Here is a 57,671-nt window from a genome sequence, read left to right on the forward strand (position 1 = left end):
CTCGTGCTCGGGCCGCAGCCGCCGGTTCCGGAGCTCGGGCCGAGCGAGTCGCAGAACCGCTTCAACCTCGTGTTCCAGGACTTCCTGCGCGCCGTCGCCACGGCCGAGCGCCCGGTGGTGCTCTTCCTCGACGATCTCCAGTGGGCCGACCCGGCGTCGCTGAAGCTGCTGCAGCCCGTCGTGACCGATCCGGCGGGGGCCTACCTGCTCATCGTCGGCGCGTACCGGGACCAGGAGGCGATCGCAGGGCAGCCGCTCACGATCTGGCTCGGGGAGCTGCGGGCGGCGGGCGTCGCGCGGCGCGAGCTGCTGCTCCCGCTGCTCGCCCTCGCGGACGTGCGCCATCTGCTCGCGGACGCGCTGGGCGCGCGCGCGGAGCAGGCGGAGGCGCTCGCCGAGGTGCTCTACGCCATGAGCAAGGGCAACCCCTTCTTCTTGAGCCAGCTGCTCAAGGAGCTGTACGCGGCGGGGCTCGTGTCGTTCGACCCGGGGGCCGGGCGGTGGGCGTGGGACCTCGAGTCCATCCGCCAGCGCTGGGGCGCGGTGAACGTGCACGATCTGCTCGTGGACAAGATGCAGCGGCTCTCGCCCGAGACGCAGCGCGTGCTCCAGCTCGCGGCGTGCATCGGCCACCAGTTCGACCTGAAGACGCTGTCGACCGTCCGCGAGCGGCCGCCCGCGGAGGTCGCCGCGGATCTCTGGGAGGCGCTGCGCGAGGGGCTCGTGCTGCCGCTGGACTCCGACTACCGGCTGCTCCACGCGTCCGACGGCGCGCACGCGGAGCAGCCCCTGTCGGTGAGGTACCGGTTCCTGCACGATCGCGGGCAGCAGGCGGCCTACAGCCTGATCGAGGACGCGCAAAAGCAGGAGGTCCACCTGCGGATCGGCCGGCTCATGCGGGCGCAGCTCAGCGGCGAGCCGCGCGACGAGGACCTGTTCAAGGTCGTGAGCCACGCGAACGTCGGCGCGGCGCTGATCGAGGAGCGGGCGGAGCAGCTGGATCTCGCGCGGCTCAACCTGACCGTCGGGCGGCGGGCCAAGGCTTCGATGGCGCACGCGGCGGCGGCCGAGCACTTCAAGACGGCGCTGTCGCTGCTCGGGCCGCGGGCGTGGGAGGAGGAGTACGAGCTCTGCTTCGCGCTGCACCGGGAGCGGGCGGAGTGCGACTGGCTGAGCGGCAACGAGGCGCAGGCCGACGCCCTGATCCGCGAGCTCCTCGAGCACGCGCGATCGCGCCGGGAGCGCGCGGAGGTCCATAACCTCCGGATCCTCGTGCACACGATGCGCGGGGAGTTCGCGGAGGTGCTCCGGGTCGGCCGGGAGGGCGTGGCGCTCTTCGGGATCGAGCTGCCGGAGCCGCCGGAGGCCATCTACGCGGCGTTCGGGGCCGCGCTCGCGGAGATGCCCGGCCACCTCGCGGGGCGCCGCATCGAGGCGCTCGTGCACGCGCCGTGGGTCGGCGGCGAGGAGCAGCTGGCCGTGCTGCGGCTCCTGGCGGCGATGATCCCGGGGGCGTACACGCTGGACCCGGCGCTGCTCGCGCTCATCGCCGCGACGCAGGTGAACCTCTCGCTCCGCTACGGCAACTCGCCCGCGGCGGCGTGCGCCTATGGCCTCTACTGCTTGCTGCTCGCGGGGGGGATGGGGCGGTACGAGGAGGCGCGGCAGTTCCAGCGCGTCTCGCTGGCACTCTGCGAGAGGTCCGACGGGGTGGAGCTGCAGTGCAAGGCGTACCTGGTGTGCGGCGCCCCGTCCCACCTCTTCGAGCCGGTCCGCGCCTCGGTCACGTGCCTCACGAAGGCCTACCAGGCCGGGCTGAGCTCGGGCGACTTCAGCTTCGGGGCGTACGCCTGCCTGAACACCGTGACGATCCTGCTGTCCTCGGGCCACGAGCTCGGCGCGCTCCGGGAGGAGCTGGCCGTGTTCATGCGGTTCCTGCAGCGGACGAAGGATCCGCTCGCCACGCCGGTGCTCGTCGTCGCGCGGCAGATGATCGCGTGCCTGGAGGGCAAGACGAGCGGGCGGAGCAGCCTGACCGACGCGTCGTTCGACGAGGGCGCGTTCCTCTCGGGGCTCGTGCCCGCGCAGGAGCTGCCGCGGTGCTGGTACTTCGTGAACATGCTCGTGCTCGCGGTGCTCTACGGCGATCACGCGGGCGCGCTGCTGATGGCGGCGCGGGCGGAGAAGCACAGCGCGAGCGCGATGGGCCTGTTCCTGGCGAACGACATCCCGTTCTACGTGAGCCTCTCGCTGCTCGCGCTGTGCGCGACGGCGACGGAGGAGGAGCGGGAGCGGCACCTCGCCTCGGCGGCGGAGCACCGGGCGAAGATCGCGGGCTGGGCGCAGCACGCCCCGGAGAACTACGCGCACAAGGAGAAGCTCATCGGGGCGGAGGTGGCGCGCGTCCTCGGGAAGGACGCGGAGGCGGCGAAGCTCTACGATCAGGCCATCGAGGGGGCGCGGCAGGCCGGGTTCACGCACCAGGAGGCGCTCGCGAACGAGCTGTGCGCGCGGTTCTACCTGCAGCGGGGGCGCGAGAGGATCGCGCGGTGGTACATGGCCGACGCGTACAGGGCGTACCTGCGGTGGGGCGCGGCGGGCAAGGCGGAGCACCTCGCGAAGCAGCACGAGCCGCTGCTCGACGCGGCGTCCTCCGGCGACGCGCAGCGGCCCAGGGTCGTCGGTACGACGGTGACGCGCAGGGGGAGCACCGAGTCGTTCGACGTCGCGACCGTGGTCAAGGCCATGCAGGCGGTCGCGAGCGAGACGGTGCTCGACCGGCTCCTCGACCGGCTGATGCGGAGCCTGGTCGCCAACGCGGGGGCGCAGCGCGGCGCGCTGATCCTGGAGCGCGACGGGAAGCTCACGATCGTGGCGACCATGCGCGTCGACCCCGACGCGGTGCAGACGGGGCTGTCGATCCCGGCGCTCGAGAGCGAGGAGCTCGCGACGAGCGTCGTCCAGCTGGTCGCGAGGACGCGGGAGCCCGTTGTGCTGAACGACGCCCGGCAGGACGGCCGCTTCGCGGCCGATCCGTACGTCGTGGAGCGGAGGCCGCGCTCGATCCTGTGCCTGGCGATGGCGCACCAGGGGCGCTCGGCGGGGCTCCTGTACCTGGAGAACAACGTGGCCCCGAGGGCGTTCACGCCGGGGCGGGTCGAGGTCTGCGGGCTCCTCGCCTCGCAGGCGGCGATCGCGCTGGAGAACGCGCTGCTCATCGCGAGCATCCGCGCGGGCACCGAGGCGCTGCAGCGCTCGAACGAGCAGCTGCAGCGCGAGCTCGAGCTGCGCGAGGCGTCCGAGGCGGAGCGGGAGCTCCTGCAGCAGGAGATGCTGCGCCGGCAGACGCCGCTCATCCCGATCACGGACGACGTGCTGGTGATGCCGATCGTCGGCGCGATGGACGGCGAGCGCGCCCAGCGGGTGCTGGAGACGGCGCTCGAAGGGTTCCAGTCGAGGCAAGCCAAGGTGGTGATCCTGGACATCACCGGCGTGGCGCGCGTCGACGCCGCGGTGGCGGAGGCGCTGATCAAGACGGCCAAGGCGCTCCAGCTGCTCGGGGCCAAGACGGTGCTCTCCGGGGTCCGGCCGGAGGTGGCCCGCGCGCTGGTGGAGCAGGACGTCTTCCTCGGATCGGTCGTGACGATGGGGACCCTTCAGAGCAGCATCGCGTATGCGCTGGGGCCGCGCGGCCTGCCGGGGTCGGTCGCCCGGCGGGCAGGGGCGACGCGGCTCGCCTGACGCGCGGGCGCTGCTGCGCGCGGCCGCGAGGCGCGCGCGCAGCGGCGGAGGGCCGCGTCAGGGGCGTGTTGACGGCGAAGAGCAGCTTCCCGTCCGGTGAGATGGCCAGCGGGCGGACCTGCCCGCTCTCGAAGGCGGTGAACGACGGCGCGCCCATGGCCGGCGCGCTCGAGAGTGATACTGCAGTCAGGGATGCGACGAGAACGCCTGACGTCGCCCACCGTGAGACGGGCAATCGATTCATGGTGCCTCCATGCTGTCGAGTGGCCCCAAGCCACGCGACGACAATCCAGGACTGTAAGGCAGGGCGAAATAATCGTTCAAGTGTGCATTGAGGCGCGATGCGATTTTGCCAAGTACGCGCCAAGTACGCGATTCCTCATCTGCCATAAGGACCCCTGATGTGGGCGTGGTTGACACGCACGCACGCACGCACGCGCCTTTGCCTTTGACGCGCACGGCGCGTCATCGCGGCTGGTCGCGTGTGTGGCGCGGGAGGCGCACTGGCGCCCTCTCTCTCGAGCTCGTCAGTCGCGCGCTTCACGTACAGCGCGTGAGCCGCAGGTGTCCCGACGCCTCCCGCGCAGGGGGGCCGGGGCGCGGAGGATCGGGACCGACGGTGCCGAGGAATACGCATGCCAGGCGCCGTCGTTGGCTCGGGCGACCGATGAAGCACCGACCATCAACCCTCCTCCTGGCCGCGCTCCTCGCCGCGGCTTGCTCGCGCCCTTCCAGAGAGGCGCCGGCCGTCGAGCGCAGCGCCGAGGTCGCCGGGACGGCGGCGCCGGCGCCGCCGGCCTCCCCGCCGCCGCCGCAGAAGCTCAAGGCCGTCACGCGGGTCGGCAGCGCGCTCGCGCGCGCGCCGCAGGACGACGCGCTCTATCTGGCCGACGAGGACCACGCCGTCCTCCGGCGCATCCCGCTTCCCGTCGACGTGAGCACGCCGCCTGTCGAGATCGCCATGCCGGGGCGGCCGGCGCAGGTGCTCGCGCTCGCGGACCGCGTGCTCGTCACGATCCGCGATCCCGGGCTCCTCCTTGTCCTGCGGCCCGATCCGGCGGCGGGGCTCGTGGAAGCGGCCCGCGTGCCCCTGCCGGCCGACGCCTGGGGGCTCGCGATCACGCCGGATGAGCGCACGGCGCTCGTCACCAGCGCATGGGCGGGCAAGGTCTCCGCGGTGGATCTCGCGACCGCGACGGCGACATGGGCCATCGATGTCCCGCGCGAGCCCCGCGGCGTCGTGATCCGCGACGACGGCGCGGCCGCGTACGTCACGCACCTCACGTCCGCCTCGCTCACCCGGATCGCGCTGGGTGGCGCTCCCGAGGCCCGGCCGGTCGCCCTCCCTCCGTCGCCTTACCGCGCTCCTCATGGCAAGTCGCTCTCCGCGTCGCTCGGCTACGCGGCCGCGCTCTCGCCGGATGGCCGCCGCCTCTTCGTCGCGCGCCACGCGCTCGGCGCGCTCGGTGAACAGGCGTGGTTCGGCGCCTCCACGGTGGACGTCCTCATGACGAGCGACGAGGCGCCCCTCGCGCCCCGGCGCCGCCAGGGCGCGCCGCTCTGGCGGGCGAGCGCGCTCGACGATGCCGCGTTCGACGACGCGGAGCTGGAGCTCCCCAACACATCGCTCGCCCCGTTCGTCCAGCCGCGCGCGCTCGTGTACCGGAAGAGCACCCGCACGCTGCTCGTCGCCAGCGAGGGCACCGACACGTTGGTGGAGCTCGACGCGCTCGCGGTCGATCCGGCGCTCCGGCCGCTCCGCACCTACGATCTCGGCCGCCATGCGGGCCCCGACATCTACGTGGCGACCCTGTGCGGCGCGCCCAGCGGCGTCGCGCTGTCCGCGGACGAGTCCATGGCGTGGGTGTTTTGCCGTTCCACGGACGCCCTCGCGATCGTCCGCCTCGACGAGCACCGCGACGACGCTCCGTTCGAGCTGAGCCCCGTGCCGTACATCGCGCTGGCCGACGCGCAGGTCCCGCAGCAGGCCTCCCTCGGCCGGAAGCTCTTCTACAACGCGGTCGACTGGGGCACGAGCGGCGGCCTCGGGTGCGCTGGCTGCCACCCGGACGGGCGCGACGACGGCCATGTGTGGCACGAGGCCCACGTGATGGACATCGGCGGCGAGAGCGTCAATTTCCTCGGATCCGCCGAGAACCAGCCGGCCGACGTGGAGCCGCGCGGCGGCGTGCCCCGGCAGACTCCCATGCTCGCGGGCCGCGTGTCGGCCGAGGGGCCTTATGGCTGGAACGCCCAGAGCGAGAACCTGGCGGAGCGCCTCCGCGAGGGGTTCGGCCTTCACCGGTGGGGGCCCGGTGGTCTAGGCAACGGCGAGCTCGCGCTGAGGGCGCGCCACCTGGCCGCGTTCCTGCGCGCGGGCCTCGTGCCGCCGCCCAGGGAGGCGCGGAAGCTCACGCCGCAGGAGGAGCATGGCCGCGCCCTCTTCATGAGCGACACGGCGCAGTGCGCTCGCTGCCACGTGCCCGAGACGGAGCACACCGACCGCATGGGCTACCCGATGCCGGGGTTCGCTGCGCGGCCCGGGTTCGCCGAGGAGAAGGCGGGCCAGGTGTTCAAGACGCCCTCGCTGCGCTTCGTCGGCGGGACGGCGCCCTATTACCACGATGGATCCGCGAAGACGCTCGAAGAGCTCATCGACGAAAACCGGGACCGGATGGGTCGCACCAGCCACATGTCGAGGAATGACAAGGCGGCGCTCGCCGCCTTCCTGAGGACGTTATGAAGAAGAGAGCGGTGATCGGGATGGTCCTGCTCGGCGCGCTCGCGCCGGCGCAGGCGGCGGAGTCGGTGCTCGCCCCGGCGGGAGGCGCGGCGGCCGGGCCGCAGGCGGGAGCCGCGGGAGGCCCGGCGGACGCGGGAGGAGGCGCGGAGGCGCCGCAGAAGCGCGCGCTCGAGGCGACGCCGCCGCCGCCCGAGCGGACGGCGCGGCCGGCAGCGGCCGAGTGGGATGCCGCGGAGCAGGTGTCGCTCGCGCGCGTCGCGAGGGGCGGCGCGTGCAAGGCGCGCCGGCAGCGCGAGTGGCTGCGGATCGATTGCAGCGTTCCGTCGGTGGTCGCCGTGAGGTCGCTCGGCGCCGGGGCCGGAGGCGAGTCTGTCTCGGTCGGCGAGCACAGGGCCGACGAGGACGGCCCCTTTCCGTCGAGCGTCTCGGTGATCTTCCCCGTCCGGATCGGCGACAGGAGGGTCATCGAGATCCTCTCGATCGAGGAAGGATACCGCTTCCAGACCGGGCTCACGACGAGCGTCATGATCTCCGAGCAATGGCTCGAAGGCGACGCCGGGCCGCTCGTCAGCGCGCTCTGAAACCGCGCCGGCGCGACCGTCGACGCGCTGCACGGCGCCCGCCCTGCGAGGCGCCACGCGCCCGGACGACATCCACATGAATTCCGAGGCATCCCGCGCTCCGAGCCGGGAAGCCGCGATCGAGCGGGCGCGCTCTGCATCGAGAGCCTGTTCGCGAAATGTTGCGGCGCTCACCGCGCGACGCCGCATCGTGTGCGCCTTCCACCTGCTACCCGCACTCACGCGTGGCGCGTGGCGCGTGGCGCGTGGCGCGTTCAACCCGCGCGGCTTGCGGGAAGGGATTGGATCCGGCGCGACTACGTCGTAGTGTGGAGAGCTCGCACCGGCCGTCGGCTGCAGCATCCAGAGGAACGATCCGGCGGTCATCGCGCGCTCGGTCGAGAGATGGAGAAGAGATGAGCTGCTTGAGCGTGGATCCTGTCGTCACCGACAGCTTCGGGATCGAGCCAGCCTTGAGGGACGACACCCTCAGCGTCAAGCTCACCGGCACGGGGGACATGGCGGCATCTCCGCCGCTCAGCAGGTACGTCAAGGCGCTGGAGGGCGAGGTGATGCGCCTCTCGGTGAGCACCGTCGAGTTCGACGTGCGCGACCTGCGCTTCATGAGCTCGAGCTGCCTCAAGGCGTTCGTCGGCTTCATCTGCGGCCTGATGGGCCATGGCCTCAAATGCAAGATACGGTTCGTCACGGACGCGAAGCGGACATGGCAGCGCCGGAGCCTGAAGCCCCTGGATCGCATATGCCCGGAGCTGGTCTCGATCGCGGATGCATGATCGAGAGCCAGAGGCCATGACGAGGAAGCGTCGGACGCTCGCGTTTCTGATCGACAATGTCGTTGGCGACTACCAGTCCGAGCTGCGCGCCGGGATCGAGCGCGGCGCCGCGGCGCACGACGTCAACCTGCTGACGGCGTTCAGCGACCCGGCCATGGCTCGCCGGCCGGAGGTGGCCGACCGGGGCACGTTCTATCACCTCATCGGCCCTGAGACCGCCGACGGCGTTATCGTCGCCTCGTCGACGTTCTCCCCTTATGGCGGCATGGAGGTCATGCGATCGTTCTGCCGGTCCTTCGCGGCGCTGCCGGTGTGCAGCATCGGGACCGCGATCGAGGGTGTGCCGAGCCTGATGGTCGACAACGCCCTCGGGAGCGAGATATCCGTCGGGCACATGGCGGACGAGCACGGGTGCCGGCGCATCGCGTACATCGGCGGCCCGAGCAGCAGCGAGGAGGCCGCGCTGCGCGTCGGCGGGTACCGGAGGGCGCTCGCGGCGCGGGCGCTCCCTTGGGACGAGCGCCTCCTCGTGTTCGGTGGGTTCACGATCCCGACGGGGCGCGCGGCGATGCGCGAGCTCCTGGCTCGCGGGGTGGCGTTCGACGCCGTGGTGGCGGCCAACGACAGGATGGCGCTCGCGGCGATCGAGGTCCTCAAGGCCGAGGGACGCCGCATCCCGGAAGACGTCCTCGTGTGCGGGTTCGATGACGTCGGCATCGCTCGCTTCACGAAGCCGTCGTTGACGACGGTGCGCCAGCCGATCGAGCGGCTCGGGGGGATGGCCGTGAGCACGGTCCTCCGCATGATCGACGGCGAGGCCGTCGAACCGCTGCAGCTCGCGCAGGTCGAGCTCACGCAACGCGAGTCCTGCGGCTGCGGGTACCGCGCGGGCGACACGTTCCTACAGCCGGTCCCCTCGGTGCGCGGCTTTCCGCGCGTCATCGCGGATCAGCGGGCGTCGCTGGAGCGCGCGCTCGCGAGCACCGTGGCGATCCCGAGCGGCGCCCTCGACGGCTGGGCGGGCGATCTGCTCGCCGCGATCGAGGCGGAGCTCGCGGGCGACGAGGGGCGCTTCCTGCGCGCGCTCCAGTCGCTCCTCGACGGGGCGAGGCGCGAGGGCGTGCTCCTCGAGGAGTTCCAGGCGGTGATATCGCTCTTGCGCTCGCGGGTACAGGGGTCGCCCGTGAGCGGCGACGCGGCGCTGGAGCATCTCTGGCACGCAGCGCGCATCCTGATCGGGAGCGAGTGCGTGCACGTCGAGGGGGAGCAGCGGCTGAACGTCGAGCTCGCCGCGATCGACGTCACCTACGGCGCGCGGGGCTTCTCTGCGTGCTTGAGCCTGCCCGTGCTCAAGGGGTTGCTGGCGTCGGAGCTGCCGAGGATGCGGTTCTCGGACGTCGCCGTGTCGCTGTACGACGACGCTCAACACGCCACCATGAAGCCGCTGTTCGTGATGGAGGACGGCCACGAGGTGGAGGTGCCGGCCGTGAGCTTCCCGGCGCACCTCCTCGCGCCCCCGGGCTTCCTGGACGCCGACGAGCGCATCAGCAGGATCGTGCTCCCGGTTGCGTTCGGCGACGAGGAGAGATTCGGCGTCGCGGTGCTCGACCACCGCGCCAGCGGGATGATCTACGAGGTGCTGCGCCTCCAGCTCGGCTCCGCGGTCAAGGCCGCGGCGCTGCACCGGCAGGTCGTCCGGGAGGTGGAGCTGCGCGAGCGGCTGGAGCAGGAGCGGGTCCGTCAGGAGAGCCAGGTCGCGGCGCGCATCCAGACCACGCTGGTGCCGAAGCAGCTCTCGATCGAGGGGCTCGACCTCTGCGCGGTCATGAAGCCTGCGGCCGAGGTCGGCGGTGATTACTACGATGTGATCCCGGCGAACGGGGGCGGGTGGCTGGGGATCGGCGACGTCGCGGGGCACGGGCTCGCGGCGGGTCTCATCATGCTGATGATCCAGAGCATGGTATCGGCGCTCACGTGCAATGACCCGGCCGCGAGCCCGGCGAAGGTCATCACGGCGCTCAACAAGGCAATCTACAAGAACGTCCGCGATCGTCTGGAGCGCGACGAGCACGCGACGCTCCTCTTGCTCCGGTACGAGCGCAACGGGCGGGTGACGTTCGCGGGCGCGCACGACGACCTGATCGTGTGCTCGGCGCGGACGCGGCGCTGCGGGTGCATTCCGAGTTCAGGCGTCTGGATCGGCGCGCTGCCGGAGATCGGCGCGCTGACGCGGGATGCCGAGCTCTACCTCGGGGATGGGGACGTGCTCGTGCTCTATAGCGATGGCGTGACCGAGGCGAGGAACGCCCATCACGAGCAGTTCGGTCTGGAGCGGCTCTGCGCCGTCATCGAGGCTGTCCAGACGGAGCCTGTCGGCGTGATTCGCGACCGGATCCTCGAGGAGGTCGAGGGGTGGTGCCCGAGCCCGGACGACGACATCACGATCGTCGTGGCGAGGTATCGCGCACCCGAGTAGCTGCGGCGGGGCGGAGCTCGCGCGCAGTTACCGCGAGCGCGCTGGTTTCTGGGGCCTTGTCGCGTTCTGTGCCCGCGGTCCACGGTGGTCCGGCGCGCGCGAGCGCGTCTTGGCAGGGGATCGGCGGGTCGTGCTGGCCGGCTTCGACGCGAACACCTCGCTCAGGGACGCCGCCGTCGCTGCGCGGGCGATCCATCGGTCGAGCTCCGCAGGAGCCGTGCAGGCATCGATGTGAGCCCGCTCATCCGCCGTCGGTGACAGGCCGCGCGCTTCGAGCACCGCGAGCAGGGCCTCCTGCTTTCCCTCGATCTTGCCTTCGATCTTTCCCTCGGCCCGACCACGCTTCTCGAAGAAGAGCCGGAAACGTCGAGACGCCGGGGTTTCAGGGACTTTGCTCGGATCCATGGCCATCTCCCTGAGCGCGGCCAGCATGGCGTCGCTCAGCACGGCGAGGATCGCACGCGCCTGCGCGTCCCGCAACGGCTCGTCAGCGAGGTGCTTTTCGGTCAGCTCCAGGGCGCGCATCACGATCCTGCGAGCACCTCGTGCGGAGTCCCCGGCATCCGCCTGTCTCTACTCGAAGGGAGCGAGGTTGGCGAGCCGCGATGTCGCGAATCCAATCGTCCGTCGGACAGGGCCGTCGCTCGGACCGACGACGTGGAAGCGACCAATTCTTGCTCGTGATGAAATAGCCAGAGCGCGTGTAATGAGGCGCGGCGGGCGCCAGGGGCCACACGCACAGGGACTGGGGACAACTGCCTTGGCCTGTCGCCGTGGCAACTCTGGCTCGCCGGGCTCCTGCCGGTGATCTTCTCGATTCCGGCGACTCCCTCTGGCGGCCGCCACCCCATCCGCCGCGTTCGCCACCCCTCCCGCCGCGAAATCCCCTGAGTTCGCCGCCTTCTCCGCCTGGCACGCCTTTCGCGAAAGGGCTCCGGCATGCAGGCCACGGCGCTCACGTTCTCTCTGCTCGGGCTCGACGCGCACCCCATCCGGGTGGAGGTCGACTCGGGCCGCGGTCCGTCGTTCTTCCAGATGGTGGGCCTGGCCGAGGCGAGCGTCCGCGAGAGCCGCGTGCGCGTCCGCGCTGCGCTTCAGCAACTGGGCATCGAGCTTGACGAATATGTTATCACCGTGAACCTCGCCCCGGCAGATCTCAAGAAGAGCGGTGGCGCGTACGACCTCGCCATCGCGATCGCCGCGCTCGCGGCGCTCGGCAAGGTGCCTGCCGAGGGGCTCGACCGGATTGGCCTGCTCGGCGAGCTGTCGTTGAGCGGCGCGGTGCGCCCCGTGCGCGGCGTCCTGCCCGCGCTGCGCGGCGCGGCGGCGCAGGGGGTCACGCGCGCGATCGTGCCCCAGGGCAACGCGCGCGAAGCGGCGAGCGTGGCTGGTATCGACGTCCTCATCGCGGAGCACCTGGGCCAGGTCGTCGCGCACCTCCGCGGCAACAAGCCCCTCCCGGGCGCGGGGACCCTGGCCTCGATCGACGCGGAGCCGAGCGCTGCAGCGGCAGATCTCGCGGAGGTCCGCGGCCAGCACGGGGCACGCCGCGCCCTCGAGATCGCCGCTTCCGGGGGACACAACCTGATCATGGTCGGCCCGCCAGGCAGCGGAAAGACCATGCTTGCTCGGCGCCTGCCAACGGTCTTGCCGCCGATGTCCTACGACGAGGCGCTCGATATCACCGCGATCCACTCCGTCGCCGGGCTGCTCTCCCCGGACAGGGGCCTCGTCGCGATTCGCCCGTTCCGCGCCCCGCATCACACCGTGAGCGCCGCGGGCCTCGTCGGCGGCGGGGATCCCATCCGCCCCGGCGAGGTCTCCCTGGCCCACCATGGGTGCCTGTTCCTCGACGAGCTGCTCGAGTTCCGCCGCGGCGTCCTCGAGTCGCTCCGCGAGCCGCTCGAAGAGGGCACGATCGCCCTTTGCCGCGCCCGCGCCCGCGTCGTGTTTCCGGCGCGTCCGATCCTGGTGGCCGCCATCAACCCCTGTCCGTGCGGCTTCCATGGCGACCGCGGCAATCGCTGCGCCTGCTCCCTCGATCGCGTCCGTGCCTACCGCGCGCGGCTGAGCGGGCCGCTGCTCGATCGCATCGATCTCCACATCTCCTTGCCGCCCGTCGATGTCGCTCACCTGTGCGCGCCGCTCGCCGACGGCCGCTCGTCGCTCGACGCGCCGGAGAGCTCCGCGGCGGTGCGGGCGCGCGTTGTCGAGGCCCGGGCCGCGCAGCGCGCGCGCTTCGAGGCGGGGGAGGTCGCGGCGACGCACAACGCCGAGCTCGGCACGCGCGATCTCGCGCGCGTCGCCATGCCGGACGCGACCGGCGCCCGCGTGCTCGCGTCGGCCGTGGAGCGGCTCGGCCTTTCGGCGCGGGCGTATACCAAGGTGCTGCGGGTCGCCCGCACGCTCGCCGACATGGACAGGAGCTCTGCCGTGCGGGCAGCGCACGTGGCCGAGGCGATCGGCGCGCGGCTGTTCGATCGCGAGGCCGCCTGCGGGCCGGCGCCCGCCACCACCGCCGCGGGCGCCTGAGCTCGCCGCAGGGCCAAAGACCACCGCGCCCGCAGCGATGCGGGCGCGATCGCGGCCACCCCGACGGCCGCGCTGGATCGTCTGTCTGCGCGCTCGGGGGCGCGCACGTTCAACACGCAACAGTTGAACCGCAACAAGCAACGAACGCACGTCGAAAAGGAGAGACCGAGATGATGACCGAGATCGCTGAGAAGCTCCGCACCGTGAAGACCGTCGTTGGAACCATCGAGAAGCAGTTCGGGAAGGGGGCGATCATGTCATTGAGCGACCAGAACGAGACCCGGGACATCGGCCTGATCCGGACCGGATCCCTGTCGCTCGACGCGGCGCTGGGGATCGGAGGATACCCGCGCGGGCGCATCGTGGAGATCTATGGCCCGGAGTCGTCGGGGAAGACCACACTCACGTTGCACGCGATGCGGGAGGCGCAGCGCGCGGGCGGCGTCGCCGCGTTCATCGACGCCGAGCACGCGTTCGACGTCACGTACGCGCGCTCGGTCGGCGTCGACATCGACAGGCTGCTCGTATCGCAGCCGGACAACGGCGAGCAGGCGCTCGAGATCGTCGAGATGCTCGCGCGCTCGAGCGCCGTCGACGTGATCGTCGTCGACTCGGTGGCTGCGCTCACGCCCAAGGCCGAGATCGAGGGGGACATGGGCGATTCGCACATGGGCCTCCAGGCGCGGCTGATGAGCCAGGCGCTGCGGAAGCTCACGGGCATGTGCCACCGCACCGACACCACGCTCATCTTCATCAACCAGCTCCGGCAGAAGATCGGCGTCGTCTTCGGCAATCCCGAGGTGACGACCGGCGGCAATGCGCTCAAGTTCTACGCGAGCGTGCGGCTCGACGTGCGCCGGGTGGGGCCGGTGAAGGTGAGCGACGAGGCCATTGGAAGCAGGACGCGCGTCAAGGTGGTCAAGAACAAGATGGCTCCTCCGTTCAGAGAAGCCGAGTTCGACATCCGGTGGGGAGCGGGCATCGACGGCGCGGCGGATCTCATCGACTTCGCCTGCCAGCTCGGGGTCGTGGAGAAGAGCGGCGCGCACCTGTCGTTCGCGGGTGAGCACATCGGGCAGGGGAGGGAGCGCGCCCGGGAGGCGCTGCTCGGCAAGCCGACGCTCGCCTCGTCGCTCCGCGCCGCCGTCGACGCGGCGGCGCCGTCGCGCGCCAACGGTAGCAACGGCAGCGCGGCGATGGATTGCTGATCTCGGGGCGGCCGGCGCGCCCGGCGGCTCGCCGCCGCCGGCGCGGCCGCTCTCGCTGCGCGACGACGCCGCGCCTCGCGAGAGGCGCAGGGCGGTGGGCGCCGGCGGATGGTGAGCGACCGCAGAGACGACACGGGCAAGAGAACGACAGCAGACGACAACACAGAAGCGGACTGGAGCATGTCATGAACGAAGGACTGAACAAGGTGATCCTCATGGGCAATCTCGGCTCGGATCCGGAGCTGCGCTACACGGGCAACGGCACCCCGGTGCTTCACCTGCGCATGGCGACGAACGAGTCGTTCGTGGACAGGAACAAGGAGCCCAAGGAGCGCACCGAGTGGCACAGCATCGTGTTCTGGGGGCCGCGCGCCGAGGCGCTGGCGAAGGTGCTGACGAAGGGGGACGGCGTGCTCATCGAGGGCGGGCTGCGCACGTCGAGCTACGAGAAGGACGGGATCAAGCGCTACCGCACCGAGGTGATCGCGCGGGATCTCCGCTTCGCGGGGCGGCGGGCCCCGTTGGCGGAGCCCGTGCCGGGTCCGGATGACGACGGCGAGCCGACGCAGCCCGGGGCGGGCGTGCCGACCACGGCGCGGCTCGGGAAGAACGGCGCGCGGGGGCGGCCCCCGGAGGTGCCTGCGCTGGATGAGATGCCGTACTGAGGGGCTCCGTCCGGACGGGCGCGCGGGGCGAGGCGGCTTGTATCGAGCCGCCTCGCGGCGTCCCCAGCATGCGCCGTCTCACCCGGTCCGCGACATTCCCCTCTTGCGGTCGCCGTCGCGGCCCCATCGAGCCACCCGGCGCTCAGCGCTTGGCGTGTTGCTGGATTCCACTCAGGCCAGTTTCCAGGGCGATGTGTTACGAGGTAGCCCTTCGCGGACGCTGGCGCGCAGCGTCAGCCGCGAGATGACTGATTCGATGACTTCAGGTCGCCATCACGCGGTGGACAGTATCCGGCAGTGCCGTCTGAAGAACTCTCGTGTCCTACATGAACACAGAAAAGTGATTGAATCGATGGATAACGTGCTCGAAGTGTGTTGACGAATGCCGTGCTTTGGAAGTAAACATTGGATGCTAGGCTCGACGCGACCAGGTGCGATTCTCTTGCTGTACACGATCGACCTCCTCAACCGAATCTGCTCGGCCTGCGGAACGGCAACGTGGTAACCGTCAACCGAGGTACTTCATGCTCAGCAATGCGGTTCGCTTTCTGATGGTGTCTGCTGCTGCTTCTTTCGTCGCGCTCGGCGCTGCCCCGGCCGACGCGTGCTCCCTGCTATCCAGCGGAGCGCTCGACTTCATCACTGCCGGTACGCCGGCGGGGACCGGGGCTGTCTTCGTCACGAGCGTTCAGAAAGAGGAGTTCTGGTCCGACCCGGACCCGATCGTGGACGCGGTGAACGACGCGGCCAATATGTCCTACTACTGGGGTTCGACGAGCCCGAGCTCGGAGAAGTACTATACCGAGTTCACCAAGCCCGGGGCCATCGTCTCGCTGATTTCGAACATCACCAGCGTCGCTGCGGGTGATGTGCTCGTCATCAACAAGACGGTGGCAGGCGGCGTACAGACCGCATACGGCGGGCACACCGTGATCGTCACGGGCCCGGCGCAGCAGCTCACGACGGCCCTCAACCCGATCTACGCGGGCACGATCCAGTGGGCGCTGCCGATCGCCGACTCCACCAGCTCGGTCCACGGATGCAGCACCACCTGGCGTGACAGCCGGTGGACGAACACGTGCAGCGACTTCGTCGCAGGTCCGGGGACGGGCTACATGCGCATCTATACCAATACCTCGGGAGTCCCCGTGGGCCACACCTGGAGCGTCACCTCGGTTTCAGCCGGCAATTATTTCCCGATCACGAGCGCGACCGTCCCGGCGCGGCCCTTCGTCATCGGCAGGCTGAACTCCTGCCCGCTGCCCACGCCGACCCCCTGAGCCGGCGCGCCTCCGGCGCAGCGGCGCGATCGCCGGGCGATCCTGAGGGCACGCGCCCTCAGGATCGCCGTCTCCCCCCCTTCGGCGTTTACGGCGTTCCGCCCTTCTCGGCCGCCGCGGGCACGCGGCAGAGCTGGGCGATGCCCTTTCCGCTCAGCTTGTCGCGCGTCAGCTCGAACTGCGGCACGTACATGCAGAAGCGGCCGCCCTTCTCGGTCGCGATGCTCGTTCGACGCGAGATCATCTCCTCGAGCTCCGAGCGGCTGATGGCCTTGTCCGTCTTCAGCGTGTCCGAGACCTTGAGATCGACCGCGTTCGGGCAGCTGACGCTGGCGGCGACGGTGAGGTTGGGCTTCACCTTCTCCTGACCTTCGCGATAGTCAGCGCCTGGCCCCGCCTGGCCGCCCCCTTCAGCCCTGCCGGCCTGTGCGCCTGCGTGGGGCTGGCTGCCGCCTTGAGCGCCGCCGGCATGGGCCTGGGCCTGGCTGCCGTCGGTCTGGCCCTGCACCCCCGCGCCGCCGCCCTGCACACCCCCGCTGCCCCGTCCCAGGTTGCCGCTGCCGGTCTGGCCGCCCGACGGCTGCTGCGACTTGCCCGCCGCGACGGGATCGATCCGACCGTTCACGGAGGCCGTGTAGGTGCACCCTTCCTCGACCGGGAACGAGATCTGCTCCTGGAGATTCATCGCCTGTTTCTTCTGACTCTGCCCCTGCTGCTGCTGAGTGCGCTGCGCGCCGCTCGGGCTGGGCTTGTCGCCCTGATGCAGCGCGCCGCCCTGCGCCGCTCCCGGCGTGCCCGATTCGCGTTGCTGCGGCGAGCCCGTGCCGCCCGTCTGTGCTGCCGCGAGCGCCGGCACGACCGCGAGCGCTCCCATGGCGAGCGCGAGTTGGATGGACCGATTCGATTTCATATTACCCCCAACCGTAGAATCTGCTTCCGATCGTACTCACCACCGCTGCGGGCCGACCGCCCACTAGGCGGCTTGTTCCCAGACCTTCCTTGACAGCGCGTCCTTGATCCACGCGAGGTGCCGCTGCTCATCAGTGTAGTTGCGCTCGACGATCGCGCGCGCCTCGGCCGTGAGCGACTCGTCCAGCGCCGCCTGGTATTGCCGGTTCGTGAGCTCCTCGTTGCCGCGCATGGCGAGGAGCGCGCTCTGGTCTCCCTGGCTCGTGATCGCCGTGAACCCTTCGATGAGCTTGCCCTTGAGGTCGCGGGTCTGTGCCGCGATGCCGCCGAGCGACGTCACATGTGCGGTCAGATCCACCACGTGGCGCGCGTGATCGTCCCTGAAGCTCGCGAGCCTCTCCCTGGTATGAGCGTGCTCGCACGCCTCGATGGCGCGGTCGTAAGCGGCGATCGCGTCGCGATCGAGCTGGATGAGGTCGTTGAGCACCTCGATGACGTCTCTCGCCATGATCGACACTCCTTCCGGGATCCCGCTCCGCTCGGACCCCACCGCCCACCACCTGGGGCATTTGCGTGGGGGCGCAAGCCATGCGCACGTCGTCACCGGAAGTTGTGGTCGCCGTTGCCGCGCCCGGCTCGGCCGCCGCTCGAGGCTGCCGATGCCGGCCGTGGCGGGCGGTCCGGCATCCCGAACGGCCCGGCAACCTCGACCTGGCACGGACCGTGATACACGTCGGGAGACGGGAAATGGGAGACGGGAGACCCTGACAGCTTCCGTGGACCGGCGCCGCCAGCGCCGGCGCCGCGGGGAGATGGGATGTGCCTATGAAGCGCTCTCTTGGCCGCTCGATGCGCGCCGCGCTCGCGCTGCTCCTCGCTGCCTCCGCGGCTTGCGCCGAGGGGCTCGCGAACGCGCCCAGCATCAACCGCGAATGGACCCAGGACGACCGTGGTCAGGACGCCATCGCGAATGGCCCGGGCTCCTGCCCCAGGGAAGGCCCCGATCCGCTCTCGCCCCCCGGCGAGCTGCGCGAGATCTGTCCCAAGGCCGCTCCGCCGAGGCTGCCCAACGCCGCCGCGTCGCCCTGAGCGCAGCCGGCTCGCGCCAGAAAACCTCGCTGCGTCCCCTGACCTCACGTTCGCGCGCGCAGGAGCGCGCGGCGAGCTCGGCACGAAAGAGGTCCTTCTGCGGTCGACCGCTTCCACGATTCGACCGCCCGTACGTGGTTGTGCCTGCCAGCGCGAAGGCAGAATGTCCCGGCTGAGGCGAACTGCCTCATGCAGAAGGAACGATCGCCAGGGCTCCGGTCTGCCTCTACGGCTCGGACGCGCCGGCTCCCGCCGCGGCGCCCGCTGCGGGGGGGCGACTCCGCCGCTCGCCCGCGGGGCACTCGCGGTGCCCGGCGCCTGCCGCGTCGACCGTGAGTTGGCCGGTCCGGCGTGGCTGCCGCGCGCTCGGGATGGTGATGGGCTCCTCGATGAGCTCCGGCGCCAGGGCGCCGCGGGCGGGGACGAAGCGCGGCTCGCCGGGCTTGCGGTCGTCGGCCACCTTCCACGCGCGCGGCACCTTCCTCAGCCCGACCGGATAGAGGGTGAGGCCGTCGCGGTGGACGTGAATCCGCAAGAAGTTCTTGTAGTCCTGGATCCGGAGCGCCGAGAACGCTTCATTGCCGTGCCGCCGCGCGACGTTGAGCGAGATCAGGAGATACACGCCCATGATCGTCGACCCGACCACGGCGCCGGTGGCGCCGACGAAGAGCGTCACGCCGAGGAGGCTCCACATGGACGGGAGGTCCCGGACGTCGACGCCGAGCAGCGCGCCGCCGAGGTGCGCGAGCCCCAGCGCCGCCCCGAGGTGCGCGAGCGCGTGGAGCGAGCCCGCGAACCGGCGATACCAGGTCTTGTAGGTGTCCGTGAAGACGATGAACACGAGCACGACGACGAGGACCCAGCCCACGGCCCCCGGCCCGGGACGGGGCAGCGTCAGGGAGGAGAGCATGTAGACGAAGGCGGCGGCAGGCCAGAAGCCGAGGTTGTGCCGAGCGAACCAGAGGTTGCGCCAGGCGAGCCGGCGCGACTCCGACTCTGACGGAAACGAGGCGCGCAACATATAAGGGCGCTGGTCGGCGCCCGCGCCGGAGCGGACCACGGTGACCGGCTCGCCGTGGGTCGGGTGGAGGAACGCGCCGCCGCCGCCGGCGATGACGTTTTGCCGGCCGTCCGCGGACTCGTGGCGGCGATAGTGGTGCAGATCTCCGGCGATGCGCGCGACGATCTCGACCCCGGGCCGCGCGTCGGCGAGCTGCTTCTCGAAGAAGGCGAGGTTGCTCTGGAGCTCTGGGTTGTAGATGGCGCCCTTCACCCAGTCGGGCTCGGCGGTGCAGAGGATCACGCGATCGCCGTCGCGCATGTCGTGCGTCGCCAGCTTGCAGAAATACTCGATCTGCGGCTGGTCGATGTCGGACTCGAGCTGGATGTCGACGCCGAGCAGCCAGAAGCCGTGGGGCAGCTTCAGCGCGAAGTAGCTCCGCGACTGGAACGTCTTCCAGGCGCCGAGCGTGCGTTTCTGGCCGAAGAGGCGCATGAAGCTCATCAGCCCGTCGTACCAGTCGTGGTTGCCAGGGATGGCGAACAGGTGCGGCGCCTCCGTCACATCGGCCTTCGGGAGCGCGGCCGCGTAGGGCTCGACGAGCCGCGTCCAGTACGCCTGACGCGTGGCCGAGGGGTAGACCTGGTCGCCGCCCATGATGAGGACCTCTCCGCGCCTCGTCTCCCGGCCGCCCAGCGAGAGGACCGGCCGCGCGAGGAGGGTGGCGATCGCGTAGGTGGGGTTGAAGCCATCGCCCGTGTCCGCCACGTAATCGATCCAGAGCTCGTCGCGCATGACGCCGCTGCGGACGGCGTAGTCGAAGGGCGGCTGCGGCCCCGCGATCGCCTCGAGGAGGCGGAAATCGCCGCGTGCGCCCATCAGGCGGGAGACGGTCATGTCGAGCGCTGAGCGGGCCAGCTGGAAGGGGCTGTACCAGCAGGTCATGACGCTCCGCTGGAGCGCCGCGAGCCGCTCGCGATCCGGGCGATCGATCATCCGTCCCTCCGCTCAAGGGAGGTTATCACCGCCGGAGCGCCGCGCCGCCTCGCCCGCGCGCCTCCGCGGGGCGCGACGACGTCGTGGGCGCTCCCGCTAGGCGAGATCACCGCCCTCCTTGAGGCAGCCGGCGAGCTCGCTGAGGAGCTTGTCGGCCGCCTCCAGACCGCTCGTGAAGACCTCGCCCTCCTTGGCTCGGCGGGTGAGCCGCATGTCGGGCGAGAGTCGGTAAGGTGAGCTCTTCGGCTGGACCAGCTTGAGCACCTTGGCATGGTCGAGCGGGGTGTCCTCGCGCAAGTGCAGCGTCACGCCCTTGGCGCTCGCCTCGCATGCCAGCGCCTTCAGCCGGCGCAGCTCGGTCTTGAGCCGCATGAGGTGCACGAACCGGCGCGCCTCGAGCGGAGGCGGGCCGAAGCGATCTTCCATCTCGACCGCGAGGTCCTGCACGTCCTCGGTCGAGGCGGCACCGGCGAGCCGCTTGTAGAGGGAGAGGCGTACGCCTACATCGGAAATGTACTCTTCTGGCAGAAGCGCATCGGCGTCGAAGGAGAGCTCGGTGTCGACGTCGTGGACCACGGGTTCGCCGCGCAGCTCGTGGACGGCCTCGTCGAGCATCTGGCAGAAGAGCTCGAAGCCAACCTGGGCGACGGTGCCGCTCTGCTCGGCGCCGAGGAGGTCGCCGGAGCCGCGCAGCTCCAGGTCGAGCGAGGCGATCTGGAAGCCGGAGCCGAGCTCGGTGTGGCGCTCGAGGGCCTCGATGCGGGCGCGGGCCTCGTCGGTCATGGCGTTCGGGGGCGGGACGATGAGGTAGCAGTAAGCGCGCTCCTTGGCGCGGCCGACGCGGCCGCGCAGCTGGTAGAGCTGCGAGAGGCCGAACATGTCGGCGCGGTCGATGAGGATCGTGTTGGCGCGGGGGATGTCGAGGCCGCTCTCGATGATGGCGGTGGCGCAGAGGACGTCGTAGCGCCCCTCGACGAAGTCGAGCATCGCCTGCTCGAGGTTCTGCTCGCTCATCTGGCCGTGGGCGACGCAGATGCGGGCGCTCGGGACGAGCTCGGCGAGGCGGGCGGCGCGCTCGTAGAGGCCCTCGACGCGGTTGTAGACGTAGAACACCTGGCCGCCGCGGCCGAGCTCGCGAAGGACGGCCTCCCGGAGGACGGCCTCGTCGTGGCGGGTCACCACGGTGCGGATGGCGCGGCGATCGATCGGGGGGGTCGTGATGATCGACATGTCGCGGAGGCCGGAGACCGCCATCTGGAGGGTGCGAGGGATGGGGGTGGCCGAGAGCGTGAGGACGTCGACGTTGGTCTTGAGCGCCTTGATGCGCTCCTTGTGGGTGACGCCGAAGCGCTGCTCCTCGTCGACGACGAGGAGGCCGAGCCGCTTGAAGTGGACGTCCTTGGAGAGGAGGCGGTGGGTGCCGATCACGACGTCGACGCTGCCGTCGCGGAGGCCGCGAGAGACCTCGTCCTGCTCCTGCTTGGTCTGGAAGCGGGACATGACGCGGACCTCGATGGGGTAGGAAGCCATCCGGGATCGGAAGCTGAGGTAGTGCTGCTGCGCGAGCACCGTGGTTGGGCAGAGGACGGCGACCTGCCTGCCGGCGTTTGCGGCGCGGAAGGCGGCGCGGATGGCAACCTCGGTCTTTCCGAACCCGACATCGCCGCAGACGAGGCGGTCCATCGGACGGCCGGACTCGAGGTCGGCCGCAACCTCGGTGATCGCCCGGGCCTGGTCGGGTGTCTCGTCGAAGGGGAAGGTCGCTTCGAAGGCGCTGTAATCGTCGTCCGCCGGTGGAACGGGCTCCGCCGTGGCGGCGCGGCGCTCGGCGTAGAGGCGGAGGAGCTCGTCGGCCATCTTGCGGACGCTCTTCTCGACCCGCGCCTTTGTCTTGGCGAACGTCTGCCCGCCGAGCCGGTCGAGCTTGGGGGCGCCTTCGCCGCCGCTGAATTTCTGGATCTGGTTCAGGCGGTAGACCGGGAGGTAGAGCTTGTCGCCGCCGGCGTACTCGACGGCGATGAGATCGACCGTGGTTGAGCCGACCTGCTTGTGGACGAGGCCAAGGTACCGCCCGATGCCGTGCTCTACGTGGACGACGTAGTCGCCGACGCCGAGGTTGCGGAGGTCCTCGAGGAAGGCCTGCGACGGCTTCGTGGAGGAGGCGGCGGCGCGCGCGGCGCGGCGGTGAGCGCGGGCACCGAAGATTTCCTCCTCCGTGACCAGCGCGAGCCCCTCGGCAGGAGCGATGACGCCGCGCGCAAGAGAGCCCGTCACGACGAGCGCCGTGTCGCGCGGCGACGCGGAGCTGCTGCCATCGAAGAACGCGGGGTCGAACGGACCGAGGTTGGCCTTCACCCGCACGTCGCGATGGCGGAGCAGGGCGACGAGGCGCTCAACCTGGGTCTGCGCGCGTGCAGCGATAAGCACTCGTAGGCCTGCTTCTTGCCAGGCGACCACGCGACGAACGAGCGGGTCGAGAGCGCCGTGCTTGCCGCGTGACGCACGGGCGGTCTTGATGGCGCGCTCGAGGTCCGACTGGTCGCGCGTCGCGAGCGACGGGACGTCCTCAGGGACGACCTCGAAGCGCTCCAGCGAGTTCCGGTTTTCCGCAGCACCCTCAACCCCGGTGCGATGCAGGGCAAGCACGACACGCGCGCCGAGCCACGAGGCTACGTGTGCCTCGTCCTCGTAGAAGGAGGCCAGCGGGAAGTGCGGCTCGCGGTCTTTGTGGCTCCGATCGGCCGCAGCGCGACCGAGCTCGTTGCGCACGGCGGCGGTGACGGAGGATGGGTCCTCAAGGAGGATGAGCGCGTCGTCGGGCAGGTACGACGTGAAGGAGGCGAGGTCGATGAAGGCAGGCAAGTAGCCTTCGGCCCCGAAGAAGGCGCGGCCGCTCGCGACGTCGTCGACCAGGGCGCGCGCCTTGGTTGAGGGGAAGTCGATGACGTCACACGCGGCGCGTACCCGCTGGCGGGCCCGCTCGACATTGGCAGGCGTGAGGATCGCCTCGCGCGCCGGCGGGATCCAGACCTCCTTCACGTCGGCGACCGTGCGCTGGTCGTCGGGGTTGAAGGTCTTGATCGATGCGACGATGTCTCCGTAAAAGTCGATGCGCACCGGCAGCTCGGCGGAAGGCGCCCAGACATCGAGGAGGGCGCCGCGGACGGCGAAGGTGCCGGGGTCTTCTACGAGGGGGCTGCGGACGTAGCCCGATGCACCGAGGCGGGCCGAGAGCGCGTCGCGATCCATCTCCTGCTCGGCGATGACGAGCTCGGCGTGTTCGGTGATCTCGTCCCTGGGTACGACCTTGCGGGCGAGCGCGGCGATGGGGCAGACGAGGACCGACCAGGGGAGGTCCATGCCGAGGTGGAAGAGCGTGGCGAGGCGGGTCTGGGCGCCTCGGCGGTCCGGGTTGACATCCGCGTAAGGGCTGGCCTCGTTCGGCAGGTAGAGAAGGACGCGGCCGAACGTGGTCGAGCCGGCGGCCTCGGCGTCATCGGCGTCCCGATCGACGAGCAGGAACGAGGTATCGGCCGCCAGAGCGCGGGCGCTGTCGACGTCGGGAGTGAGGGCGATGATCCGGCGCCCGGCGGCGGCCGCGACGAGGCGACGGATGACGAGGGCACCGGCCGAGCCGGCCGAGCCTGTGACATGACGGGTGCCCGGCGGCGCCGCGGCGAGCTCTGCGGCGAGCTCACGGGGCGTGACGACCCGGCGATCTGCCGGGAGGTCGAACGACGGGAGCGGCTCGAAGTCGGCCGGCGTGGAGGCGGGCGGGCCGCTGGCAGCGGTATCGTTCGAGGCGCTGTCGTCGACGTGGCCTGAGAGCTCGGCGATCGTGGCGCTGAGCGGGGAGCTCGAGGTGGAAGTGAGGGAGCGCTCGGGGGGCATCGGCGCAGCGCGGTCTAGCATAGGCGGCGCGATTCGACCCGCGGTCTCGACCCGACCGTGGTTCGCGCCGCGCGCGGGGCACAACCCCACCGTGCCGCGGCCGGGGACGCAACCCCACCGTGCTGGGAGCGTACTTCGTGGACGTCGTAGCGGGGGCGCTTAGCGGGGGCGCTACGCGACGCGCGCGCCAGCTCGGTCCCGGTCACGAATCGCCTCTCTGATACTCCTTGTTTTCGATCTCAATATGATGGTGTCGACGTGCGCTGGTCCTGTGTCTATGCGGCCGCAGGCTCGCCCTCGTTAACGGTGACCCCGTGGAACACGCGCATCCACCACGTGCCCGCAGGGAAAATTACGCTGCGTACACCTGCGCGCCATTGATTGATCGAATGTCGATATGCGATGCGAAAGGCTCGGACGGCCGCGATGGCGGCGTTCTTTGCGTCTGCCTGCCGGAGGCCGACTGCGAATGTTGGATTGAGATCGCGAAGTGGCTCGATGCTCGTTGCTCGCTTGTAAGGAGAAATATTCGTGGCGCGCGCAGCCCCGAGGAAGCCAAGCCTTTGTCGCTGTAGGGCAGCGTGAGCCTGTCTCTCGTGCAGATCGATCCGTCCTGTGATCTCGCGGCGAAATTGGTCGGCGTTGGAATCGCTGATCGACGGTGGAAGCGTGATCGCAAGTGCTACGTCGGTTGGCCATTCGGGGTTCTGTGGATTGAAGTATACTTCAGGGCGTTGGGCGCGCAGCACCCCGCGGCCGATGTCGCCGACGAGCACCTTGGCTCCTGGCCACTCATGTGCATGCGGTACGAGACCAGCAGCGACCGGATTTGCGAGCGTATAAGCGATCTTCTCCACCAGGGCGTCCCGTGTTGCTAGCCGTACCACGCTCGTTGCTCGATCGTCCCACACCGACCCCTCCCACGCGCGCAAGATCTTGGTCCCGAGAGCGACAAGTCGATGGAATCTCTGAAGAAATCGTGGTAGTTCGCCGTGTGTGTCTGTGACAACGATATGAATGTGCGTGGACATCACGCAGAGGGCGTGTACGAGGATACCATAGCGATGGGCCGAGACCGCCAGGGTATAGATCACGAGCCGTGTGATCGCGGAATCGGGGCGGAAGAGAAAATGCCTTCGCAGTACACGGCGGGTGAGAAGATACGTAGCGCCGGGGACGATCGCACGAGGCTGGCTCATGCCTGACGGGTATGTCAAGCGCCGTGCCAGACTCAAAATCCGCCGATTTTTGGGGATCGGGCTGATCGAGCCGGTGGCGGCCGCCATCCTCTTCGCCACCTGCGCCACCCAATGGTCAGGTCGGTGGGGGCAGAGCAGAGCGTGTGCAGAGCGCAACGTCAGTCGAGCGCGACGTCGCAACGTGGTTCGGTAGAGGGCGGCTGCTGCGAAAGCGATGCTGGCGATGCATCGTGGGCCGGTAACAAAACCAAAGAAAGAGCTCAACAGTTCTACAGATGGCCCCCGCCTCCCAGCGATACCCCCCACGTAGTCGCCCCTCGCTGCCCGGTCAGCCCGGACGGCGCATCCAGGTTGACGGCAACCTGGGAGCGTACGAAGGCTCGAATTCGGCATTCGCATACAAGATCGCTGCCCACTGTGAGAAATCTCTCCCTGCGAGCGGGGCCGACTGCGCGAGCATCTGCACTCGCACTCCGGGTGTCAGCGGACCCATCCGCAAGCCCGCGTGAGCGGCGGCCACGACCGCCAGCCGAGACGGGTTGGAGTTCACGGAAACGAGCACGGCTGGATCCAGCTCAGCGCCAACGATCACCGGCATGGACAGCTCCGCCCGGCTGCGGAGCAACAGCGCGATCGGGATCGCGTTCGGTGCCCACATCCAGTAATCCGCGAACCCGCGCGCGGCCGTAGCTACCGCGTAGTTGTATTCGACCTCCGTATTCTTCGGGATGGTGCCAGGGAACGTCGTCACCGGCGGTGCAACCCCGACCCCGGCATAGATCGAGCGGTTTCGTTCTTCGAGAAGCGCCGCCTGCACGGTCACGAACGGATTCCCGAAGCGAAACGACGAGCGCCGCGCCTCGCCCTCGATCCGAAACGTAGTCCAGGCCGAGGTGACGTCCGTGGTTGCGAGCAGCCAACTGTTCAGGCGAACGCCCGCCGCCACCTGCGGCGCGACATGAATCGTAGCCACCGTCCGGTCTTGCGGCGACGCTGTAAAAATGCCGTACAGAGCAACATGGCCTGGCCGCGGCCACCAGGTCGCGACGGAATGTCCCCCGTCGTCTGTGCCCAGCTCGGCGCCCCCCCGACCGAGGCAACCACGGTGACTGTGAGCGCGAGCCCGCGCGCTCTCCTCCTCACTTCGTCCTCCGGAACTTTTGCACGCCGCGACCCCTCAGGCTGGTGACGTAGACGCTGCCGTCGTGCCCCACGGCAATCCCGTGCCCCCAGTCGATCTCCCCGGGACCGTCCCCCGATGTGCTCCACCGGTCCACGATCTTCCCGTCGAGGCTCATCCGCAGCACATGCCCCCGCGGCCGCGCTGGATCCTGATCGCCTCCGTCTACAACGTAGATGTGCCGGTCGGGTCCGAAGGCGATCGCCCACGGTCGCCCCAGCGCGGCGCTCTTCCACTGCGCCAGGTAGTGGCCGTTCGCGCTGAAGACCTGAACACGCGCGTTCTCCCGGTCCGCCACGTAGACGCGCCCCTCGTCGTCGGTGACGATGCCGTGAGGCGTGTCGAGTTGTCCCGGCCCGAAGCCCTTCTCGCCCCACTCCATGACGAACTCGCCGTCCTCGGAGAAGCGCGCGATCCGCGCATGGTTGTAGCCGTCCGCCACGTAGATGTCGCCGTCCAGGCCGAAGGCCACGTTGGTGGGCCGATCGAGCTGCTCGGGGCTCGTCGCGCACCCGATATCCGCGAGCATGACGAGGATCCACACACCGATGCCCTTCATGGCGCCTCGCCGAGGGTCATGACCACATCCCCCTCCGCCGTCAGCTTGAACACCCGGTTCTGCTCGGAGTCCGTCACCCAGACGAAGTCGTTGCGGTCCACCTCGATCCCGTGTGGATAGAAGAACAGCCCCTCTCCCCACGCGTCGAGCAGCTCGCCCGTCTCTGGATCGAACGCCAAGATCGTGGGTTCGCGGATCGGCGCGTCGTTCCCTGACGTGCGCCCGGCCGCATGGCTCACCAGCACGCGTCCTCGCGCGTCAACCGCCACATCAAGCGCTGGGCCGAACACCATCCCGTCAGGGACACGCGGCCACCCGTCCACCACCGCGTACGGCCCTGCAGGCGCGTCGTCCGCCGCCGGCGGTCGCGACGTGCACGCCCCCGCAAGCGCCAACCCTACCAGCCAGCGGGCCCCGCGCTGCGCCCCGGAGACCGACGTTGCGTTGCGAAGCAGCCATCCCATGACCAAGGATAACAATGTTATCCTGGTGGCGTCAACGGGCGAGGCGCGGACGTGGCAGGATGGTGGGCATGGGTGTGATGGATGCCGATGAGCCGGTGGAGCGCGTGTTCATGGCGCTCTGCGAGGGACGGCTGACGCGGGAGGAGCTGACGGCCCGCAAGATCGCCGCATTCCTGGGCCAGACGACGATGGTGCTGTATCACCACTTCGGCTCGCTCGACGGATTCCTCATTCGCGTCGATGGCCTCGGGTGGCGGCGGCTCGCGGAGCGCCTCGACGCGCTGGCGCGCGCTGGCGCCGATGCGCGGTCGCTTGCCGTCGGTTACGTCGAATTTGCGCTGTGCCATCCGGATCTGTACTGGCTGATGGCTGAGCGCCGCTTCGACCGCGCCCGCCTGCGCGAACAGGGGCGCCTGCGGCTCGCGCGCCCTCTTTGGAGCTCATTCGTCGAGCTCTTGCGCCATCACGGCAGCAGGTGGCCGGAGGAGGATACCTACGTGCTCTTCGCGGGCCTCCATGGCATCGCGATGCTCGCGCTGAGCGGGCGCGCCAACCTGGGTGAGGTTTCGTCCGGGAAAATTGCTCCCGTCCTGGTTTCTTCCTGCCAGGGCGGAGCCCCGCATGAGGATCCCAACCTGGGTGAGGGGTCCGCCCCCGGTGAGGATCCCAACCTGGGTGCGGGGTCCGCCGCCAACCCGGGTGAGGGCCCCGTCGGAGGTGCGGAGGTGGCTTTCGCCGCGGCACGCCGTCTCGCGGACCTCGTGCTCCCCGCCCGTCCACCCGAGCCGCCCGCCTCCCAGGCGAGCCGCGACCGCGGCGGCCCCGGGCGCCGCGCCTGAGCCGTCCGCCCAGGCGCCTGCCAGCCCCAGGACGCTCCGCGCGCGACGCACCGGCCTCTGGCACACGGCTCGCCGACCAGGAAGAAAGGGAAAGCGCGTCGACGTGCGCCTTCGCGCCGGGCGCATCCCTCGCGCGGCGCGGGGCTTGCGCTGGCGTCGTGCGAGACCGACCCCAGCACATCGCGCCCGTTCGCCGGACAGGCCTCGCAATGTCGGGGAAATCGGCACGTCCTGCGAGCTCGCGGCATCTATCTCCTTTCGGAGGTGGTATGCGCGCGCGACGCACGGTCGCTTGGTTGCTCAGCGGGGGGCTCCTCACCGCCGGCGCCGGTTGTGGCAGCGACGAACCGGAGGCGCTCGGCGCAGCTCGGCTCGCGGCCGTCGCGAGCGCCGACCGCACGGTGCACGCGGTCGACGCGCTCGGCGCTCAGCACCAGGCCGCCATCGCCGCCAACGCGGACGCGAGCATCCTCATCGCGACCTACACCGATCCGCGCGGCGCCCTCGCGGATCCGATCAGCCTGTCCGGCGTTGCGCGCTCCGCCGACGGCGGGAGATCCTTCGCCGAGGTCCTCGGCCCGAGCGGCGTGGGGGCGCTGCCCTCGGTCGCCGGCGGCCAGGTGCTCGGCGCCCCGCGCGTCGTCCACGATCCGACCCGCGACGTGTTCGTCAGCTCCTCCACCTACGTCCGCCCCGCCGATGGCCTCCAGGGCCTCTGCCTCCATGCCTCGAACCCCGGCAGCAGCACGGCCGGCTCCTTGTGGTCCGCGCCGGTCGAGGTGACCCCCGCGTTCGTCTCGGGGGAGAGCGCCGAGCAGGCCTCCCTCGACGTCAACGCGGCGACAGGGCGCCTCTCCGTTACCTGGGTTCAGCGCGGCGGAGCGCCTCCGAGCATCCTCTACAGCCACTCCGACGATCTCGGCCAGACCTGGTCGCCCGCGGCCACGATCGCGCAGGCGCCCGCCGGTGGCGATCTCGACGGGCCGAGCGCGCGCATCCTCCCCGGGGCGACCGACAGGGACTCCGTCGTCTATGCCGTCTTTCGCGCCATCGAGCCGGGGACCTCGCTGCGCAACGTCGGTTGCCGCCGGTCGATCGACGGAGGCGTCACCTGGGAGCCGCTCACCCTCCTCGACGAGACCAGCTACCCCACGGAAGACCAGATCCTCGGCGTCGACCACGGAAGGAGCGCCCCGTCGATCGACGTCGACCAGGTTACGCGGCAGGTCTACGTCGTCTACCAGCGGAGCGGCGCTGACGGCACAGGGGACATCGCCCTGCGCTCGTTCACGGAGCAGTGCACCGCAGGCCCCGCCGTCCTCCTCAACAGCAATCCAGGGCGCGATCGGGCCCAGTTCTTCCCCTTCGTGGCCGTCGACCGAACGACCGGCACCGCGCACGTCGTCTACTACGACCAGGATGTCGACAGCTCGGGCGACCTGACCGAGATCGTCCACACCGCGTCGAGCGATCAAGGCGCCTCCTTCAGCCCGCCTGCGCCGATCTCGGACCGCCCCTTTCACGCGGGCCACGGCAACGACGCCTCCCGGCAGAACCTCGGCGACCGCATCGGCGGCGTCGCGCTCGCCGGTGAGCTCTACAGCGTCTTCAGCATGACGGCCACCCCGCCGCGGTTCGACGAGGGGCAGCCATCGTCGACCTCCCTGATCGCGCCCAACGTCCACCTCGACGTCCTCGACGAGCTCGCCCGCGTCCCGCCGCTGCGGGCGGCCGGCGCCCGGATCGCGGACGCCGCGTGCGGCGCCCTCGCGAACGAGCGCGTCGATCCGGGGGAGCTCGTCGACGTCGGCGTCTACCTCGAGAACCACCTCGCCAACCCGATCTCCGGCAGGACGACCGTCTCCCGGATCGCCGCCACGCTGTCCACGGAGACGCCCTCCGTGACCCTCGTGAGGGCGAGCGCGCTCTACCCGGATATCGAGCCCCTCCGCACGGTCGCGGGCGACGCGCCGTTCGTCCTCAGGACGGGCCGGGACTTCGTTCCTGGAGCGCCGATCGATCTGACGCTCACGGTGAGCTCGGCTCAGGGCACGGTCGAGCTGCCGATCCAGCTCGAGACGGGCTCGCCGGGCGCCGCGGAGGTCCTCCTCCGCGAGGATTTCGACGCAGCGAGCGCGCCGGCGCTGCCCTCCGGCTGGCAGTCGGTGCGCGCCGGCGGGACGGCCTCCGCCTCGCCGTGGACCGTCGCGCAGACGCTGACGCCCGGAAACAACGCGGCATTTCACGACGAAGAGGCGGCGACGTCGATCGTCGCGCTGGTGTCGCCCGCCGTGACCATCCCGGAGAGCTCCGGGAACTCCCACGTCACGCTCGACTTCGATCTCACCTACGAGCTGGAGGACGATCCGCAAAAGCTCATCCAGGCGTTCGACGGTCTGACGCTGCGCGTGGAGGATCTCACGGCCGGCGCCGCGCCCCGGGCGGTGCTCGCGGAGGCGTTCGCCGAGCGGATCGTCACCGGCGGGAACCACCACTTCCCAAAGCACCTTCCAGCCCGCGACGACCCGGACTACCTGGCGGACAACGCGGTATGGTCCGGTAGCTCCAGCGGGAGCAAGCGCGTGTCGATCCGCTTCCCTGGCGCGGGGCTGCGCGGGCGGACCGTGAGGCTCCGCTTCGACTACACGCAGGACGACAGCCGGGTCTGCACGGATATCGGGCGCCCCGGGCCGTGCGGCGTCGCGGTCGACAACATCGTGTTCGCGGCGGTGCCGGTCGTGTCCAAGGCCTGCGGGGCGGATCTGGCCATCACCCAGACGGCCGCGCCGGATCCTGTATCGCCGGGCGCCCAGCTCACGATGACGATCGACGTCGTCAACGAGGGGCCGGGCGATGCGAGCGACATCGTCGTGTCGTCCGTGCTGCCCGCCGGGGCGAGCCTCGTCAGCGCCTCGGGGACCGGCTGGACGTGCGACCTGGCCGGCGGAGAGCTCGTGTGCCGGCGCGCCTCGCTCGCCGCACGGCAGAGCTCGTCGATCGCGGTCACCCTGGTCGCGCCCACGCTCCCGCCGTCCACGGTCGACGAGGAGATCGAGAGCACGGCGAAGGTGAGCTCGAGCGAGCACGATCCGGCGCCGGAAAACAACGAGAGCGGCGTGCGCATCGACGTCTCCGTGCCAGCGCGCCTGATCGGCTATCTCACCGTCCTCGGCGAGCGCATCGCCGGCGAGGATCTCGCCTATACGGCGCTCATCACCAACACGGGTGGGCGCGTGCAGCCCGACAATGCAGGCTTCGAGTTCGTGGACGTGCTCCCGCCCGAGCTCCTGCTGGAAGGCGCGTTCGCGGACAAGGGCGCGGTCTCGGCCGATCCCGCCACCAACACGGTGGGCTGGGACGGCGAGGTCGAGCCGGGGGAGTGGGTGGCGCTCACGATGGAAGCGATCCTCCTTCCCCTGACCGATGGACTCGTCGTCACGAACCAGGGCACGCTCTTCTTCGACGCGGACTCCGACGGCGTCAACGAGTCGAGCGCGATGACCGACGAGCCCCTGTTCGCCGGCGCGGCCGATCCGACGGTGCTCACGGTGAGGCCCGCCGTCTGCGGCGACGGCGAGCTCGGGCTCGGCGAGCAGTGCGACGACGGCAACCTGCGCAACGGCGATTGCTGCTCGGCTCTGTGCACCGCCGAGCCGCCGACCACGATCTGCCGCATCGCGACCTCGCTGTGCGATCCCGGGGAGTATTGCGACGGCGCAGGGAGCTGCCCCGCGGACGTGAGCCTGCCGGACGGCGCCAGCTGCGATGATTTCGATGTCTGCAATGGCAGCGAGGTCTGCTTCCAGGGACTCTGTCTGAGCGACATCCCGCTCTACTGCGATGACGGGGATCCGACGACCACCGACGAATGCCATCCCTTCTTTGGCTGCCGGAACACGCCGAACAGCGCCGCCGCGGGAGGGGGCGGAGGCGGCGACGACGGAGGGACCGCAGTAGGCGTGGGCGGCGGCGGCGCAGTGGGCGGCGGCGGCGCAGGCGGCAGCGGCGCAGGCGGCAGCGGCGCGGGCGGCAGCGGCGCGGGCGGCAGCGGCGGCGACGCCGGAGGACCGGCCGAGGGCGCTGGAGGCAGGGGCGACGGCGCCGGCGGCGATTGCTCCACCGATGCCGGCGGGGCGGGCGGCACAGGGGTCGGCGGTGGCCGAGACGCGGCGGGTGGGGGTGGGGAAGGGGAAGGGGGCCAATCCGAGGGAGGAGCGCCCCCGGGCCACTGCTGCTGTTTGAGCATCAGCTGCGCGTATGCCGTCATCGGCGGCGAGACCGGGCACGCGTCAGGAGCGGCCCGCGCGCTCGCGCTGTGCGGCGTCTTCGTGGCGCTCGGCAGCGCGCGCCGCGCCCGCCGCCGTCGCTGCTGACGGCGGCGCCCGCGCGCCCTGCGATCACCTGTAGACGAAGACCCCCTTCAGATCCTCGGTCTGCGAGATGGGCGTGCCGTCCTTCTTCGAGGTGGTCCTGAACTGGTAGATCATCCCCGGGATCAGCGCGGGACCGTCGTACTCGACAGAGACGTTCTCGCTCCCCGACACCCTGGGCACCTCCAGGTCCTCCCAGATCTTGGCGCCGAGCGCGTCGAACAACCGCACCTCGTACAGATCTTCGCTGGAGTCGTCCTCGAAGACGAACGTCGGTGTCCCGCTCACCTCCTCCATCGTGCTCGCGCCGGGCGAGACCACGGCGAGCGCGCCCGTCACCTTGAACGACTCCGCGACGGGCAGATCCTGGCCGGAGACCGTGATGCGCACGATCTCGGTCCCGCCAATCGACGTGTCAGGATCCCGCACGAGCGCGTCGTCCTCGAAGGCGGCGAGGACCACGTAATCGCCATCGGGCACCCCGGCGATCGAGAACTCTCCGGTGACGTTGCCTTGCCGGAGCCCTCGCGGGGTCTCGCCGCGCGCGGTCGACTCGTCAAACGTATCGGCCACGACGAGGATGACCGACGTCGCGCTCCCCCCTGGAGCATTCACGATCTCGACCTTGCCGCTCACCACCGCCGTGGCGTCTCCGGTCGCGTGAAGATCCACGCCCGTCGTCTCCTTGCCGGCGCTGACGGTCGCGCTCGCCGTGTCGAGCGCGAGGTCGGCGGCATAACCCTTCACCGTGACGTCGCCCGCAGCCACGTTGTAGATGGTGTAGCTGCCGTCGAGATCGGCCGCGCCGGTGGCGCCGCCCGCGACCAGCAGCGTCCCGCCGGGCTGGTCGGCGTGGACGACCCCGGAGATGGAACCGAGCCCCTCGCTGTCCGAGAGCGGCAACAGCGAGATCTCCGTCGCGGCCGACTCGATCGCGGGCGGTTTGCCCGCCGCGGTGGAGAGGTCGATGGGCAGCGCGACCCGCGGCGCCTTCGGGAACGTCTCGTACGCCTGCGCGTCGGCGCGCAGCGTGACGTCGACCTCGATCGGAGCGCCGCTCGCGTCGCGCCGCGCGGGCACGACGAGCTCATAGGTTCCGTCGGCCCCGGTGATGGCCACCCGGGAGATCACCGCGTCGCTCGGGTCCCGGGCGAGCACGCGCGCGCCCGCGATGGCCTTGTCGTCGAGCGAGTCGTAGACGCGCCCCCTCAGGGTCACCGGCTCGAAGCAAGCGGGCTCGGCGCCCTCCACCTCCTCGCACACCTGCGGGGCGGCGCACCCTGTCTGCGCGGCCACCGAGCAGCTCTGCGGCTGACCCTCGTCGTCGCCGCCGCACCCCATCCCCATCAAGGCGCACAGCATCCCAACAGACATCGAGCGCATCACCATCGACTCGTCTCCTTTCAAACCACGTCTTGTCGCTGCAGGCTCAGCTTCTCAGCTCGCGAGCGGCCAGCGTCGCGCCCTGCGATCCTGTCGCCGCTCCGAGCAGGGACAGTGAATCACGCAGGCGCGACGGGCACCGAGCGGGGGGAGCACATCCCTCCGGTTCTTCTGTGTCTTTCATGGTTCAATCCCTGTCCTCGAATCCAGGGAGAACCCGGGCCAGCGTAGGGGCTAGTTCAAGATGACCTGGCAGCAGCCGGTGATGCAGTAGTAGCCTGCGGCACAAGGCTCCTGGCCGGAGAGCCCGCACGGCTGGACCCCCGCCGCGCACTGGCCTTGGGGCCCGCCGGTGGGCCCGCCGCCGCTGCCGGTCGCGTCGCCGCCGCCGCCTGTCGCGGCGCCGCCTGTCGCGGCGCCGCCTCCAGCGCCGCCGCCGCCCCCTGCGCCGGTGCCGGACTCGAAGCAGTCGTCTGGCAGCGTGTCCTTGCCAAGGCAGAGCTCGCAGCGGCCGCACTCGTTCAGGCAAGCATCCACGGGCGTGCAGGGCTCGCAGCGGGTCGGGTCGGACTCGTGGCCGCGCGAGCAGGAGCCTTCACCGGTGCCATCGGCGTCGGAGCCGAGCCAGACGTACTTGCCGCCGCCCGCCGGCAGCTCACAGCAGCCGAAGCAGTCGCAGCCGTTCGGCGTGAGCGGACCGCAGATCGTATGGCACAGTTCGGACTGCTCGTCGTTGAGATCGCTGCAGCTCTTGCCGTCGGCGCCCGGCGTCGAGGCCCGGCTGTCATAGGCGCACATCGTCCCGTTGTTGGACTCCGGGTGAAACCCGGGCGCGACCTCGTGCTCATCGCACTTGTGGTTCCAGTGGCAATCGTCGTTGCCGGAGCCCGAGTCCTGGTCGAAATAACAGTCGACGGTGCACGCCGGCCCCGCCTGGCCGGGGATCCCGCCGTAGTAGCTGCCCTCGGTGTTGTCGCACGGGCCGAGGCAGTCCGGATCCTGCGCGTCGAGGAGCCCATCGTCGTCGTTGTCGACGAGATCCCCGCACGCGTACGTCTTGCCCTGGCACTCGACGATGCTCGTCGGGGTCGCCATGCCTCCGCCCGCGGCGCCGGTGCCGGCCCCTCCGCCGCTCGCGCTGCCGCCGCCGCTCGCGCTGCCGCCGCCGCTCGCGCTGCCGCCGCCGCTCGCGCTGCCGCCGCCGCTCGCGGCGTCGCCTCCTCCCGCGCCGCCCGATGGGGCGGCGCCGTCAACGGTGCTGTCGCTACAGCCGGCGCTGAGGGTGAGTCCAAACAGGGCGGTCACCAACGAGAGAGAGAGAGCTAGGCGCATGGTGTCTCCAGAGGTGGCTCAGGCGCTCCCGTCCGCAGCGCGCGCTGCGGAGCGGGACTACCGGCGCGTTCATCCGGAGCAGTTCCGCCGCGGTCAGGTCACGGCTCAGAAAAAGACCCGTCGCGAAAAAAACGCGGAGCCATCGCGAAACCGGCGTGTCGTCGTGGGGTGATAACCCACGTTGTGCTCTCGGTTGTCTCTATCTCTTCCGGGTGGCAACCGAGCGGGCACGCTCGTCGCTCTCATGGGGTGGCGTGCACGCTGCGCGTCAGGGCCGCGCGCAGCGGCGGTCAGGCCGCGTGATCGCGCCGCCTTCGGGCGCCCAGGCCCAGCGCGCCCGCGAGGAGCGCCACGAGGCCGACGAGCGCGCCGCCGCGCTCGCCTCGCTGCATCGCGCAGACCAGCCCGGACGAGACCTCCGGCTCCGTGGACCCGCCGCCGCTGCTGCCCGCACCGCCGCTGTCGTCGCAGGCGTCGCCTACCCCGTCGGCGTCGCCATCCCCCTGATCCGCGTTGGCCGCGAGCGGGCAGTTGTCGTCGCCGTCCGGGACGCCGTCGTTGTCGTCGTCCGCGTCATCGGCGTCGCAGGCGTCGCCTTGATAGTCCTCGTCGTTGTCGGCCTGATCCGCGTTGGGGACGGAGGCGCAGTTGTCCTGCTCGTCCGGGACGCCGTCGTTGTCGTCGTCTTCCTCGCAGGTGTCGCCCTGTCCGTCGCCGTCGCTGTCGGCCTGATCGGGGTTGTACTCCTCGTCGCAGTTGTCCGCCGCGTCGCTCAGGCCATCTCCGTCCACGTCCTCGCAAGCGTTGCCCACGCCGTTGTAGTCCGCGTCCGTCTGATCGGGGTTCGGCACGTGCGGGCAGTTGTCCGTCTCGTCCGTGATGCCGTCGCGGTCGCCGTCGACATCGGCCCCGAGGTCGCAGGCGTCGCCGCGGCCGTCGCCGTCGCCGTCGGTCTGATCCTGGTTGGGCACGTGCGGGCAGTTGTCCTCTGCGTCCACGACGCCGTCGTTGTCGTCGTCGTCCTCGCAGGCATCGCCGGTGCCGTCGTCGTCCGTATCTTCCTGGAACAGATTGGACACGACAGCGCAGTTGTCCTCCACGTCGACCACGCCGTCGTCGTCGCTGTCGGGATCGCAGGCGTCCCCGAGGCTGTCCCCGTCCGCGTTCTCCTGGCCAGGGTTCTGATCTACAGGGCAGTTGTCCTCTGCGTTGCGCAGCCCGTCGCCGTCGGTGTCGATGTCGGGCTCGCAGAAGTCGCCGATGCCGTTGCCGTCGCTGTCCTCCTGGTTCGGATTGCGCGTGGCAGGGCAGTTGTCGCAGAGATCGCCGATCTTGTCGTCGTCTCTGTCCTGCTGGAGCGAGTTCGGGACGTCGCGGCAGTTGTCGACGTCGTTGTCGATGCCGTCGCCGTCGTCGTCACCGGCCTCGCAAACGTCGCCGGTGCCGTTTTCATCGGAGTCCACCTGATCGGCGTTCGCCGTGAAAGGACAGTTGTCGTCGGCATCCAGGACACCGTCGTTGTCGTCATCGTCGTCGCAGGCGTCGCCGGTGCCGTCCGCCTCCGCATCCGACTGGTCCGGGTTCATCCCGACAGGACAGTTGTCGCACGCGTCGCCGACGCCGTCGGAGTCCGAATCCCGCTGATCCTGGTTGAGAACGGACTGGCAGTCGTCGCACGCATCGCCGACCGCATCGCCGTCGGCATCCGCCTGGTCCGGATTCTGGGTCTGCACGCAGTTGTCCGCTGAATCTACGACCCCATCCAGATCGGTATCGGGGTCCTCCGCCCACCCCGCGGCCGGCAGGATCAGCCCGAACAGGCCCGCCACGATCCCCACCGAGAACCGTCGCCCGCGCGACCGCACGCCCCTCGTCCCCGCACGTTTCATCGCGCCTCCGTCCTTCATGGCCTTCATGGCGACAGCTTGGTCACGAACACATCCGTGCCCTCGCCTCCCTCGATCCGCTTTTCCCCGAACGTCACCTTCCCGGTGAACGCGCCGGTCACGTAGACCTGCCTGTCGCGGTCGATGGCCACGCCCGTGGCCCGGTCCGGGCCGGCGCTGCCGAAGCGGTGGCTCCACCGGTAGCCGCCTTCCGGATCGAGCTTGGCCACGAACACGTCGTCGTCCCCAGCGCTCGTCACCGACCCGTCCGCCAGCGTCGTGTCTCCGCGGAACCCCCCCGCGACGACCACGTCCCCCGCGCCGTCGACGAGGAGCTGCCCCAGCGACGCGCCGTCCTCGCCGATCACCCGGCTATAGATGTGCTCGCCCGTCGAATCGAGCTTGGCCACGAACACCGCCTGGTGCTCTCCGGCCGCCCGAGGGCCCCCGCCGAGATCGATCGTCGCGCCGAACTCCCCGCCCACGATCACATTGCCCGCCCCGTCCACCGCGACCGCCTTGGCCCGCTGCGGCCCCGCGTCGCCGAAGCGCTTGCTCCAGCGGTGCTCGCCGAGCGCGGTGAAGCTCGCCACGAACACATCGAAATCCCCGGCGCTCTCCAGCGGATCGCCGCCCAGATCGAGCGTGCCGGCGAAATCTCCGATCACGATCGCGTTGCCGCGCGCGTCCGTCGCCACGGCGCGGGCCTGCTGATCGAAGCCGTCGCCGAACCGCTCGCTCCAGAGCAGCACGCCCTCGTCGTTGAAGCTCGCCAGGAACACGTCGCTGCCTCCGGCGCTCTCGAGCCGCTCCTTGCCGACGTGCAGCGCGCCAGAGAAGCGGCCGGCCACGACGAGGCGCTCCGGCGCCGCCGCGACGCTCGTCGCCGCCTGGAAGCCGATGCCCCCGAGCGGCTGCAGCCACAGCTCCTTCCCCTCCGCGTCGAGCCTCGCGACGTAGCCATCTCGCCCGCCGGCGCTCGTCCGCGGCTCGCCGCCGAACTCCAGCGTGCCGGAGAACTCCCCCGCGACCAGGAGACCCTCGTTCCCGTCCGGCACGAGCGCGTTCACCGTCTGCGGATCGAACGCACCGAAGCGCTTCAGCCCGAGCCCCGACCCGTCGCTCGCCGACAGCCGGGCCCAGAAGACGTTCTCCTCGCCGATCGGCGTCACGCTCTCGTCGTCGAGGGCCACGTCCTCCGCCTTCGTGAGCCTTCCAAGGAGCGCCGCGGTGCGGTCGTCGGCGACGGCCACGCTCGCCCCTGCACGCTCCCCGTCGCCCCCGAGCGCGCGCGCCCATTGCACCTCGCCGCCCGACCGCGGCGCGCCGCCGCCGCCTTCGCCGCCGGCCCCCGCAGGGGTCGACAGGCTGAGCTCGGGAGCGCAGCCGAGGACCGCAGCGCCGAGCGCCGCAGCGCCGACCGTCACGACGCCGAGCGCCGCGCCGGCTGTCGCCGGGTAGAACCGTCTCACCCTCATCAGAACACCCCCTGCCACATCACGCCCTGTGCCGTCGGCGTCGCGATCGGCACGAGCGACGACGCCCGCTCGCCGCCCGCCCTGGGCCGCAGGAGGATGCCGCCCAGCGCCGCGCCCACGCCCGCGAGGCCGACCGCGCCGAGCGTCACCGACAGCCCCAGGCTGCGGTTCCACCGCGCCCGGAGCGCCTCCATGCTCTCGAAGTCGTGGACGCCCCGATCGCAGACGGACCCGGGGCACTCGTCCTCGACCCGAGCCCGCGCGGCCAGGTGGTCGGCAGCGAACACCGCGCCCCCCGCGAGCGCCGCGAGCCCCACGCCGCCCGCCGTCCATGCCCACAGCGGCACGGGGGCGCGGGGCTCCGCCGGCGCGTCCGCGGGCGGCAGCTGCCCTCCGCCCACGTTCGCGCCCATGCTCCCACCTGCGGCTGCGCCTGCCTTCGGCTCGGTCGACTGCCCCGGTACGAGGTGGATGCGGACCTCCACCGGCGCGCGCTCCGCCTGCTTCAGCGTGACCTCGCGCCGCGCCGTCTGGAAGCCAGGCGCCGTCACCACCACCTCGTGGCGACCGGGGTTGAGCTTGCGCGGGTAGGGGAGCGCCGCGCGGGGGATCGGCTGGCCGTCCACGCGCGCGTCGATCTGGTCCAGCGCCGCGCCCTCGACCCGGAGCTGGAGCGACGGGATGCGCGCCTCGAGCTGCTCGACCATCGTCGCGGCGGCCGCCCGCGCCTGCGTGAACACCGGCGGCTCGTCGCTCCCGAGGGGCAGGTGGACGACCTCGTAGGCCGTCTCCCGGGCCTCGATCAGGCGACCGAGCGCCTCGTCGGCGCGCGCGAGATCGAGCCCCGTCGTGGGGGCGCGCACGAGCGCGTGGGCCGCCTGGAAATCCTCGCGGGCGCCGGCGACGTCCCCCGCGTCGCGCTTCTTGCGCCCCTCGATGAGGAGCGTCCGCGCGGTCTGCCGATCGGCCGCCGAGGGCTCGGCCCGCGCCGGAAGCGCCCCGGCGACCGAGAGGACAGCCAGGGCTATGCCTGCGGCGCGGGAGGCACGGGGGCGCAATAATTTCATCTCATCACCAAGCCGCCCGGGACTGTCCCGGACTACTCGATCATGATCGCACGCCGCTCGCGCAGGGGTCAACTACGCCAGCGCGCGCGCATCGTGCTCATGGGGCCATGGCGCGCGCATCGCGGTTGGCGTCGATCGTGTTGATCCTGTCGATCACGGCGATCACGTCGATCCACGTCCATTGCGCTCATCGGTTGTTGGCGCTCGCGACTCGCGCCGTTCACGTGGCCGGGCGACTCTGGGGCAGGGGCACGGCCGCAGGCTGGCCGGCGACCCGCTCCCGCTCCCTCGGCGGCGAAACCGATCCTCCGGCGCTGAGAGGCGCCTCGCTCGGCGCGATCGGCGTGAGATCGGCCGTCGCCGGGCCTCGGAGGACGCGGCCCATGGCGTCGAAGCGGGCGCCGTGACAGCGGCAATCCCAGCTGCGCTCCGCGGAGTTCCACGAGACCACGCCGCCGAGGTGGGTACACATCGCCGACATCTCGTGGATCTGCCCTTGCGGATCGCGGTAGACGGCGAGCTTCTTCAGGCCCCTGCGCACGACGGCGCCTGCGCCAGGCGCGATCTGCGCCACGTCAGGGACATCTCCCTTGCCGAGCCATGAGGCGTACTGGCACGCGACATTGAGGTTCTCCTTCGCGTACTCGGAGACGGCGGCCAGGCTCAGGTTGACGCGGGTGGGATCGAAGAGCGACGCCATCCGGCTCTCGCGGCCCTGCACGAGGTCCGAGATCACGATGCCTGCGATCGTCCCGTGCGTCATGCCGTTGCCACAGTCGCCCGTGGAGATGAGGATCCTCGATCCCTTCCTGATGCGACCGATGTACGCGAGGCCGTCGACCGTCTCCATCACCTCGCCGGACCAGCGGTGCAGCACCTCGCCGGCCTGCGTGAAGCGCTCTCTCGCCCACGCCTCGAGCCGCGCGTGGCGCTGGTCCGCGTCGCTGGCCTGTCCGGTCTTGTGGTCCTCTCCTCCCACGAGGAGCACCTCGTCCGGGCCGTCCGGGCCGTTGATGTTGGCGAGGCGGACGTAATGGAACGGTTCGGCCGTGTCCCAGTAGAGCCCCGGTGGGACGGCGCCCCGCGGGATGCGCAGGCCGACGACGTAGGTCCGGTAACCGGCTTGCTTCAGGTGCACGGAGAAGCGCGGAAGGAAGGGGGAGTTCGTGGCGAGCACGGCCTCGCTGGCGATCACCCGGTGCCCGCGCGCCGTCTTGACGACCACCCCGTGAGGCACGGAGTCCTCGTCGACGTCGACCACGTGCGCGAGCGTGTAGAGCCTGCCGCCGTCGCGCTCGATCGCCCGCGCCAGCCCCGCGAGGTACCTGCGGATATGAAATTGCGCCTGATCGGGGAAGCGGACCGCGGGCCCCGTATCGAAATCGAGCAGCGGCGCGCGGTCGACGTAATGGGTCGAGCCGAGCCCGGCGCGGTGCGCGGCCTCGATCTCGTCCCGGAGGGTGGCCGGGGGCGACCCCGGGGCTGTGAAGAGATAGCCGTGGACGCGCCGGAAGTCGCAGTCGATCTTCTCTTCCGCGACGATCCGCTCGATCGTCTCGATGGCCGCCGTGTGGCTCCTTGCGGCGAGGCGCAGGCGGCTCTTGCTGTGCAGCTTCGCGAGCGAGGCCCAGCGCCGGTCGAGCGCGTGCGTGATGTGCGCGGTGGTGAGCCCTGACTCGCCCCCGCCGATGGCGCCGTTGTCGAGGACGACGACGCGCTTTCCGGCCTTCGCGAGGAGATACGCCGTCGTCAGCCCGGCGATCCCCGCGCCGACGACGCACACGTCCGCCTCGTGGTCGGTCGCGAGGGGGGTCATCGGAGGGATGACGGCGTGGGTCCAGGCGGTGTTCTTATCGTAGGCTCGCTCCGTCATAGGCGCTCCGCGTCTGGGCGCCGAGCGCTTTGGCTCGGCGCTTCGTCTCGGTGATGGGTTATGGGGTCTGCCGCCCGGGAGGCGTGATGATCCGCCGCGCCAGACGCCCCGGATGCGGCCTCCATGGCCGCCGCGCCGCCGGCGCGCGCGGGGGGACGCGCGCCGGCGGCGCTCTTCGTTCGCGCGCGAATGCGCGCTCGGGCGAGCTCGTCAGACCCCTCCCGCGGGTCTGCGGAGAGGTCGTTGAAGCGAGCGGGCGACAGGCGGGTGAGCGGCCGAGCGCCGTCCCGACGCTTGCCCGCGCGGCGCTTGTCGCCGCTGCACGCGAAGGGAGCGAGCGTGACGAGCGTAAAGAGAGTCGTGGCGCTCCTGAGCCAAGCCACCCACATCAGTCGCGGGACGATGCAGATCGCGTACCGCGCCCACCGCCGCCCGGCGCGGCTTGTATGTTGGACGTGCCGCGAGGCTCACGGTGAGGCATTCTGCCACGATGAGGCAAACCTGCGACGCGCGCGGCGCGCGTCCGAGGCCATCGCGGGCCGCGTGCAAGAGAACGGTTGATCAGCGGGGAGCGCCGTTCAGGCGAGGCGCGCCGTCCAGGCGGGACGCGCCGTTCCGGCGGAGCCAGGGGTAGCCGATCGTTGCCACGAATTCGCCGCGACAGCTGCTTGATTCGATCCGCGCGCACGCGTACTTGACGTCCACGACACAGCAGATTGAGGAGGTTCGACAGCCCACAGCAAGGGGATGCCGGATCGGCCTTGGCTCCACCGAGCGCCCGCGGCTCGGGCTCTTCGTCGAGACATGGAGGATGAATGAAAACGCACTTGGTGACGAACGTGGCTCGGATTGCTCTTCTGACGAGCATGGGGCTTCCCCTGGGCTGCAACGGCTGCGACTCCGAGCCTGAGGACGGCGTCACCTCGTCGACGAGCGGCGTCGGAGGCGCCGGCGGGCAAGGCGGCGAAGGTGGCGTCGCCGGGCAGGGCGGCGAAGGCGGCGTCGCCGGGCAGGGCGGGGCCGGAGGCGGCGGGGGGCAAGGCGGTGAAGGGGGTGCCGGCGGACAAGGCGGGGTCGGAGGCGCCGGCGGCAGCGGTGGAGTCGGAGGCGGCGGGGGGCAAGGCGCCGGCGGCAGCGGTGGAGTCGGAGGCGGCGGGGGGCAAGGCGCCGGCGGCAGCGGTGGAGTCGGAGGCGGCGGGGGGCAAGGTGGCGAAACGGGCGCCGGTGCATCAGGTGGAGTGGGGGGCGCAGGCGGCGACGGCGGCGCGGGCGGCAGCGGCGGCGGCGAGCCTCCGGCGTTCCTCGGAGATGCCCTGTGGGGGCTCGGCGCCGGCGAGGCGAAGAACGAGCGAATCGAGGCGATCGCGGCGGATCTGCACGATAACGTCGTCCTGGTCGGCGGCTTCGAGACGGCGATCAACTTCGGTGGTGAGGCGGACGCCCTCGTGAGCGACGGTGGTCTCGACCTCTTCGTCGTGAAGCTCGACGCGGCGGGAGGCCACGTCTGGAGCAGGCGTTTCGGGGGCAAGTCCGATCAGGTCGCGTTCGCGGTGGCCACGGATCCGAGCGGCAACGTCGTCGTCGCCGGGGAGTTCGAGGGGACCCTCAACTTCGGCGCGGACGCGAGCACCGAGCTCGTGAGCGCCGGCGGGAAGGACCTCTTCGTCGCCAAGCTCGACGCCGGCGGCAACCACCTCTTCAGCAAGCGCTTTGGCGGCGAGCTCGATCAGGGCGCCACGGCCGTGGCCGTCACCGAGGCGGGCGAGATCGTCGTCCTCGGCATGGTCGACGGCAGCATCAATTTCAGCGAGGCGCCCGGGACCGCGCTCGAGGGGAGCGGCGGTCCCAACGTCGTCGTGGCGAAGCTCGACGCCGGCGGCGGCCACCTCTGGAGCCGGCGGTTCGGCTCCGCGGAGAGCTGGCAGCGCTTCCGCAGCATCGCGGTCGGCGAGTCGGCCCTCTACGCGGCCGGCGCCTTCGGCGGAAGGCTCGAGATCGACGGCCACGTCGTGGAGAGCGCCGTCGACGGCTCGCGCGACGACGAGCCGATCTACAGCATCGATGGGCTCGTCCTGCGGTTCGAGCTCGCGTCGGGCAGCCTCGTCTGGGGCCGGTCGCTGGGCGCCGCCGGCGAGCAGTTCGCCAAGTTCATCGGCCTCGGGCTCGACGGGCATCCGGTCGTCCTCGGCAACTACAGCGCTCCGTTCCGCGTCGGGCTCACGGACATCGAGCGCGCCGCGGTCGGGGATTACGACCTCTACCTGGCCCGGCTCGACGCAGAGACCGGTGAGCCGCTCGCCGCCCGTGGGCTCCCGTCCGCGGGCGACGAGTTCGTCTGGGGCTTCTCGCAGGACCCCTGGGGCAACCACGTGCTGAGCGGTTACTTCACGGAGGCGCTCGAGCTCGGCGGGGCGCCCGTGGAGATCGTGCCGCCCGAGTCGGGCGATGCGTTCGTCGCGAAGCTCAGTCCGGACTTCTCCGAGGAGCTCTGGTCCGACGTCTACCGCGATGGGGTCTTCTGCTTCTCGACGGCCCAGGCCGTCACCGGAAGCGGGAACACCGTCGCCGCTGGCCTCTTCCACGGCGAGCGGATCGAGCTCGGCGGCGGCCTCCCTGCCATCGAGCACAGCGCACGTGTGGGCGATCGCAGCAACGGCGACGTCTTCCTCGTCACCTTGTCGCCGTGACGGACGATCGGGCGCGCGGACACCCCCGCGCGCCCGATCACCGGCGGCGATGTGCCGCGGCGCTGCTCAGTTCGCCTCGTGGCGCGGCTCGGCGGCGTCGGCGTGACGTGCGGCGCTGCCGCCCTGCTCGCCCTCGCGGGCGCTCTCCCCCGGCGCGTCGCTCTGTCCGTCGCCGCGCGACTCGCCGCCCTTGCGGCCGATCTGCGCCATGTGTCCGCGGTTCTGGCTCACGGCCGCGCCGCCCTTGCGGCCGATCGCGGCCATGTGCTCGCGATTCTGGCTCACGCTCGCGCCGCCCTTGCGGCCGGCCGCGCGGGCCTCCTCGGAGCTGAACTCGTGGGCCGTGCCCTTCTCGTGCGCGGCCTTGCCGCCCATGCTCGCGATCGCGCGTTGCTGCTTCTGGTCCATCGCGGCGAACCCACGACTGCTGCTCTGACCGTGTTGCTGTGCCATGAGTCGTCTCCTTGGTGTCTGGGCGCATCGCTCCAGCGCCCTCACGGGGGACCCAGGCGTGGTGCCCTGTGGGATCGTCGCTGAACGATGTCGGCTCCTCCGGGGGACTGCAACGTGAGTGCCATGAAGAGGGATCCATGGACACGCGACGTCACCGGCGCGGATCCAGCGGGACTTCCGTGGATTCTCGTGAGCGCTCGGGAGCGTCCAGGGTGCGCTCCAGCAGGGTGAGGTGAGCGCGATCCTCCGGGCGCGCCCAGGGAAGACGCGGTTTCTGCGCCGACGTGCGCAGCGCCGATTGTGTCGCGTTGCGTCCAGCGCCGCTCAGCCCGGCGAGACCGGCGTTCCAGCGGACGCTTCGCCGCGCGGCAGACTGCCCCACCGGTCGTGAGCGCGCGGGCCATCGCGCCTCGTCCGCGCCGCGCGGTCGAAATCCACGGCGTCCTCTCGTGTGGACGACTCCAGCGCTCGCGACGTCGCCGACGTCACGGCCGCCGGGACGCCGCGACAATCGTGCTCCGGTGCCCAGCGTGCTTGACGGCGCGCGTTGTCGATCGCCATCGCGGATCCCCCGACCGGCGTTGTGGGTGCATCCGTCCCGCAGATCCGGGGGCGACGCCGTCGCGCAGATTCTGCGCTTGCGGGAGCCCGGCAGCCCAACCTGGGACGCGACAGTTTCGTCGTGACGCGTAGACCCTGCGCCGCTGCGTCGCTGCGTTCGCACGCGTGCAGTCCGCCGAGGCGGCGGTTGGGCTGTCGCGGGAGCGCCATGCCGGGGGCGTGGAGCCCCCTACCGCTGTCAAGCGGCGCGAACCGGCCCGTCAAAAACTCGACATCCGTGTGGCCCCCGAGTTGCTGAGCCTGTTGCCTCCCGGCCGCTGGAGCGTCACCGATGTCACGGTGACGCCACGCGCGAACACGTGATACAGAGCGGCCCGGCGTCATCAGCCCATGCGCACCATCCCATCCCTGGAACGTCCCCGAATGCAAGAGAGGCTCACAACGGACTGCGATGAGGTCGCCGGCTCCGGCGGGCTGGTCGACGTCGAGCGCGAAGGCGCGCTGTTGAAGGACGCTCTGCGCGGCCTGGTCGGCGTGTTCGCCCTCCACGACGCGATCCTCATCGGCTATCTCGCCTTGACGACGATCTTCCTGCTTGGCGCGCCGCCGACGGAGCTGCGAGCGCAGTGCATGAGCCGCAATCTGGCGGGCATCGCCGCCCTGGTGTCCGTCTGCGTGCTCGTGCGCCGCGCGACGTTTCTGGCGCCCTTGCTGCGGAGCGTCCTTTACCGACTCTCGCTCGTCGGCGCCTTCCTCCTCAACTACCTTTCGCTTCGGACCCTCTTGCCGGCGGTCCGGAGCGATAGCGTCGACGCGGAGCTCCTCCACCTCGACCTCCTCCTCTTCCGCGTCGAGCCGGCGCTCTGGATGGAGCGCTTCAACACGCGCCCGATCGTGGAGTGGTTCTCCTTCTTCTATTTCAGCTACTTCTTGATCTGTTTCCTCTCGATGGTGCTGGCGGTATGGGTCGCCCGACCAGGCCGGGGGACGACGGAGTACGCGGTCGGCACCACGATCGTCTACTGTGTTGGCCAGCTCGGTTACATGGCGGTCCCTGCGTACGGCCCCATCCAGGCGCTGAGCCACCTCTATCAGGGGCCGCTGGACGGCGGCTTCTTCTGGGGCTGCGTGAGCAGCGTCGTGCAGGCCGGCGGCGCGATGAAGGACGTCTTTCCCTCCCTGCACACGGCCGCGCCGCTCTGGTTCGCCCTGTACACGTTCCACCGCGCCCGCACCGACCGGCGCCTCTTCTGGCTCGCCGTGGTGGCCGCGTTCTTCTCCATGAACATCATCGTCTCCACCATGCTCCTCCGCTGGCACTACGCGATCGATGTCGTCGCCGGCGCCGTCCTGGCCGTGGGCACGGCGTGGCTCACGCCGCGGCTCGTCCGCTGGGAGGAGGGCCTCCGCGCCCGCATGGGTCAGCCGCAGCCGTGGAGCTTCCGGTAAGCGCGCCTCTCCGGCGCCGGCGCGCTCCAGTCCCGCGCGCCTCGGCGTCGGGGGAAGCTCATCTCAGGGAGCCGGCCGCGGCCTGAGCTCGGCACGAGCGCCCGCGGCCTGCTCGATCCTGGCGGCCGCTCAGGCGAGCGGTGCCTCCCACGCTTTCAGCGGAGCACCCCGCGGGAGCTCGTCGGCGCGGTCAGCCGCCGGCTGGAGCCGCGGTGCTTCGTGGACGCGGGCCGGCGGCGCCTCCATCGCCGCAGGCGCCTCGGCGGCGCTCTCCGGCAGAAATCCGTCCGACTGTTTGCTCCAGAGCCGCTTGTAAGCCCCGTTTCGCGCGAGCAGCTCGGCGTGCGTGCCGTCCTCGATGATCCGGCCGTCCTCGAACACCAGGATGCGGTCGAGGTGGACCACGGTCGAGAGGCGATGGGCGATGACGAGCACCGTCTTCCCCTTCATGACGCCGTCCATCGTGTCCTGGATGGCCTGCTCGGTGATCGAGTCGAGGCTCGAGGTCGCCTCGTCGAGGAGGAGGATCGGCGCGTCCTTCAGGATGACCCGCGCGATGGCGATGCGCTGCCGCTGGCCGCCCGAGAGCTTGACGCCGCGCTCGCCGACCATGGAGTGATACTGGTCCTTCATCTGCACGATGAAATCGTGCGCGTGCGCCTTCCGCGCTGCCTCGACCACCTCCGCGTCGGTCGCGTTCAGCCGGCCATAGCGGATGTTCTCGAGGAGCGTCCGGTGGAAGAGGCTCGGGTCCTGCGGGATCAGGCTGAGCTGCGCGTGCAGCGCGTCCTGCGTCATGTCCCGGATGTCCACGCCGTCGATCAAGATGTGACCGGAGTCGATGTCGTAGAGACGCAGGATGAGGCTGACGAAGGTGGATTTGCCGGAGCCGGAGAAGCCGACGAGCCCGACGCGCTGGCCGCGCGGGATCGTCACGTCGAGGCCCTCGAAGATCGGGTGACCGGGCGTGTACCCGAAGGTCACGTTCCGGAGCTCGATCCGGCCGCGCTCGAGCGTCGGGGCGACGGCCTCGGGGCGGTCGACGAGCTCGTGGGAGCGGACGATGGTGTTCACCCCGTTCGCGACGTTGCCGACGAACTCGAAGAACTCGAGGAAGCGGCGGCTGAGGTTGCGCGCCTCGTTGATGATGAGGAGCGACAGGCTCGTCGCCATGACGAACTCGGCGACGCCGATGTCGCCGCGCTCCCAGAGCCTGAGCGACTGGTAGAGCGTCCCCACCTTGAGCAGCGCGGCGGACGCGAACTGGAACCAGCGCACCCGCTCGGAGTACCAGTTCGATCTGCGCACCGCGCGGAGCTCGTGTTTGAGCTGCTCGTCCAGGTACGCGCGCTCGAAGCCGAACCGGGCGAAGAGCCGCGCGCTCGTGAGGTTCGTGACGGAGTCGACGAGCTTGCCTGTTGTCTCGCTCCGCGCGGACGCGGCGCTCACCGCGTGGGGCTGACACCGGGTCGCGAGCCAGTAGGAGATGCCGACGAACAGCGCCGCCCAGGCCGAGACGACCGCGGCGAGCGCCGGGTGAGCGCTGTAGAGCAGCCCGATCGAGACCGAGAAGACGATGGCGATGGGCCAGAAGTCGAAGAGGATGGCCCACAGGGTCTGCGAGACCCCCATCGACGTCTCGCTGATCCGGTGGGCGAGCGCCCCGGCGAAGTTGTTGCTGAAGTAACGATGGGAGTGGTGCTGGAGGTACGCATACAGATTGCGGGTCACGTTCTGGCGCTGCCACGGCCCGACGAGGATCTGGCAGAGGCCGGCGATCCGGCTGAACAGGAACTCTCCGGCGATGAGCGCGACGAACAGCGCCAGCGCGTCGCGCAGCCGTCCGCTCAGCACGACGCGGCCAGCGCCCGACGCCTGCGTCACCCCCTGGATGACCTGCCCGATGGCGTACGGGATCATGATGCCGCACGAGGCGTGGGCCGACTCGAACACGAACATCGCCAGATACCAGGCGCGGTAACGACCGACGAAGTGAACGATGAACCGGAAGGGCGTGTCCGGGAGCACCGGAGCGCCGGGGGCGCGCTGCAGAGAGGTCTTGGGTTCCACCGAGATGTCCTGGGGCGCCCTGCGCGCCCTCATCAGCTGACGGTCATCGCGCGCTCCGCCCTCACGCGCCAAGTGCACTAACCGGGCCAGCTCTGCCCTGGCCGTGACCGTGGAGGAGGGAGGAGCGGTGGGAGGGGGCTGCTGCCTCAGCAGCAGCGGGTGGTGATCGGCTGCTGCGGCGCACGCAGGGGGGGCGCGCGCTCGAACGATCCGGATCCACGCGCGGGCCCCCCGTGGAAGTTCAAGGGGGGGTTGCCGCTCAGCCCTTGCGTGGTCGGCGATCTCCACTAAGCGCTTCAGGATGAGCTGTTCTCTGCCTCGAGCAGCCGCGAGCGTGATGCGAGAAGGGATGAAACAGCGATCGAGCGAGGAGCGCGCAGAAGGGCGCGACTTCATTGAATGCCTGGAAGACCTCGCGATCGTGCGACCTGTGGACGACTCCGAAGAACATCTCCTCTGGGACACAGAGCTCCTGAAGCAGGAGCTCGCCCGCGCGAGCCCTGGCCGCGAGTCGGGGCTGATGCGGCTCCTCGCGGCGCGGGTCGCGATGAACAGCTCTTTCCAGTTCTTCGGCCTTCTCGACGCCCACGGTACGAGCTGGGAGTCGAACCACACCTCGACCAGCGGCGCCGGCGTGGAGCGGAGGGAGGTGCACGGCGTGCCCTTCTGGGAGTGCCGCTGGTGGCAGGGCTCGCCGGAGATCCAGGAGCGCCTGAAGGACGCTGTGCGGCGCGCGGCCCGCGGCGAGTTCGTCAGGTACGACGTGGAGGTCCTCGGGGGGAACGAAGGTGAGAAGCGCATCACGATCGATTTCAACCTGAACCCCGTGAAGGATCGGCAGGGCAAGGTCGTCTTCATGATCGCCGAGGGGCGGGACGTCACCGAGCAGCGGCGGCTCGAGCGCGAGGTCGCGCAGCACCGGGACGAGCTCGCGACGCTCGACCGCCTCAAGACGGAGTTCGTGGCCAACGTGAGCCACGAGTTCCGCACCCCGCTCACCCTCATCCTCGGGCGCGTCGAGGACGCGCTGTCGAGCCCGGCGGGGTCTCTCGGGGGCGACGGCCTCGCCGCGGCCCACCGGAGCACGCTCCGGCTCCTCCGGCTCGTGAACACGCTGCTCGATTTCTCCCGCATCGAGGCGGGGCGGCTCCAGACGTCGTTCGCGCCCACCGATCTCGCGCGGCTCACGGCGGAGCTCGCGAGCTCCTTCCGCTCGCTGATCGAGGGCGCGGGGCTGTCGCTCGTCGTGGACTGCCCGCCGCTGCCCGAGCCCGTCTACGTCGACGCGGCGCAATGGGAGAAGGTCGTCATGAACCTCCTCTCGAACGCCTTCAAGTTCACGTTCGAGGGGGAGATCGCGGTCTCGCTGCGCGCTCACCCGGACCACGTCGAGCTGACGGTGCGCGACACAGGCACCGGGATCCCCTCGGAGGAGCTCCCGCGCATCTTCGAGCGGTTCCACCGCGTGCACGGCGCGCGCAGCCGGAGCATCGAGGGCACCGGGATCGGGCTCTCCCTCGTCCAGGAGCTCGTCAAGGCGCACGGGGGCTCGCTGCGCGCCTCGAGCGCGGTGGGGCAGGGGAGCGCGTTCACCGTGGCGATCCCGAGGGGCCGCGCGCACCTCTCGCCGGAGCGCGTGGTCGCCGCAGGGGAGCCGGCGCCCTCGGCGGCGAGCGCGAGCCTCCACGTGCTCGAGGCGTCCCAGTGGTCTTCACCCCAGTCACCCGGGCGCGAAGGAGCGGCGCCGGCGGGCCCGGAGCCGCGCGCCGACGCCGCGCCCGCGCAGGTCGCCCCGGGCGGCGGAGAGGGCCGGATCCTCGTCGCCGACGACAACGCGGACATGCGCGAGTACCTCATCCACCTGCTCACGCCGAGGTGGAGCGTGGAGGCAGCCTCGGACGGGCGGGCGGCCCTCGAGGCCGCGCTCGCGCGCCCGCCCGACCTCGTTGTGAGCGACGTGATGATGCCCGAGCTCGACGGCGTCGCGCTCCTCCGGGAGCTCCGCGCGGACCCGAGGACGAGCAGCGTCCCCGTGGTGCTCGTGTCCGCCCGGGCGGGGGAGGACGCCGTCGTCGAGGGCCTCGACACGGGGGCGGACGATTACCTGGTGAAGCCGTTCTCGCCGCGCGAGCTCCTCGCCCGCGTCCGGACGCAGATCGAGATGGCGCGGATGCGGCGGCGCGCGGTCGAGGCCGCGGAGCGGGAGCGCGCGCAGGAGCTGCCCCGCTTCCTGGACGCGGCGAGCGTGGTGCTGGCCGAGTCTCTCGACTATTCCACGACGCTCGCGCGGGTGGCGCAGCTCGCGGTGCCTGTCCTCGCCGACTTCTGCGTCGTCGACGCGCTCGACGAGGAGGACGGCGCCTTCCGGCGGGTCGGCGTGGCGCACTCGGACCCTTCGCTCGCAGCCGTGGCCGAGGAGGCGAAGCGCTTCGCGCCCAAGCTCGACGGCAACCCGGAGCACCCGCCGACCAAGGTGCTCCTCGAGCAGAGGTCGGTGCTCGTCGAGCACTTCACGGACGAGCAGATGCGCGCCATCGCGCAGAACGACGAGCACCTCCGGGTGATACGGGCCATCGGGGCGCACTCGTTCATGTGCGTCCCGCTGGCGCGGCGCGGACGGCTCTTCGGGACGCTGACCTTCATGGTCGTGCGATCCGAGCGCCGGTACAGCCGGGAGGACCTCGCGGCGGCGGAGGAGCTCGGGCGCCGCTGCGCGCTCGCGGTGGACAACGCGCGCCTGTACAGGGACGCGCAGAGCGCGATCGCGCTGCGGGACGAGTTCCTCTCGATCGCCTCCCACGAGCTGAAGACGCCGCTCACCCCGCTCGCGCTGCAGATCCAGACCCTGATGCGCCGCGCGCCCGAGCTGTGCCCCGACAGGGAGCGCCTCCCGTGGCTCATGGACCGGCTCGGGCTCGTTCGCCGGCAGAGCGAGCGGCTCAGGCGGCTCGTCGAGAACCTCCTCGACATCTCCCGCATTTCCGCGGGGCGCCTCGCCCTGGAGCTCGAGCAGGTCCGGCTGTCGGACATCGTCCGGCAGGTGGTGTCTCGCTTCCAGGAGGGCGGCGAGATCGCGGAGGCGGGCTCGCGGGTCACCGTGAGCGCGGCGGACGACGCCGCAGGGAGCTGGGATCGTGTGCGGCTCGAGCAGGTCGTCGAGAACCTCGTCTCGAACGCGCTCAAGTATGGTCAGGGAAACTCGATAGAGATCGCCGTCGCCTCGACGGGCTCGATGGCCACGTTGACGATCGCGGACCACGGCATCGGGATCGCGCAGGAGCACATCGGCCGGATCTTCGGGCGGTTCGAGCGCGCCGTGTCGGCGCGGCACTATGGCGGCCTGGGTATGGGGCTCTACATCACGATGCAGGTGGTCGAAGCGCTGGAGGGTTCGATCGAGGTGAGCTCGGTCCTGGGAGAGGGCTCGACCTTCAAGGTGACCCTGCCGCTCGCCGGCCCTCGGGCCTCGGGCCGGCAGGGTCTGCCGGGATTCGAGGGCGCCTGAGGCGCCCGGCGCGAGGGGGCCCCGCGGGCCGGCCCGAGGTCGTGGCGCCCTGGTCGCTGTCACCCTGCGAAGGGAGCGAGTGCGCATGACGACGAGCCGTCCCAGCAAGCGCATCCTGATCGTCGATGACGACGCCGCGATCCGCCGGACGTTGAGCGAGCTCCTGGAAGAGGAGGGGTATGCGGTCGCCTGCGCCGCGAACGGGCGCGAGGCCCTCGCATGCCTGCGGGACGACCCCTCGTCCATCGCGCTCGTCCTGCTCGACCTGATGATGCCGGTCATGGATGGGTTCCAGTTTCGCGCCGAGCAGAAGCGCGACCCGACGCTCGCCGCCACGCCCACCGTGGTGATGACCGCGCGCGGCGCGACGGAGCGCGCCGGCATCGACGCGGACGCGATCCTCAGCAAGCCGTTCGACGTGCTGAAGCTGATGGACACCATCGAGCGGAGCTGCCGGCGGGGGTGAGCCGGCGGCGCGCCGCGCCGAGCCGATCGTGCGGGCGGCGCGATGGCGCGATGGCACGATCGCGCGCGGCATGCGGCCTAGGAGCCCGCCCTCGATCCGCACATGGTCGTGAGCACCGCGAGCAGCTCCGCCGGCTCGATGGGCTTCGGGACATGGGTGTTGAACCCTGCCCGCAATGCGCGCATGCGATCCTCGGTGCGCGCATAGGCGGTGAGCGCGATCGCCGGGGTGCGCCCCCCGCTCGCCGCCGGGAGCGCGCGGATCTTGCGGATCAGCACGTAGCCGTCCTCGCCGGGCATCGCGACGTCGGACACGAGCACGTCGGGCTGCAGCGCCTTCACCGCGAGCAGCGCCTCGGCGGCGGACGACACGGCCGTCACGCGCGCGCCGCACTGCTCGAGCATCGTGACGAGGAGCTCGCGCGTGTCGTCCTCGTCCTCGACCACGAGCACGTTCAGCTCCGCGAGCTCCGGCGGGCGGTCGCTCCCGGAGGAGGCGGACGGCAGCGGCGCCAGCCGGCGCCCCCGGTCGTGGCTCGGCGGCGCCGCGAGCGGCAGCTGGACGACGAACATGGCGCCCCGACCCTCCCCGTCGCTCAGCGCGTGGGCCGTGCCGCCGTGCATCTCCACGAGGCTCTTCACGATCGTGAGCCCGAGGCCCAGGCCGCCGTGCCTGCGGGTCGTGCCGCTCTCGGCCTGCCGGAACTGCTCGAACACGTAAGGCAAGAACGCCGGCTCGATGCCCTGGCCGGTGTCGGACACGGTGATCTCGGCGGACCCGTCGGCGCGATCGAGCCGGATGCGCACCACGCCGCCCCGCGGCGTGAACTTCACCGCGTTGTTGAGCAGGTTCCAGACGACCTGCTGCAGCCGGCCCGCGTCGCCCGCGACGGCGCCCACGCCGGGCTCGAGGTGCGACTGGAGCCGCACCCCCTTGGCGTCGGCGGCCGGCCGCACGACCTCGAGGGCGGCGTCGATCACCGGCATGAGCTCGATCGGATGGACGTCCAGCCGGAGCTTGCCGGCCATGATGCGCGAGATGTCGAGCAGATCGTCGATGAGCTGCGCCTGCGCCTGGGCGTTGCGCTCCACCGTCTCCAGCGCCTTGTCACGGCGCTCCTCGGGGAGCTTGCCGGTGCGCAGCATCCGGACCCAGCCGAGGACCGCCGTGAGCGGCGTGCGGAGCTCGTGGCTCATCGTCGCCAGGAACTCGTCCTTCAGGTGGCTCGCGGCCTCGGCCTCCCGCCGGGCGGACTGCGCCGCGGCGAGCAGGTCTTGCCGCTCCTCCTCCGCGCGCTTTCGCGCCGTGATGTCGAAGAACGAGGAGACGACGCCGGCCACCGAGCCGTCCGCGCCGCGGAGCGGCTGCGCGTTCACCGAGAGCCACACGACCGAGCCGCCCTGCCGCTCCAGGCCGAGGAGGACGCCCGACTGGGGCGCGCCGGTCCGCAGCGCGATCTGCGAGGGGACCATCTCGAAAGGGAATGTCGAGCCGTCCTCGCGGACGAGCCGACACGACGGGCCCAGCATCGTGGACCCGACGAGCTGGGCCATGGGCAGGCCCAGGATCCGCTCGGCGCTCGCGTTCGCGGTGCGGATGACGCCGCGCTCGTCCTGGAGCGTGATGCCCTCCTCGAGCGCGCTGATGATGACGCGATAGCGCTCCTCGCTGTCCCGGAGCGCCCGCTCCGCCTCGATCGCGTCGGTCTCGTCGCGGGTGATCAGCACCGCGCCCGCGGGCGAGCCGTCGGCGTGCCTGAGCGGCGATGCCGTCCCGGCGAGGGCGCGGATGGAGCCGTCCGGGCGCGTGACGAGCCAGCGCGCGTTCTCGACCTTCTCGCCCCGGAGCGCGCGGTGGAGCGGGTCCTCGTCGGGGCGCAGCGGCCGGCCGTCCAGCGCGAGCAGCCCGCGGGTCCGGAGCGACTCGAGCACGTCGCTCTCGTATACCCCGTGCTGTCGCTGGGCCTCGCCGTTGCAGATGCGGAGCGCCCCGCGCGCGTCCGCTGCCATGATGCCGTCGCCGCTCTGCTCGATGAGCGCCCGCAGCAGATCGCGCTCCACCGCCGCGATCCGCTCGGCCCGCTCGGCCCGCTCGCGGAGACGCTTCGTGCGAAGGAGCGCACCGACGCGCGCCGACAGCGCGGCCGCCGGGCAGGGCTTGACCACGTAGTCGTCGGCGCCCGCGGTGAGCCCCTCGACGAGGTCCTCCTCCTGCCCGGCCACGGTCAGGATGAGGATCGGGAGCCCGACCGTGGCGGCGCGCGACCGCAAGAGACTACAGATCTCGGTGCCGGACAGGCCCGGCATCACCTGGTCGAGCACGAGGACGTCCGGCAGATCGCTCCCCGCCACGCGCTCGAGCATCGCGGCGGCGTCCGTGAAGACCTGGGCCTCGTACCCTGGCGCGAGGGCGCGCGCGGCCATCTCGGCCTCCAGCAACGAATCGTCGAGGATCCACACCACCCCACGCTGCGCGTGCTCGCTCGGCGGAGGCTCCATGCCCCCCTCCCGGACGCCTCGCCCCGCGGCCGGCGCCGGGCGCCGGGGCGGGCCGTTCGCGTCGCGCGCGGCGTCGGCGAGCACGAAGTCCATCGTCATTGGCCGATTCATGGTTCTCCAGGAGCAGCAGGGGCCGTGAGGCATATCGCCACAGGGCGGCGCCTCTCGGGGCGGGACGGGGTGGGGGCGCGGAGAAGCGTTGGTTCCGCAAGCATCTTTACCGCCCAGTCTCATCTGAGGGAGAGCCCGCGACGATGCAAGCCTAATACGATGAAAGGCGCCCTGTTGCCCTCTTCTGCCTGTGTGCGTCGGTTGCTTCCGGTCGCGTCTGGCGCGTCAGGTCGCGTCAGGTTGCTTCTGGTCATTGCGCCACGGCCACGCATCGCCCAGCGCTCGCCGGGTTCCATCGACGTCTGTCATGGCGATGGCGTTCGCGTGCGCCGACGTTCGCTGGCACACTGGCGTTCCTCGACGCGCGGGCGGCGCCTGGCCGCCCGAGCGTGGCATCCGAAGCTCGGGACGTGTCCGACAGGAGTTCCCTGATTCTGGCACGGACGCACAAGCGCGATTGACACCCAGCATTCGGAAAGGCTATTCCCTCGACCGAGCACCGCTGTGGCAGAGATCCTCGTCGTCGATGACAGCCGGGTGATGCGCGAGATGGTGGTGGCCTGCCTCCGGGCAGAGCAGCACGGGTTCGCGCACGCGGCCAGCGGGCTCGAGGCGATTGAGACGCTCTCGCTCAGGCCGTTCGATCTCGTGGTGCTCGACCTGAACATGCCCGATATCGGGGGACTCGAGGTGATCGAGTTCATCCGGGGTCAAGACAGGCTGCGGAGCCTGCCGATCCTGGTGGTGACGACCCGGGGTGATGAGGAGTCTCGCGCCCGCGCGCTCGCCGCGGGGGCGTCGGAGTTCATGACGAAGCCCTTCACTCCCGACGCCATCCTGGCCAGCGTGCGCGCGCTCCTGCAGGACAGCGTCGCCAGCGCCGGATGACCGGATGGGCGGCGCGCTCGATGTAAACGAGTTCGTGGCCGGCTACCTCGTCGAGGTGGAAGAGCACCTCTCCGCGTCGACGGCCAACCTCCTCGCCGCCGAGGCGGCCCTCCGCGGCGGCGAGTCGAGCCCCAAGGCGATCCGGGAGCTCTTCCGCGCTCTTCACACCATCAAGGGCCTCTCCGCCATGGTCGGCGTGGAGCCGATTGTGGATCTCGCCCACGCGATGGAGACCGTGCTCCGGGCGGCGGACCGGGCGGCCGGGAGCCTCTCCGCCGCGTCGATCGAGGTGCTGCTCCGCGGGCTCCGGTCCATCGAGGAGCGGGCGCGGGCCCTCGCCGAGGGCAAGCCGGTGCTGCCGGCGGCGCCCGAGCTCCTCGCCGCGCTCAACGCGCTCGATCTCGCCGCCGCGCCGTCGCCGCCCGTGCCGATCATCGGCGCCGATCCCGAGATCCTCGCGAAGCTCGGGCCCGGCGAGCGGGTGCAGCTCGCGCAGGGCGTGGCCGGCGGGCGGCGCGCGCTGCGGGTCGACTTCGTCCCCTCGCCGGCGCGCACCGCCGAGGGGGTGAACATCACGACCGTCCGCGAGCGCGTCGGCAAGCTCGCCGAGATCGTCAAGGTCATCCCGCTCTCGGTGCCGGCCAGCGATGGCGCGCCGGGCGGCATCGCCTTCGCGCTCCTCGTCCTCACGAGCGCGACCGACGAGGAGATCGCGCGCGCGGCGGCGGCGGATGGCGTCCGCGCGCTCACCGTGGAGCCCCCCGTCCCGCCGGCCGTCGCGGCGCTGGCGGAGCGCGAGCCGGACGAGCCAGCGGACCGGGAGCCCCAGCTCCGAGGCGTCGTCCGCGTCGAGGTGGCGCGCCTCGACGACGCGCTCGACAAGCTGTCGGCGCTGGTCGTGACGCGGTTCCGGCTCGCTCGGGCGGCCGCCGAGCTGCGCGCCCGCGGGGTCGACACCCGCGATCTGTCGGAGATCCTGCGTGAGCACGACCGGACGCTGCGCGACCTCCGCGGCGCCATCATGCGCGCGCGCATGATCTCCGTGGCGGAGCTCCTCGAGCGCGTGCCGCTCGTCGTCCGCGGCCTTGGCCGCGCGACCGGCAAGCAGGTCCGGCTCGAGATCGACGCCGGCAAGGCCGAGCTCGACAAGGCGGTCGCGGAGCGCGTCTTCCCTGCGATCGTGCACCTGCTCCGCAACGCCGTCGATCACGCGATCGAGCCGCCCGCCGAGCGGCGGCGCCTCGGCAAGCCCGAGGAGGGCGTCGTCCGGGTCTCCTGCTTCGAGCGCTCCAGCAATCAGCTCGAGCTCAGCGTCGCCGACGACGGCCGCGGCATCGATCGCGCGCTGGTCGCGAGGCGGGCCGGCCGCCCCGCGCCCGAGAGCGACGCGGCGCTGCTCGACCTCATCACGCTCCCCGGGCTGTCGACGCTCGACAAGGCGACGAAGACCAGCGGCCGCGGGCTCGGGA

The 57,671-nt window shown here is 70.9% G+C and carries 36 protein-coding genes and 1 pseudogene (2 of these 37 cut by a window edge); 18 read left to right on the forward strand and 19 right to left on the reverse strand.

The annotated features are described in order from the left end of the window. A protein-coding gene (locus WMF46_RS14230) for an AAA family ATPase (RefSeq protein ID WP_437986103.1) crosses the window boundary here: on the forward strand, positions 1–3,741 show its 3' portion. 1,254 nt of this gene lie to the left of the window's left edge; the window shows 3,741 of its 4,995 coding nt (coding positions 1,255–4,995); the start codon falls outside the window, past its left edge; the stop codon is at positions 3,739–3,741. Positions 3,742–3,793: 52 nt separating this feature from the next. Here the strand turns inward: WMF46_RS14230 and WMF46_RS14235 are convergent. After that, positions 3,794–3,985, reverse strand: a pseudogene (locus WMF46_RS14235) (hypothetical protein); the annotation flags it as partial. Positions 3,986–4,408: 423 nt separating this feature from the next. Between WMF46_RS14235 and WMF46_RS14240 the strand changes: the two are divergent. The 4 genes from WMF46_RS14240 to WMF46_RS14255 all read left to right on the forward strand — a co-directional run bounded on the left by WMF46_RS14240 (position 4,409) and on the right by WMF46_RS14255 (position 10,314). After that, positions 4,409–6,484 (forward strand): hypothetical protein, encoded by a 2,076-nt coding sequence (locus WMF46_RS14240; RefSeq protein ID WP_437986104.1) that lies wholly within the window; start codon positions 4,409–4,411, stop codon positions 6,482–6,484. Beyond that, positions 6,481–7,065, forward strand: a complete 585-nt coding sequence (locus WMF46_RS14245; RefSeq protein WP_437986105.1) for a hypothetical protein — start codon at positions 6,481–6,483, stop codon at positions 7,063–7,065. Before WMF46_RS14240 ends, WMF46_RS14245 begins: the two co-directional genes overlap by 4 nt. A gap of 395 nt (positions 7,066–7,460) precedes the next feature. Beyond that, positions 7,461–7,838: a hypothetical protein gene (locus WMF46_RS14250; protein ID WP_437986106.1), complete on the forward strand. Its 378-nt coding sequence runs from the start codon at positions 7,461–7,463 to the stop codon at positions 7,836–7,838. Positions 7,839–7,854: 16 nt separating this feature from the next. Further along, a complete protein-coding gene (locus WMF46_RS14255; RefSeq protein ID WP_437986107.1) occupies positions 7,855–10,314 on the forward strand; it encodes a SpoIIE family protein phosphatase in 2,460 nt (819 codons plus the stop codon). 27 nt (positions 10,315–10,341) lie between these two features. Here the strand turns inward: WMF46_RS14255 and WMF46_RS14260 are convergent, their stop codons facing one another. Beyond that, complete coding sequence (locus tag WMF46_RS14260; RefSeq protein ID WP_437986108.1) at positions 10,342–10,839, reverse strand: hypothetical protein; 498 nt, start codon at positions 10,837–10,839, stop codon at positions 10,342–10,344. Between the two features lie 414 nt (positions 10,840–11,253). Here WMF46_RS14260 and WMF46_RS14265 point away from each other — a divergent pair, with 414 nt between their 5' ends. From WMF46_RS14265 to WMF46_RS14280, 4 genes are all read left to right on the forward strand, one after another. Continuing rightward, a complete protein-coding gene (locus WMF46_RS14265; protein ID WP_437986109.1) occupies positions 11,254–12,846 on the forward strand; it encodes a YifB family Mg chelatase-like AAA ATPase in 1,593 nt (530 codons plus the stop codon). Between the two features lie 170 nt (positions 12,847–13,016). Then, complete coding sequence (recA, locus tag WMF46_RS14270) at positions 13,017–14,054, forward strand: recombinase RecA (protein ID WP_437986110.1); 1,038 nt, start codon at positions 13,017–13,019, stop codon at positions 14,052–14,054. A 185-nt stretch (positions 14,055–14,239) separates the two neighbouring features. Further along, complete coding sequence (locus WMF46_RS14275; RefSeq protein ID WP_437986111.1) at positions 14,240–14,719, forward strand: single-stranded DNA-binding protein; 480 nt, start codon at positions 14,240–14,242, stop codon at positions 14,717–14,719. Between the two features lie 551 nt (positions 14,720–15,270). After that, a complete protein-coding gene (locus WMF46_RS14280) occupies positions 15,271–15,999 on the forward strand; it encodes a hypothetical protein (RefSeq protein WP_437986112.1) in 729 nt (242 codons plus the stop codon). An 88-nt stretch (positions 16,000–16,087) separates the two neighbouring features. On the opposite strand, the gene WMF46_RS14285 is transcribed toward WMF46_RS14280, so the two are convergent. Together WMF46_RS14285 and WMF46_RS14290 are read right to left on the reverse strand one after the other, a co-directional pair. Continuing rightward, positions 16,088–16,909 (reverse strand): hypothetical protein, encoded by an 822-nt coding sequence (locus WMF46_RS14285; protein WP_437986113.1) that lies wholly within the window; start codon positions 16,907–16,909, stop codon positions 16,088–16,090. Positions 16,910–16,972: 63 nt separating this feature from the next. Further along, the gene (locus WMF46_RS14290) at positions 16,973–17,416 is read right to left on the reverse strand and encodes a ferritin-like domain-containing protein (RefSeq protein WP_437552457.1); all 444 of its coding nucleotides are present in this window, start codon (positions 17,414–17,416) and stop codon (positions 16,973–16,975) included. Between the two features lie 317 nt (positions 17,417–17,733). Between WMF46_RS14290 and WMF46_RS14295 the strand changes: the two genes are divergently transcribed. After that, the gene (locus WMF46_RS14295; RefSeq protein ID WP_437986114.1) at positions 17,734–17,997 is read left to right on the forward strand and encodes a hypothetical protein; all 264 of its coding nucleotides are present in this window, start codon (positions 17,734–17,736) and stop codon (positions 17,995–17,997) included. Between the two features lie 226 nt (positions 17,998–18,223). Here the strand turns inward: WMF46_RS14295 and WMF46_RS14300 are convergent, their stop codons facing one another. From WMF46_RS14300 to WMF46_RS14325, 6 genes are all read right to left on the reverse strand, one after another. Further along, entirely contained in the window at positions 18,224–19,993 is a 1,770-nt protein-coding gene (locus WMF46_RS14300) for a metallophosphoesterase (RefSeq protein ID WP_437986115.1), read from the reverse strand. A gap of 96 nt (positions 19,994–20,089) precedes the next feature. Continuing rightward, positions 20,090–23,905, reverse strand: coding sequence for a transcription-repair coupling factor (gene mfd / locus WMF46_RS14305; protein ID WP_437986116.1), 3,816 nt, complete (start codon positions 23,903–23,905; stop codon positions 20,090–20,092). A 254-nt stretch (positions 23,906–24,159) separates the two neighbouring features. After that, positions 24,160–25,083 carry a transposase gene (locus WMF46_RS14310; RefSeq protein ID WP_437987895.1) on the reverse strand — a complete coding sequence of 308 codons (924 nt, stop codon included), beginning with the start codon at positions 25,081–25,083 and terminating at the stop codon, positions 24,160–24,162. A gap of 328 nt (positions 25,084–25,411) precedes the next feature. Continuing rightward, entirely contained in the window at positions 25,412–26,056 is a 645-nt protein-coding gene (locus WMF46_RS14315; protein ID WP_437986117.1) for a hypothetical protein, read from the reverse strand. A 166-nt stretch (positions 26,057–26,222) separates the two neighbouring features. Further along, on the reverse strand, positions 26,223–26,822 hold the full coding sequence (locus tag WMF46_RS14320) for a 6-bladed beta-propeller (RefSeq protein WP_437986118.1): 600 nt from the start codon (positions 26,820–26,822) through the stop codon (positions 26,223–26,225). Continuing rightward, positions 26,819–27,061, reverse strand: a complete 243-nt coding sequence (locus WMF46_RS14325; protein WP_437871754.1) for a hypothetical protein — start codon at positions 27,059–27,061, stop codon at positions 26,819–26,821. Before WMF46_RS14325 ends, WMF46_RS14320 begins: the two co-directional genes overlap by 4 nt. Before the next feature lie 293 nt (positions 27,062–27,354). Between WMF46_RS14325 and WMF46_RS14330 the strand changes: the two genes are divergently transcribed. Further along, positions 27,355–28,125 (forward strand): TetR/AcrR family transcriptional regulator, encoded by a 771-nt coding sequence (locus tag WMF46_RS14330; protein WP_437986119.1) that lies wholly within the window; start codon positions 27,355–27,357, stop codon positions 28,123–28,125. Between the two features lie 269 nt (positions 28,126–28,394). After that, positions 28,395–32,498 (forward strand): hypothetical protein, encoded by a 4,104-nt coding sequence (locus WMF46_RS14335; protein ID WP_437986120.1) that lies wholly within the window; start codon positions 28,395–28,397, stop codon positions 32,496–32,498. 24 nt (positions 32,499–32,522) lie between these two features. Here WMF46_RS14335 and WMF46_RS14340 read toward each other — a convergent pair whose 3' ends face one another. From WMF46_RS14340 to WMF46_RS14365, 6 genes are all read right to left on the reverse strand, one after another. Next, on the reverse strand, positions 32,523–33,884 hold the full coding sequence (locus tag WMF46_RS14340) for a hypothetical protein (RefSeq protein WP_437986121.1): 1,362 nt from the start codon (positions 33,882–33,884) through the stop codon (positions 32,523–32,525). A gap of 228 nt (positions 33,885–34,112) precedes the next feature. Further along, on the reverse strand, positions 34,113–35,210 hold the full coding sequence (locus WMF46_RS14345) for a hypothetical protein (RefSeq protein WP_437986122.1): 1,098 nt from the start codon (positions 35,208–35,210) through the stop codon (positions 34,113–34,115). A gap of 290 nt (positions 35,211–35,500) precedes the next feature. Next, entirely contained in the window at positions 35,501–37,126 is a 1,626-nt protein-coding gene (locus WMF46_RS14350) for a thrombospondin type 3 repeat-containing protein (protein ID WP_437986123.1), read from the reverse strand. After that, on the reverse strand, positions 37,123–38,574 hold the full coding sequence (locus tag WMF46_RS14355) for a hypothetical protein (RefSeq protein WP_437986124.1): 1,452 nt from the start codon (positions 38,572–38,574) through the stop codon (positions 37,123–37,125). The genes WMF46_RS14350 and WMF46_RS14355 overlap by 4 nt, the downstream gene beginning before the upstream one ends. Next, a complete protein-coding gene (locus tag WMF46_RS14360) occupies positions 38,574–39,641 on the reverse strand; it encodes a PEGA domain-containing protein (protein WP_437986125.1) in 1,068 nt (355 codons plus the stop codon). The genes WMF46_RS14355 and WMF46_RS14360 overlap by 1 nt, the downstream gene beginning before the upstream one ends. Before the next feature lie 220 nt (positions 39,642–39,861). After that, entirely contained in the window at positions 39,862–41,514 is a 1,653-nt protein-coding gene (locus tag WMF46_RS14365; RefSeq protein WP_437986126.1) for an FAD-dependent oxidoreductase, read from the reverse strand. Between the two features lie 815 nt (positions 41,515–42,329). Here WMF46_RS14365 and WMF46_RS14370 point away from each other — a divergent pair. Continuing rightward, entirely contained in the window at positions 42,330–44,201 is a 1,872-nt protein-coding gene (locus tag WMF46_RS14370) for a PE-PGRS family protein (protein WP_437986127.1), read from the forward strand. A 66-nt stretch (positions 44,202–44,267) separates the two neighbouring features. Here WMF46_RS14370 and WMF46_RS14375 read toward each other — a convergent pair whose 3' ends face one another. After that, a complete protein-coding gene (locus WMF46_RS14375) occupies positions 44,268–44,654 on the reverse strand; it encodes a KGG domain-containing protein (RefSeq protein ID WP_437986128.1) in 387 nt (128 codons plus the stop codon). Between the two features lie 984 nt (positions 44,655–45,638). On the opposite strand from WMF46_RS14375, the gene WMF46_RS14380 reads away from it, so the two are divergent. After that, a complete protein-coding gene (locus tag WMF46_RS14380) occupies positions 45,639–46,664 on the forward strand; it encodes a phosphatase PAP2 family protein (protein WP_437986129.1) in 1,026 nt (341 codons plus the stop codon). Between the two features lie 129 nt (positions 46,665–46,793). Here WMF46_RS14380 and WMF46_RS14385 read toward each other — a convergent pair whose 3' ends face one another. Beyond that, complete coding sequence (locus tag WMF46_RS14385; protein WP_437986130.1) at positions 46,794–48,767, reverse strand: ABC transporter ATP-binding protein; 1,974 nt, start codon at positions 48,765–48,767, stop codon at positions 46,794–46,796. Positions 48,768–49,083: 316 nt separating this feature from the next. Between WMF46_RS14385 and WMF46_RS14390 the strand changes: the two genes are divergently transcribed. Together WMF46_RS14390 and WMF46_RS14395 are read left to right on the forward strand one after the other, a co-directional pair. Continuing rightward, positions 49,084–52,239 carry an ATP-binding protein gene (locus WMF46_RS14390; protein WP_437986131.1) on the forward strand — a complete coding sequence of 1,052 codons (3,156 nt, stop codon included), beginning with the start codon at positions 49,084–49,086 and terminating at the stop codon, positions 52,237–52,239. Between the two features lie 85 nt (positions 52,240–52,324). Next, the gene (locus tag WMF46_RS14395; RefSeq protein WP_437552478.1) at positions 52,325–52,705 is read left to right on the forward strand and encodes a response regulator; all 381 of its coding nucleotides are present in this window, start codon (positions 52,325–52,327) and stop codon (positions 52,703–52,705) included. A 77-nt stretch (positions 52,706–52,782) separates the two neighbouring features. Here the strand turns inward: WMF46_RS14395 and WMF46_RS14400 are convergent, their stop codons facing one another. Further along, positions 52,783–55,302 (reverse strand): hybrid sensor histidine kinase/response regulator, encoded by a 2,520-nt coding sequence (locus WMF46_RS14400; protein ID WP_437986132.1) that lies wholly within the window; start codon positions 55,300–55,302, stop codon positions 52,783–52,785. A 516-nt stretch (positions 55,303–55,818) separates the two neighbouring features. Between WMF46_RS14400 and WMF46_RS14405 the strand changes: the two genes are divergently transcribed. Then, positions 55,819–56,202, forward strand: coding sequence for a response regulator transcription factor (locus tag WMF46_RS14405; protein ID WP_437299695.1), 384 nt, complete (start codon positions 55,819–55,821; stop codon positions 56,200–56,202). Positions 56,203–56,206: 4 nt separating this feature from the next. Next, positions 56,207–57,671, forward strand: partial view of a chemotaxis protein CheA gene (locus WMF46_RS14410; protein WP_437986133.1) — the 5' portion only. The gene runs 638 nt beyond the window's last position; the window shows 1,465 of its 2,103 coding nt (coding positions 1–1,465); its start codon is at positions 56,207–56,209; its stop codon lies beyond the right edge, outside the window.

This window comes from Sorangium sp. So ce117 (genome assembly GCF_051524395.1).
Lineage (GTDB): Bacteria > Myxococcota_A > Polyangia > Polyangiales > Polyangiaceae > Sorangium > Sorangium cellulosum_B.

Coding starts and splice junctions, on each gene's coding strand:
- WMF46_RS14285 (WP_437986113.1), bottom strand. CDS start 16,909: ATGAAATCGAATCGGTCCATCCAACTCGCGCTCGCCATGGGAGCGCTC.
- WMF46_RS14380 (WP_437986129.1), top strand. CDS start 45,639: ATGCAAGAGAGGCTCACAACGGACTGCGATGAGGTCGCCGGCTCCGGC.
- WMF46_RS14260 (WP_437986108.1), bottom strand. CDS start 10,839: ATGCGCGCCCTGGAGCTGACCGAAAAGCACCTCGCTGACGAGCCGTTG.
- WMF46_RS14345 (WP_437986122.1), bottom strand. CDS start 35,210: ATGCGCCTAGCTCTCTCTCTCTCGTTGGTGACCGCCCTGTTTGGACTC.
- WMF46_RS14360 (WP_437986125.1), bottom strand. CDS start 39,641: ATGAAATTATTGCGCCCCCGTGCCTCCCGCGCCGCAGGCATAGCCCTG.
- WMF46_RS14250 (WP_437986106.1), top strand. CDS start 7,461: ATGAGCTGCTTGAGCGTGGATCCTGTCGTCACCGACAGCTTCGGGATC.
- WMF46_RS14310 (WP_437987895.1), bottom strand. CDS start 25,083: ATGAGCCAGCCTCGTGCGATCGTCCCCGGCGCTACGTATCTTCTCACC.
- WMF46_RS14395 (WP_437552478.1), top strand. CDS start 52,325: ATGACGACGAGCCGTCCCAGCAAGCGCATCCTGATCGTCGATGACGAC.
- recA (WP_437986110.1), top strand. CDS start 13,017: ATGATGACCGAGATCGCTGAGAAGCTCCGCACCGTGAAGACCGTCGTT.
- WMF46_RS14330 (WP_437986119.1), top strand. CDS start 27,355: ATGGGTGTGATGGATGCCGATGAGCCGGTGGAGCGCGTGTTCATGGCG.
- WMF46_RS14290 (WP_437552457.1), bottom strand. CDS start 17,416: ATGGCGAGAGACGTCATCGAGGTGCTCAACGACCTCATCCAGCTCGAT.
- WMF46_RS14390 (WP_437986131.1), top strand. CDS start 49,084: ATGAAACAGCGATCGAGCGAGGAGCGCGCAGAAGGGCGCGACTTCATT.
- WMF46_RS14320 (WP_437986118.1), bottom strand. CDS start 26,822: ATGAAGGGCATCGGTGTGTGGATCCTCGTCATGCTCGCGGATATCGGG.
- WMF46_RS14355 (WP_437986124.1), bottom strand. CDS start 38,574: ATGAGGGTGAGACGGTTCTACCCGGCGACAGCCGGCGCGGCGCTCGGC.
- WMF46_RS14365 (WP_437986126.1), bottom strand. CDS start 41,514: ATGACGGAGCGAGCCTACGATAAGAACACCGCCTGGACCCACGCCGTC.
- WMF46_RS14370 (WP_437986127.1), top strand. CDS start 42,330: ATGAAAACGCACTTGGTGACGAACGTGGCTCGGATTGCTCTTCTGACG.
- WMF46_RS14335 (WP_437986120.1), top strand. CDS start 28,395: ATGCGCGCGCGACGCACGGTCGCTTGGTTGCTCAGCGGGGGGCTCCTC.
- WMF46_RS14300 (WP_437986115.1), bottom strand. CDS start 19,993: ATGATCGATCGCCCGGATCGCGAGCGGCTCGCGGCGCTCCAGCGGAGC.
- WMF46_RS14275 (WP_437986111.1), top strand. CDS start 14,240: ATGAACGAAGGACTGAACAAGGTGATCCTCATGGGCAATCTCGGCTCG.
- WMF46_RS14295 (WP_437986114.1), top strand. CDS start 17,734: ATGAAGCGCTCTCTTGGCCGCTCGATGCGCGCCGCGCTCGCGCTGCTC.
- WMF46_RS14280 (WP_437986112.1), top strand. CDS start 15,271: ATGGTGTCTGCTGCTGCTTCTTTCGTCGCGCTCGGCGCTGCCCCGGCC.
- WMF46_RS14340 (WP_437986121.1), bottom strand. CDS start 33,884: ATGGTGATGCGCTCGATGTCTGTTGGGATGCTGTGCGCCTTGATGGGG.
- WMF46_RS14245 (WP_437986105.1), top strand. CDS start 6,481: ATGAAGAAGAGAGCGGTGATCGGGATGGTCCTGCTCGGCGCGCTCGCG.
- WMF46_RS14350 (WP_437986123.1), bottom strand. CDS start 37,126: ATGAAGGCCATGAAGGACGGAGGCGCGATGAAACGTGCGGGGACGAGG.
- mfd (WP_437986116.1), bottom strand. CDS start 23,905: ATGCTAGACCGCGCTGCGCCGATGCCCCCCGAGCGCTCCCTCACTTCC.
- WMF46_RS14400 (WP_437986132.1), bottom strand. CDS start 55,302: ATGACGATGGACTTCGTGCTCGCCGACGCCGCGCGCGACGCGAACGGC.
- WMF46_RS14240 (WP_437986104.1), top strand. CDS start 4,409: ATGAAGCACCGACCATCAACCCTCCTCCTGGCCGCGCTCCTCGCCGCG.
- WMF46_RS14375 (WP_437986128.1), bottom strand. CDS start 44,654: ATGGCACAGCAACACGGTCAGAGCAGCAGTCGTGGGTTCGCCGCGATG.
- WMF46_RS14385 (WP_437986130.1), bottom strand. CDS start 48,767: ATGAGGGCGCGCAGGGCGCCCCAGGACATCTCGGTGGAACCCAAGACC.
- WMF46_RS14265 (WP_437986109.1), top strand. CDS start 11,254: ATGCAGGCCACGGCGCTCACGTTCTCTCTGCTCGGGCTCGACGCGCAC.
- WMF46_RS14255 (WP_437986107.1), top strand. CDS start 7,855: ATGACGAGGAAGCGTCGGACGCTCGCGTTTCTGATCGACAATGTCGTT.